The organism is Rhodococcus zopfii NBRC 100606 = JCM 9919 (genome assembly GCF_001895025.1).
GTDB classification, from domain to species: domain Bacteria; phylum Actinomycetota; class Actinomycetes; order Mycobacteriales; family Mycobacteriaceae; genus Rhodococcus; species Rhodococcus zopfii.
Genome location: NZ_BCXI01000015.1, coordinates 113,366 through 168,395, shown reverse-complemented (window position 1 = coordinate 168,395; position 55,030 = coordinate 113,366). Strand labels below are relative to the sequence as shown.

Sequence of the window (55,030 nt, the reverse complement as noted above, 5' to 3'; positions counted from 1 at the left end):
CGACGCGCTGCGCAAGGACGGCGCGGAGGACCGGCTCGTCCACGTCACGCACGGCAATCCCATCGTCTTCGGCGTCGACGACCAATGGTGTGTGGTGCGCAGCGGATTCGGCCTGCGGGTGGCAGCGACCGCGGACACCGCCGCCGAGGACATCGTCGTCCACGACGCGTACACCGACGACCCCGAATATGCCTACGCGCTGTCGCGGCTGTCGACGCACGACCTCACCTACACGGTCACCGGGGTTCTGCGCGCCGTCGCCAGGGACACGTACGACGACGGGGTGCGCGCACAGATCGCGGAGGCACGACGCGAGAAGCCCGCGGATCTGCAGGCGCTGCTCAACGGTTCCAACACCTGGTCGGTGTAGCCGAGCCGTGCGTCTTTGTGGCCCCTGGGGAGGCCACAAAGACGCACCGGCGCGTCAGCGCACTTCGCCGCGGATCAGGGTCGTCCGCACCAGGTCCGCGTGCGGCGACGTCATCGCGTCGGTGAGGGGACGATCGAGCAGTACGAGATCGGCATCGGCCCCGACACATACTGTCCGCGCCGGACCACCGGGGTCGTCGAGCGGTGCCAGATACCGGTCGAGCGCCTCGCTGGGCGCGATACGCTCTGCGGGACCGACGATCTCACCGGTCGGGCAGCGCCGGGTGGTTGCGGCGGCGATCACCGCCCACGGGTCGAGCGGACCGTACGGGGCGTCGCTGGACAGCGCCACCGGGACGTGCCCGTCGAGCAGACTCCGGCACCGGTACAGGTCCGGCAGGTCGCGCGGGTCGACGTCGCGGAGATAGTCGTCGCCGCGGTGTGCGAGGAAACCCGGCTGGGTGACGACGGTCAGGCCGCGCCGCCGCACCCGCTCGATCGTCTCGGCGGGGATCAACGCGCCGTGTTCGATGCGGTCACCGGGGGCGGTGCCGGCCTCGTCGAGCGCGACGAGCAGGATCAGCAGAGCCTCGCGGGTGACGCAGTGCGCGGCGACCGCGCGACCGCCCGTGTGCGCGGCGCGGATCGTCGCGACGAGCTCGTCGAGATCGGGAAGACCCGAATCCGCGAGCACGATCTTGTAGGGCCCGGCATCCAGAGTGCCTGCGCATGTGGGCAATTCGCGGCCGAGAGGCACACCGAGCAGCCGCATCCGTTGCGGCACGGTCCCGCGGACGTGGGCGTCGACCAACGCGTCCACCGAGCTCACCGACAGGTCCGGGGTGGCGTCGGTGATCCCGGTGATCCCGAACCTCGTCAGGTTGGCGCCGACGGCGTCCAAGGGCGGTGGTGCGGTCGCGGGCAGTCGATCGCGCAGCCAGTCGTCGGCGCGCCACACCCGGCCGGTGGGCCGCCCCCGTTCGTCGCGTTCCACCCCCGGATGGTCCGCGACATCGAGCCGGACCAGTTCGGCGGCAGTGGAATTCAGAACCCACATGGCCCCGCTGCGGTGCTGGATCCGTACCGGCCTACGCGCGTGCATCCGATCCAGGGTCGTCGAGTCCAGCAGACCGGCCACCGACTCGATGTAGCCGACGCCGCGGATCCAGCCGTCTCCTGCCGCGCCGGCGAGCGCCTCGGCGAGGTCGTCGCGAGAGCGCACGTGCGGCGGGCCACACTGCACCGACATCCGCTGTGCCGCAGCGGCATGCAGGTGCAGATGGTGATCGTGCAGGCCCGGAATCACGGCACCGCCGTGCCCGTCCAGCACGTCGGCCGTGCCGGGTACGACGAGCCCGGAACCGATCGCGACAATCACCCCGTCCCGGATCAGCACATCCACGCCGCGCTGCCCCGCGACCTCGACGTCGTGTATCAACAACGTCTTCATCGCCGGATTCCCAATTCGGACAGCACCGTATCGGTGTCCTGCCCCGATTCCGGCGCGGACCCCGACGGTGCGCGCAGTGCCGGTTCGGCGATCGCGACGGCGCCGGCCGCAGTGTCCACCCACCAGCAACCCTCGGACCTGTACGATTGCGGCACAAGATGATCGGTGTGATCGAGGGTCGCGGCGACCACCGCAGACATCGATAGGTCCCACAGATGCCCGCTCGGTTCCGACATTGCCAGTGCCGCCGCAGTCAGGCCGGTGAGGGGGTCGGCGATCGCGTCGCCGACGAACACCGGCGTGCCCCGGTCGTGTGCGACGAGTCCCGCCGACGCGGCGACATCGTCGCCGAAACCGACTCGGGCGCTGTCCCTTCCGTGTGCTGTGATCGATATCCAGGTTGTGCCCCCGGCGGCGAACGTATCCGCGTCGAGCCCGAACCCGGCGAGCGCGCGCGGCCGGGACGCTTCGATCACGACGTCCGCCGCCGCGACCAGATCACGCAGCGCAGCGCGCTCGCCCGGGACGTTCGGGTCGAGCACCACCGACTCGTGGCCCGCGTGCAGCAGCCGATAGAACTCGGGATTGCCGCGCCGCGCGCCGTCCGGCCGCCACGGCGTCTCCACCTTCACCACCCGGGCGCCGGCACGTCCCAGCAGGTGCGCGCACAGCGGTCCGGCCCACAGCGCACTGAAGTCGACGACGAGCAGACCGTCGACGGATCGCGGCGCAGCCGGCACCGGAGGCGCCGCGGCCGGCGGGGCGACGGGGCCGGCAGCGACACCGAGCAGCGCGGCGCGTTCGGCCAGGTCGGCGCCGGTATGCTCCCGCAACCAGCGGCCGACCGCCGGCCACGGATCGTCGTCGATCTCGGCGGACACGAGCGCGCCGAGGAGCAACGGGTCGTCGGGCCGGGCGCACGAGACCGCCGCCCACCCGTCGGCGGTCGGCAGCAGCCGGCACGATCCGCCCGCGGACACGGAGCCGGACCTGCGGTGACCGGTGAAAGCGGCCCGCTCGGACAGCAACCGGGCGCCGTCGAGCCGTACCGCCCCGGAGGACGCGGTCGCGACGAAGGCGGACAACTCCCGTGCCCGGGTCGCAGCACGCCCGGGTGGGATGAGTGGGGGACCGTCGAGAAAACCGGTCAGAGCGGCGATTCCGCTCGCGGCCCAGTCCTCGACGGGATCGGGGTTCGGACCGGTCGACACCCGGCCGATGTTACATTGCCCCAGGGTGGGGGCCGGAAACGACCTCGAGGTGAGTGAATGGGTGCGGTGACGATGAACGGTGACGCTGCGATACGGACGATCGGCGTCGCGGACCTGGCCGCCGGCGCGGCCCACACACCGCTGCTCGCAGACGGCGGCGTGGTCGACGCACCCGTGCTGGTCGTCGACCTGGACGATGCGCCCGAAGGCCTGGTGGCCGTCGCCGCGGACCGCGCCCGCGACTGCGATCGTCTGCTCGTCGGACGGTATGCAGGGGGAGACGTCGAGGACGCGCCCGAATTGGGGCTGCTGCTCGACGCGCTCGACCTCACGTACGTCGCGGGCCCCGACCCGCGGGAGCGAACGGTAGTGGGTGCAGACGAACTCGACGCCGCAATCGCCGGATTCGTTGCGGCCGTCACCCGGAATCCGTATGCCGCACTGACCGCCGGTCAGGTGCTGCGTGCTGCGGAGACACTGCCGGTGCCCGCGGCGATCGACGTCGAATCGCTCGGCTATTCGACGCTGCAGGGTGGTCCCGAGTTCCATCGGTGGCTCGACGAGCGCGGTCCGCGTCCGCTGCCGCCGGCGGCCCCGCAGGAACCGGTCCTGATCGCCCGCGACGGCGACACGCTGCACATCACCCTGAACCGGCCCGAGCGCCGCAACGCCTACGGCACCCAGTTGCGGGACGCGCTCGTCGAGGCGCTGGGCGTTGCTCTGCTCGACGACAGCATCGGCCGGGTCGTCCTCGACGGTGCCGGTCCGTCGTTCTGCGCCGGGGGTGACCTCGACGAATTCGGCCGTACCCCGGACACCGCCGTCGCGCACCTGATCCGCACGCGCGGCGGAGCGGGTCGCCTGGTCGCGCGGCTCCGGGACCGGATCGAGGTGCGGGTGCACGGTCACTGCGTCGGCGCAGGCATCGAGATCCCGGCGTTCGCCGGGCGCGTCGTCGCCGCACCCGACACGGTGTTCCGGCTGCCCGAGGTGTCGATGGGCCTGGTCCCCGGGGCGGGCGGGACGGTGAGCGTGCCGCGGCGGATCGGCCGGTGGCGCGCCCTGCACCTGTTCGTCACCGCCGTCGAGATCGGTGCCGAGCAGGCGTTGTCCTGGGGTTTGATCGACGAGATACCCGGCGCGTAGCGACGTGAGCACCTCGCATCCGCTCGGTCCCCAGTGATCCGCCGACGCGATTGTCGCCGCTGATAACTGGTGGCCGAGCGGATCCGAGCGGGGCTGTCAGGCCATGAGGGCGGTGAACTTCCAGTCCAGCACCGGTGCCGGGTCGGTCTCGCCGCTGCTCACATTCGCGGCACCGCCGCGGTGTACGAACACCAGGGAGCGCAGCTTCAGCACACCACCACCGTCGGGCAGGGCGGTCGCGGACTCGACGTGCAGGTCGCTGGTGAGGGTGTCGCCCTCGTGCACGGGGCCGGTGTGGTCGCAGGACTGCCAGCCGAGCACCGTCACGAGATTCGGCAGCGCGCGGGTGGCCTGCGACAACGCGAGACCGATCGTGTGCCCGCCGTACACGAGGCGGCCCGCGGCGCCGACCCGCTCGTCGTGGTGGGTTGCGGCGATGTTGAGCGTCAGCCGCGCGAGTTCCGGTGCGCTGGAGACGACGTCGCCGCTCGACCGAAGCACCGCGCCGGCGAGAGATGGGTCGAAATGCGTTCCGGGAACACGATTGCGGTACTCGGCGAGGTTCCAGTCGGCCGGGGCGGCCCACTCGGGTTCGTCCTGCGGGCCGATCGACGACAGGTCGTCGGTGCGGGTCGCGGTCGCCGGGTCGGTCGCCGGGCTGAGCGGCAGCATCGCGCACCGGTAGAAGTCGAGGACGGTGCGGCCCTGCTGGTCGACCGTGTTCATTCGCAGCGCCGCCAGCCCGGTCGCGGCGCGTCCCGGTTTGACGGAGTTGCTCTTGAGGCCGACGACCTCGGTCGTCGTGTACAGGGTGTCGCCGATACGCGGGAACCGGTGGAAGCGCAGGCCGCGGTAGAACAGGTTGGCCTTGACGTGGTGGGTGGCGAGCGTGGACTGGCCGATCGCGAGGTCGGTGACCAGGCCGGCGTGCGCGATCGGTCCGGCCGCGACCGCGGTGGACAGGTGTGTGTCGAGCGCCAGGCGCAGGCGGTCGCCGAGGATGGCCTGATGGGTCGCGGCGAGGCCGTCGGTGAGGGTCACCGCGGGGGCGGTGTCGAAGACCTGGCCGACCGTGAGATCGTCGAAGTAGGGTCCGCCGACGTGGGTGGCATCGGTTGCGGGAGTGGTCATCTCAGGCTCCGATCTTCGTCAGGGTGCGGCGGGCGGCGACGGCGACGGCTTCGTCGAGCATCTGTCCGTCGAGCTGGGCGGCCCCGGCGCCGCGGGCCTCGGCCTCGTCGAGGGCGGCAAGGACCTTCCGTGCGGCCTCGACCTGCTCGCCGGTGGGGGTGAATGCTGCGGCAGCGGAATCGATCTGGGCCGGGTGGATCACCCACTTGCCGTCGAAACCGAGATCGGCGACCCAGTGTGCCGAATGGCGGAAGGCGTCGTCGTCGGCGATTCCGAGGAAGGGCCCGTCGACGGCTTGCACACCGGCGGCGCGGGCGGCGTGCAGCACGCGATCCTGCACGTAGATCCAGTGCTCGGGGGCGGTGGTACGGGAACGGCCCAGTGCCGCACCGAGATCGGCGTAGCCGATGATGACACCCGTGACACGGGGCCCGTCGACGATCTCGTCGATGCGCTGCACGCCCGCGGGTGTCTCGATCAGGGCCTGGACGACGGCGTGGGACGGGCCGAGTACGCGATCGGCCTCGGCGAGATCCGCCGTGCTCTCCACCTTGGGGATCACGATCGAGGCGAGGGCGTCGCCGAGTTCGGCGCACGCCCGCAGGTCGTCCTCGAACCAGGCGGTGCCGCGTCCGTTGATGCGTACCGACACCGTGCGCCGGCCGCCGTGCTCGCGCACCAGGGGAGCGATCAGGTCGCGTGCGGCGTCCTTCTGCGCGGGTGTGACGGCGTCCTCGAGGTCGAGGACGACTTCGTCGGCGGCGGAGGCGAGGGCTTTGGACGCTTTGCGTTCGTCGGAGCCGGGTGCGACGAGCACCGCTCGCCGACGGACGTGTTGCTCGAAAGTCACGGAGAACCTCATGGGTCGGGCCGGCAGTATCGGCGCTAAATGTACGGCCATTGTGGCGGGTCCCGCCACTTCATAGGATGATGCAGCTGGTCCTATCGTCGAAACCTCTTGAAAGACCGGGTTGGGCATCGAAACCCGCATTGACAATGCCGGTGCATCCTCCACAAAATGGCCGTACAAAGTTTTCGGGTCCGCGCGGCCCGCTCGAGCCGAAGGGTCACCTGCGTGAGCTACAACCTGAACGACGAAGAAGCCTTCCTGGTCAAGACCGTCCGCGACTTCATCGACCGCGAGGTCAAGCCGTCGGTGCAGGAGGTCGAGCACGCCAACGAGTACCCCGAGAAGTGGATCGAGCAGATGAAGCAGATCGGGATCTACGGTCTGGCGGTCCCCGAGGAGTTCGGCGGCTCCCCGGTGTCGATGCCCTGCTACGTGCAGGTCACCGAAGAACTCGCGCGCGGCTGGATGTCCCTGTCGGGCGCCATGGGCGGGCACACCGTCGTCGCGAAGCTCCTGACCCTGTTCGGCACCGAGGAGCAGAAGCGCAAGTACCTGCCCAAGCTGGCCACCGGTGAGATCCGCGCGACGATGGCCCTGACCGAACCCGGCGGCGGCTCCGACCTGCAGGCGATGACCACCACCGCCAGGTGCGACGGCGACGACCTGGTCATCAACGGTGCGAAGACCTGGATCACCAACGCCCGCCGATCCGGCCTGATCGCGCTGCTGTGCAAGACCGATCCGTCGGCGACGCCGCGCCACAAGGGCATCTCGGTGGTGCTCGTCCAGCACGGACCGGGCCTGACCGTCTCGCGTGACCTGCCGAAGCTCGGCTACAAGGGCGTCGAGAGCTGCGAGCTGAGCTTCGACAACTACCGCATCTCCGCCGACGCGATCCTCGGCGGGGAACCCGGCAAGGGCTTCGGGCACATGATGAAGGGTCTCGAGACCGGTCGCCTGCAGGTCGCGTCGCGTGCCCTCGGTGTCGCCACCGCGGCGCTCGAGGATTCCCTCGCCTACGCACAGCAACGCGAGAGCTTCGGCCAGCCCATCTGGAAGCACCAGTCCATCGGCAACTACCTCGCCGAGATGGCCACCAAGCTGACCGCCGCGCGGCAGCTGGCCCGCTATGCCGCGGAAAAGTACGACAGCGGCGAGCGTTGCGACATGGAAGCGGGCATGGCGAAGCTGTACTGCTCGGAGGTCGCCATGGAGATCGCCCTGAACGCGGTGCGCATCCACGGCGGCTACGGGTACTCCACCGAGTACGACGTCGAACGCTACTTCCGGGACGCGCCGCTGATGATCGTCGGCGAAGGCACCAACGAGATCCAGCGCAACGTCATCGCCAGCCAGCTCGTGGCCCGCGGCGGACTGTGACCGACCCGGATCAGTAAGATCTCCGCGTCATGAGCGGTAAGGAACGAGAGTCGGAGCCGGCGTACGCGCAGCTGTCACGGCAGTTGCGCGAGGCCGTCGAGTCCGGGGCATACCGGGACGGCGCCCGCCTGCCCACGGAGGCCGAACTCGCGCAGCAGCACGGCGTGAGCCGGCAGACCGTGCGCCGGGCCTTCCAGGACCTCGTGGCCGACGGCGTCGTGTACCGGGTTCCCGGGCGCGGTACGTTCGCGAACGAACCCGGGCGTTACCGACGGCCGCACGGTTCGATCGAGGATCTGCTCGCGCTGTCCGCCGACACGACCATGGAGATCGTCTCGCCGCTGCGCCGCGGCGTGGACATCGAGGCCGCCAGCAGGCTGCGGCTCGATACCGACCTGCTGCACTCGGTGGTGCTGCGCCGCCTGCACGACGGCGTGCCGTTCGTACACACCACCATCTGGCTGCCGGACCCGATCGCGGCGCACGTGCAGGACGCGCCGGAGCTGGCGGCGGGCGCGTCGAGCAAGGCCACGCTCATCGGTCTGCTCGAGCCGCACCTGCCGCACCCGATCGTCCAGGCCGCGCAGTCGATCACCGTCGCCCCGGCGACCGCCGAGGTCGCTGCAGAGCTGGGCTGCGAGGTGGGCCACCCGATGCTGCGGGTGGATCGCCTCTACTCCGATTCGGAGGGCGCGCTCACCGAACTGTCGGTGAGTTACTTTCTGCCGGAGCACTACACCTATCGCGTCACCCTCAGACGAGCCGGGCACTGACAACCCAGGCCCTCACCACCACAGGAGTCCAGAACATGCGCGTTTTCCAGGGCATCGCCGAGATCGAAGCTGCCGTCGGCCAACACCTCGGTTACAGCGAGTGGCTCGAGATCACGCAGGAGCGCGTGAACACGTTCGCCGATGCCACCGGTGACCACCAGTGGATCCACGTCGATCCCGAGCGTGCCGCGTCGGGTCCCTACGGCACCACGATCGCCCACGGCTACCTCACACTGTCGCTGCTGCCGGTCCTCGGCTCGCAGATCTTCACCGTCGAGGGGCTGAAGATGCGTATCAACTACGGGTCCAACAAGGTACGGTTCCCCGCGCCGGTGCCGGTGGGTTCGAAGATCCGGGCCGGGGTCACGGTCACGTCCGTCGAGCGCACCGCCAAGGGCGCCAACCTGATCGTGTCCTACACCGTCGAGGTCGACGGTGGCGACAAGCCGGCCCTGATCGCCGAGACGGTCGCCGTCCTCGTCGAGTGACCTCCACCCCTCCGGATGATGGGAACCCTGCCCCGGTGAGGGCGGGTGTCAGACGATGCAGCCGCGCGCGGCGACCGGCCAGCGATCGACGACATCGGAGCCACGGGTGACGATCAGTTCGTCGGTGAGGTTCACCGCGTTGCACACGTGATTCGGGATCACCCGCAGCCGGTCGCCGGGACCGGGGCGCGGCACATCGGGACCGCCGGTGCGCGCTCCGCGCGCGGGCGGCCACGCGACCGTCGCGTGATGCTCTGACAACGCGGTGATCCGTGCATCCGGGACCCCGGCAATACGGCCGTACCCGGTGGCCCACGGCGCGCGATCGGCTCCGAGCGATTTGCTGCCCGCGTCGAGCACGACGACACCGTCGCGGGTGGAGACGACGGTCGCGAGGACGGTGAGCGCGACCTCCGCCTCGGTGATCGACCCGAGCTCGAGCTGCTGGGCGTCGCCGAAGACGTACACGCCGGGACGCAGCTCGGTCGCGGTCGTGTCCAGGTACGCGGTGGGGGTCGAGCCGCCGCTGACGACGCCCGGTTCGATTCCGGCGCCGCGCAGCGAATCCGCGGCGGTGCGCAGCGCCGTCGATTCGCCGGTCGCTGCGACGCCGGGTTGCCCCGGTCCGTACGAGTGACCGGGGAACGTGAAGACTCCCGCGACGGTCAGGCCCGCCGCGGTGGCGGCGGTCGCCACCGCACCGGCGTGCCCGGGTGCCACGCCGGTGCGGTGGTGGCCGCTGTCGATCTCCACCAGGACCTCGATCGCGGTGCCTGCGTGCGTCGCGAGCGCCCGCGCGCCCTCGGCCGAATCGACTCCGACCGTGACCCGCGCCCGGTTCGCGAGCGCCGCGAGCCGTGCGCCGCGCGCGGCGTCGACCCACAGCGGGTACGCGATGAACAGGTCGTCGAACCCGGCCTCGGCGAACACCTCGGCCTCGGACACCGTCGCGACCGTCAATCCGACCGCGCCCGCATCGAGCTGGAGCCGGGCGAGGTCGGGGCTCTTGTGGGTCTTCGCGTGCGGACGCAGCGCCACACCCCGGGCCCGTGCGGATTCGGCCATCCGCTCGATGTTGCGGTCGAGCGCGTCGCGGTCGATCAGCAGCGCCGGGGTGGCGGTGACGGCGTCGAACAAGGTCATGGGGCGCACCGTACACTCGGCCCGTGGAGAGCCGGCCGGTGTTCGACCCCGACGACGTGCGACGCGCGGAGGCGGCGCTGCAGACCCCGGACATCGAGCGGTGGGCGCAGCGCTTCGAATTGCTCTCCGATGCCAACCGGCTGCGGATGCTGCTGTGTCTGCATCACGCGCCCGGCATCCGCGTCACCGATCTCGCGACCGCGCTCGGCATGACCGGCACCGCCGTCTCGCACGCGCTGCGGCTGCTGCGCGACCGCGGGTGGGTCGCGGCGACGCGGGACGGCCGGACCGTGCGGTACCGGCTCGTCGACGACACGGTGCACGAGATGTTGCATTCGATCGGGGCAACACACCATCACGCCGCGCACTCCCACGAGAACGATTGATTCCGCCCTCGGGGCCGACGGCCGCGGCCTATCGTGGATACGGCCTGTGAATCGGGCGGAGCGAGGCCGTATGCACGAATTGTCGATCGCGCAGAGTGTGGTCGAGGCGGTGTGCGAGCGCGCCGACGGTCGGCGCGTCCGTAGCGTGCGCATGGTCGTCGGAGCGTTGTGTGCGGTGGTGCCGGACTCGATGCTCTTCTGTTTCGAGCTGGCCGCGACGGGAACCGCCGCGGAGGGTGCGCGGCTGGATCTCGAGACGCCGGCCGGAGTCGGGCACTGCCGGCAGTGCGGTGCGGATCTCGCGCTGACGGACCCGATCCTGTTGTGCCCGTGCGGAAGTTCGGATGTCGAGGTTTGCTCGGGCCGGGAGTTGACGATCGTGTCGATGGAAGTGAGCTGATCGCATGTGCGCCACGTGTGGGTGCGGCGACGACGCCGGGCCGCGCATCACGATGCCCCACGAGCACGAGCACGAGCACGAGCACGAGCACGAGCACGAGCACGAGCACGAGCACGGGCACGGCCATGGACACGGGCACGGTCACGGTGGGGACGCGGGCGGATCCGAACGTACCGAGACCGTCACGCTCGAACAGCGGGTGCTGGCCAAGAACGATGTTCTCGCCGAACGCAATCGGGGATGGCTCGCAGGTCGCGGCGTCACGGCCTTCAACGTGATGAGTTCACCCGGCGCGGGCAAGACCACCTTGCTCGAACGCACGATCCGGGAACTTTCCGGATCCGGTCCGATTGCGGTGATCGAGGGCGATCAGGAGACCCTGCTCGACGCGGAGCGCATCCGCGCAACGGGTTGTGCTGTGGTGCAGGTCAATACCGGGGCTGGATGTCACCTCGATGCGCAGATGATGCACGATGCGCTGACGGCGCTCGACCCGGAGTCCGGCACCCTGCTGTTCGTCGAGAATGTCGGGAATCTGGTGTGTCCGGCCCTGTTCGACCTCGGTGAACGGGGCCGGGTCGTCCTCATCTCCACCCCGGAAGGAACCGACAAACCCCTGAAATATCCGCACATCTTCGCGGTGGCCGATCTGGTTCTGGTCAACAAGACCGATCTGCTGCCGTATGTCGATTTCGACATCGAAACCTGTGTGCGGCACGCGAAATCGATCAATCCCCGGATCGAGGCGATCGCGGTGTCCGCGACGACCGGGGAGAATCTCACCGCCTGGTTCGACTGGATCGTCGATCATCGTCGGCCCGAACGTCATTCGCGACCGTAAGCCGGGCCTCCGTTGACAATCCGCTGCTGGCGGGTCCCTAATAGGAGAAGCGCTGTGCAAGTGGGCCGACGGTCGACTCCGACAGTGCAGGAGTGAACCGGCACTCCGGAAGGTGGCTCCGCATGCCTACACCACAAGCGCTGGCGGCCGAGGACACGTTGATACACGTGCTGTGGATCAACGCCGGCCTCAGCTGCGACGGTGACTCCGTCGCGCTCACCGCCGCGATGCAGCCCACCATCGAGGAGATCGCACTCGGGGCGCTGCCGGGTTTGCCGAAGGTCGCGGTGCACTGGCCGCTCATCGACTTCGAGTGCGGGCCCGAAGGTGGCGCCGACGACTTCCTCGAGTGGTTCCGCAAGGCCGACCGGGGTGAACTCGAACCGTTCGTGCTGGTCGTCGAGGGGTCGATTCCCAACGAGAAACTCCACGACGACGGCTACTGGTGCGGTTTCGGCAACGACGAGGAGACCGGACAGCCGATCACCACCAGCGAATGGCTCGATCGGCTGGCACCCAAGGCCACGGCGATCGTGGCCGCCGGAACCTGCGCCACATACGGTGGCATCCACGCGATGGCGGGTAATCCCACCGGCGCGATGGGCGTCCCCGACTATCTGGGCTGGGACTGGAAATCCAAGGCCGGCATCCCCATCGTCTGCGTGCCCGGGTGTCCGATCCAGCCGGACAACCTGTCCGAGACGATCACCTACCTGCTGTACATGGCGACGGATCAGGCGCCGATGATTCCGCTCGACGAGGCGCTTCGTCCTCAGTGGTTGTTCGGGCTGACCGTCCACGAGGGCTGCGACCGCGGCGGCTACTACGAACAGGGCGACTTCGCGACCGAGTACGGCTCGCCGAAGTGCATCGTCAAGCTGGGTTGCTGGGGGCCGGTCGTCAGATGCAATGTGCCCAAACGTGGTTGGATGAACGGCATCGGCGGGTGCCCGAACGTCGGCGGAATCTGCATCGGATGCACGATGCCGGGATTCCCCGACAAGTTCATGCCGTTCATGGACGAACCACCGGGCGGGCTGCTGTCGAGCACCGCCGTCGGCGTGTACGGCTCCGTCATCCGGAACCTGCGCAAGATCACGAGACGGACCCTGGACCACGAGCCGTCGTGGCGCGGGCCCGGTACAACATTGACGACCGGAGCCACCCGCACCTGGTAGGTCGGCAGCCGAAGTTCCGAGAGAAGGCAGCTCGATGACAGCCACCGCGCCCGATCCCCGTTCCGCCGACTCGCTCGTCGAGATGGCCTGGGATCCCATCACCCGAATCGTCGGCAGCCTCGGTATCTACACGAAGGTCGACTTCGCGAACAACACTGTCGCCGAATGCCACAGCACCTCGTCGATCTTCCGGGGGTACTCGCTGTTCATGAAGGGCAAGGACCCCCGCGACGCGCACTTCATCACCAGCCGCATCTGCGGCATCTGCGGTGACAACCACGCCACCTGCTCGTGCTACGCGCAGAACATGGCGTACGGCGTGCAACCACCGCACCTCGGCGAGTGGATCGTCAATCTCGGCGAGGCGGCCGAATACATGTTCGACCACAACATCTTCCAGGAGAACCTCGTCGGGGTCGACTACTGCGAGAAGATGGTCTCGGAGACGAACCCGTCCGTCCTGGCGCGAGCCGAGAACACCCGCGCACCGCACGAGGACCAGCACGGCTACCGCACCATCGCGGACATCATGCGGTCCCTGAACCCGTTCACCGGAGAGTTCTACCGCGAGGCGTTGCACGTCAGCAGGTCCACCCGAGAGATGTTCTGCCTCATGGAAGGCCGCCATGTGCATCCCTCGACGCTGTACCCCGGCGGCGTGGGCACGGTGGCCACGGTGCAGTTGATGACCGATTACCTGAGCCGGCTCATGCGCTACGTGGAATTCATGAAGAAGGTCGTGCCGATGCACGACGACCTGTTCGACTTCTTCTACGAAGCCCTGCCGGGCTACGAGAAGGTGGGGCTGCGGCGCACCCTGCTGGGCTGCTGGGGCGCTTTCCAAGATCCCGAGGTCTGCAACTTCTCCTACCGGGACATGGAGGACTGGGGCAGGAAGATGTTCGTGACCCCGGGGGTGGTCGTCGACGGCGAACTGGTCACCACCTCGCTGGTGGACATCAACCTGGGTCTGCGGATCCTGCTGGGCTCGTCCTACTACGAGGACTGGACCGACCAGGAGACGTTCGTACGGACGGACCCTCTCGGCAACCCCGTCGACCGGCGGCACCCGTGGAATCAGCACACCAATCCGCGCCCGCAGAAGCGCGACCTCGAGGACAAGTACAGCTGGGTGATGTCGCCGCGTTGGTTCGACGGCACCGATCACCTGGCACTCGACACCGGAGGGGGACCGCTGGCCCGGCTCTGGTCGACCGCGCTGGCCGGGCTCGTCGACATCGGCTACGTCGAATCGACCGGGTCGAGCGTGAAGATCAACCTGCCCAAGACCGCGTTGAAACCCCCGGTGACGCTCGAATGGAAGATCCCGCAACACGGCAGCAACACTCTCGAACGCAACCGCGCCCGAACCTACTTCCAGGCCTACGCGGCCGCCTGTGCGTTGCATTTCGCCGAGAAGGCGCTCGTGGAGATCCGCGCCGGCCGCACCAAGACGTGGGAGACGTTCGAGGTACCGGACGAGGGCATCGGCTGCGGGTTCACCGAGGCGGTGCGCGGCGTGCTCTCGCACCATCTGGTGATCCGGGACGGCAAGATCGCCAACTACCATCCGTACCCGCCGACGCCGTGGAACGCCAGCCCCCGCGACAGCTACGGGACACCCGGCCCCTACGAGGACGCGGTGCAGGGCCAGCCGATCTTCGAGGAGAACGACCGCGAGCATTTCAAGGGCATCGACATCATGCGGACCGTGCGCAGTTTCGATCCGTGTCTGCCGTGCGGCGTGCACATGTATCTGGGCGACGGGAAAACCCTCGAGAAGATGCATTCGCCGACCCAGTCGGTCACCGGGGAGTGACGGATGGAACGGTGGCGAGAATCCGGTGACCGTATCGAAGCGCTGCTCGACGCCTGTTCCGTAGCCGGACCGGCCGCCCGCGACCGCGCCGAAGACCTCCTGCGCGAAGTGCTGGATTTGTACGGGGCCGGCCTGGCCCGGATCCTCGACACGATTGCGGCGTACCCGAGCGCCGTCGACACGGTCGCAGGCGACGACCTGGTCGCCAGCCTGCTGCTCGTCCACGGGCTGCACCCGCACGACGTGACCACCCGGGTACGTGCCGCGCTGGACTCGGTGCGTCCGTACCTCGGCTCGCACGGCGGCGACGTCGAACTGCTCGGCATCCGCGGATCGGTGGTGCGCCTGCGGCTGCTCGGCAATTGCCGGGGATGCCCGTCGTCGGCGGTCACGCTCGAACTGGCGGTGCGCGACGCCGTGCGGGCGGCGGCCCCGGAGATCACCGACCTCGACGTGGAAACCGAACCCGACGATCGTGGACTCATCGCCCCGGAGGCCCTGTTCGCGCATATCGAGCCGGTAGGCAACGGTGTGTGGTGTGCGGCAACGGAATTCGAGCGGCTCGCAGAGGGGGAGGTCGGCGGGTTCACGATCGACGGGCTGCCCGTGCTGGCGTGCCGACTCGACGGCCGGTACCTCGCCTACCGCGACCGCTGCCCCGCATGCGGCAGTTCGTTCGCCGGCGCGGTACTGCACCGGCGGGCCGGAGACGGCGCGGGCGCGGCCGTGCTGCGCTGTCCGGAATGCCGAGCACACTTCGATGTACACCGGGCCGGCGCCCGGCTGGACGACGGCACCGCCGAGCACCTCGATCCGCTGCCGATCCTGGTGCGCGACGGGACGTTGTCGCTCGCCGTGCCCGATGAGCGCCCGGACACCGTCACCCGTCGCGCCGCTCGCCCCAGCTCTGCACCCCGTCGCTCCGCTCGCGCCAGCACTGCACCCCGTCGCTCCGCTCGCCCCACCGAGGTGACGTGATGGCCACCGTGCCCGAGATTCTCGGCCGCATCGCGGGGACACCGGGGCCCGCGGCGGCCGAGCGGTGCCAGATGTGCGCGATCGAGGTCGACGACGCGCACCGGCACGTCGTCGACCTCGATTCCCGGCGCCTGATGTGTGTCTGCCGGCCCTGTTACCTGCTCTTCACCGGTCAGGGCGCAGGCCTGCGGTTTCGCGCCGTTCCCGACCGGTACCTGTCGTTCCCGGGCTTCACGCTCGCGCCGGGCAGGTGGGCGGACCTCGAGATCCCGGTGGGGCTGGCGTTCTTCTTCCGCAATTCGGCGCTCGGTCGCACCGTCGCGTTCTACCCCGGTCCCGCCGGCGCCGCGGAATCGGAGCTGCCGCTCGGTACGTGGGACACGGTCCTCGCGGACAACCCGGCGCTGACGGAACCGACGCCCGATGTGGAGGCGCTGCTCGTGCGGGTCCCGGACCGCGGTGACCCCACCTGCCACCTCGTGCCGATCGACGCGTGCTACGAACTGGTCGGCAGGTTGCGGCGGGTGTGGCGCGGCTTCGACGGCGGACACGACGCCCGTGCCGAACTCGACGGATTCTTCGACACGCTCACCCGGCGGAGCCGCCCGGTCGACGCGGGGGCACCGACGTGACCGCGCTCGAGTTCACCGTCGCCGACATCGCGCCCGAACCGTACGCGGCCGCGCCGACGCTGCTGGCCACACTCGGGATACGGGAAGGCACGGGTGCGACCGTGCATGCGCTGGCGTTGCGATGCCAGCTCCGCATCGAACCGCGCCGCCGCCGTTACGGTCCCGAGGAGGAAGCCGCGCTGACCGACCTGTTCGGCACGCGCGACCGGTGGGGCACCACCCTCGCGCCCTTCCCGTGGCTGCACGCGTCCACGGTGGTGCCGGGATTCGACGGCGGATGCGAGGCGACGCTGCCGCTGACCTGCACGTACGACTTCGACGTGGCCGCCGCGCGGTACCTGCACGCGCTCGGCGACGGAACGGTGCCGCTGCTGGCGCTGTTCAGCGGCACCGTCTTCACCCGCGGTACAGCAGGATTCGCGGTCGAACAGGTGCCGTGGGACCGGGAGGCCCGATACGACCTTCCGGTGTGGGTGTGGCGTGACCTCATGCGGGCGCACTTCCCCGACACCGGCTATGCACGGCTCACCCACGCGACGCTGGCCGCACTGGGCCGGTTCAAGGCCGAACGGGGGCTGATCGATCTCGACGCCGCGATCACCGAACTGCTCGCCGCAGCCGGTGCCGGAACGGGGGTGGAGGCGTCGTGACGGTGCCACGGCAGAAACAACTCACCGACACGGACCAGGTGCGCGCGGTCGCCGACGCGGTCCTGTACGAGGGCTACCTGCTGTACCCGTACCGGGCGAGCTCCCGGAAGAACCAGTCGCGCTGGCAATTCGGGGTGCTGGGACCGCCGGGCGCCGCCGAGGCCGGGCTCGGCGAGCCGGCGTCGCTGGCAACCCAGACCGTGGTGCGCATGCTGGGAGCAGAACCGGTGATCGAGGTGACCCTGCGATTTCTCCAGCTCCAGCGGCGCACGGTGCAGCGTCGCACCGACGACGGATTCGAGACCGTCCCCGAGCTGGTCGTCGCCGGACGCTCGTGGGTCGGGTGGGACGAGGCCGTCGAATGCTCGTGCGTGTTTTCGGTAGCGGTGGCTACCGAAAACGCGCACGGGGCAGCGGGGGTCGCGGTGCCCGCGGGCGAGGACAGCGAACTGCTCACCGAACCCGACGGCACGGTCGCCGGGCGCCTGCTGCGCACCCGCCGCGCCGTGCGCGCGACCGTGACGGTCGAGGTCGGGCCGATCGCCGGTGATCTCGCCCGCGTCGCCGTCACCGTCGCGAACACCGGCGACACACCGGTCGACGCAGACGACGCGATCGGGCGGTCGCTGATCGGCGCGCATCTGATCCTCGCCGCCGCCGGCGCGCGTTTCGTATCGTTGCTCGAACCGCCCGCCGACGCGGCCGCGATCGCCGGCAGCTGCACCCACGAGCGGTGTTTCCCGGTTCTCGCCGGTGACCCGGACCCCGCGGTGCCGGGTGAGGCGCCCGTCGTGCTGGTGTCCCCGATCATCCTCTACGACCACCCCCGCGTCGCCGAGCAGAGCGGCGGAGACCTGTTCGACGCCACGGAGATCGACGAGATCCTCACGCTGCGCGTGTTGACGCTCACCGACGACGAGAAGGCGCAGGCCCGCGCCACCGACGCGCGGGCCGCGGAGATCGTGGACCGCTGCGAGGCGATGACCCCGGAGCAGTTCCGGGCGCTGCACGGCGTCCTGCGCGACCCGGGCCGCGACCCCGACCGCGCCGCCGGTCCGATACCCGACGTGCCCGACGGTGTCGACTGGTGGACCGAGGAAGCGGACACCAGTGTGCGACCGGAATGCGACATCGTGCTGGTGCAGGGGGTGCCGGTGGCGCGGGGAAGCCTCGTCCGGTTGCGCCCGTCCCGGCGGGCCGACGCGCAGGACCTGTTCTTCCGAGACCGGCTCGCGCGCGTCGCGACGGTCCACGGAGACGTGGACGGCGAGACCCACGTCGGTGTCGTACTCGTCGACGACCCCGCCGCCGATCTGCACGAGTGGTTCGGCCGTTACCTGTATTTCGCGCCGGACGAGATCGACCCGGTGCCGGGCGTGCCGGTGCAACCGTCGAGGAACGAGGAGTCATGAGAATCGTCGGAATTATGACCACGGCGACCGCCGCCGTCCTCGCGGTCGGCGCGGTGCTGATCGCGGTGAAGTCGATGCCGGATCTCAAGCGCTACTTCCGGATCCGGAACATGTGAGCAGCGGCGTGCGGATTCTGGTGGCGGGTGTCGGCAACATCTTCCTCGGGGACGACGGTTTCGGACCCGAGGTCGTGCGCAGTCTCGCCGGGACCGCGCAACCGGAAGGAGTCCGATTGGTGGACTACGGTATTCGCGGAATGCACCTCGCCTACGACCTGCTCGACGGGTGGGACGGGCTGGTCCTGATCGACGCCGTTCCCGGCACCGGGGAACCCGGCGCGGTGCGGGTCTTCGAAGCCGGGGACACCGCCCCCGCCGCGGTGAGGGTGGATGCCCACGGCATGGACCCGGCCTCGGTGTTCGCGACCCTCGCGGCGCTGGGCGGGAGCCGGCCCCGCACGGTCGTGGTGGGCTGCCAGGCGCAGTGCGTCGACGAGGGCATCGGGCTCTCACCCGCTGTCGCCGCCGCGGTCGAACCGGCTGCGGGGGCGGTGCGGCGCGCCGTGCAGTTGCTCCAGCGGACCGATCCGGCCGCGCCGTCCGGGGTCGGAGGTTGAATCGTGTGCCTGGGAATTCCCGGTCGGGTGATCCGTCTGCTCGCGGGCTACGGCGGTCAGCTGGCGCTCGTCGACGTCGTGGGTGAGAGCCGCCGCATCAACATCGGGTTGCTCGACGACGGAACCCTCGCGCCCGGCGACTGGGTCGTCATCCACATGGGTTTCGCGGTGGAACGGGTCGACGAGGCCGGCGCCGAACGTGCCCTGGCCGGCCTGGAACTGATGGGCCGCGGCCTCGACCGGGGAGACGAGCCGTGACGAGCGCCGTCGAGCGCCGCCGCGTGACCGTCCGGGGGGTGGTGCAGGGCGTCGGATTCAGGCCCTTCGTTGCGGGCCTGGCCGGGGAACTGCGCCTGGCCGGGCTGTGCGGGAACGACGATGCCGGAGTGTTCGTCGAAATCGAAGGAGCCACCGCCGTACTCGACGAGTTCGTGCGACGGTTGCGGGACGACGCCCCGCCGCTCGCCGAGGTGCTCGGCCTGACGTCGGTCCCGCGCACGCCCCTGGGCGACCGCGATTTTCGCATCGTGAACAGCCGTCGTACACCGGGATTGCGCACTCTGATCCCACCCGACGTCGCCACGTGCGTGGACTGTCTCCGGGAACTGAACGATCCGGCCGACCGCCGCTACCGGCATCCGTTCGTCAACTGCACCCATTGCGGACCTCGCTACACGGTGATCACCGACCTGCCCTACGACCGTCCCGCCACGACGATGGCCGCGTTCCCGATGTGCCCGCGCTGCGCCCGCGAATACGCCGACCCGGTCGATCGGCGGTATCACGCCCAGCCGATCTGCTGCCCGGACTGCGGTCCGAGGATCCATGCCGAACGTGGAGCCGACCGTGTCGACGGCGACGACGAGGTGCTGGCGGCGGTTCAGCGCGCACTCGCGGCCGGGCAGATCGTGGCCGTCAAGGGGCTCGGCGGCTACCACCTGGTGTGCGACGCGACCGATCCCGGCGCCGTCCGGCGGCTGCGCGAACGCAAGCGGCGGCCCGACAAGCCGTTCGCGCTGATGGCACCGGACGTGGCGACGGTCGCGGCGGAGTGCGCCGTGTCCGAGCGGGAGATCGCGGCCCTGACCCGGTCCGCACGCCCGATCGTGCTGCTGGACAAGCGGACCGCCACCACCGTCGCCGACGACGTGGCGCCGGGTCTGGGCGAGTTCGGGGTGATGCTCGCATACACGCCGCTGCACCACCTACTGTTCATGCCGGTGCCCGGACATCCGAATCCGGTGCCGCGCCTGCTGGTGATGACGTCCGGAAACGCCTCCGGCGAACCGCTGTGCACCGACGACGGTGAGGCCCGCACCCGTCTCGGCGGCATCGCCGACCTGTTCCTCGTGCACGATCGGCAGATCGCGGTGCCCTGCGAGGATTCGGTGGTCGCGGTCGTCCACGAGCGGAACGACACGACGCACACCAGGGACGGTGACCGGGAGGCGCCGATCCGGCGCTCGCGCGGCTACGCGCCGATGCCGGTGCTGCTCGGCGAGGCGTCGCCGCCGGTCCTCGCGGTCGGCGCGGAACTGAAGAACACCTTCTGCCTCACCCGGCAGGAGTACGCGTTCTGTTCGGCGCACCTCGGGGACATGGGCTCGTTGGAGAGCCGGCGCGCGTTCGAAACGTCCGTGGCGCGGCTGACCGCGCTGCACCGGGTCACCCCGGAACTCGTCGTCGCCGACGCCCACCCCGGCTACGCGACGCGGCAGTGGGCCGAGAGCTACGCCGACGACCACGGCGTCGCCCTGCACACCGTGCAGCACCACCACGCGCACGTCGCGTCGCTGCTCACCGAACACGGCAGGATCGGTGCGCCGGCCCTCGGCATCGCGTTCGACGGCACCGGATACGGCTGCGACCGGACGGTGTGGGGCGGGGAACTGCTGCTCGTCGGACCGGACCTGCTCGACATGCACCGGGCCGGGCACCTGCGGTCGTTCCTGCTGCCCGGCGGCGACGTCGCGGTGCGGACCCCGGCGCGGGTCGCGCTGGCGTTGCTGCGCGACGCCGGTATCGGTGAGCCCACCTCGCCGGAGGTGGCCGACCTGCCGTGCGCCGGTGCTCTCCCCGCCGCGGAGCGGGACCTGGTGGCGTCCCAGTTGCGGTCCGGCATCGGCTGCGTGCGCACCACGAGTGCCGGGCGGTTGTTCGACGGGGTGGCGTCCCTGCTCGGGGTGCGTCATCGCATCACGTACGAGGGGCAGGCGGCCGTGGAACTCGAGGCGCTCGCGCGGACCGCGGCGGGACCGGCGCCGGTGCGGATGGCGGTGCTCGGCGACGAACTGGACTGGACCGGGACGCTGCGCTGCCTGGTCGGGGGCCTGCGGCTGGGGGTTCCGGCCGCGGATCTGGCGCTCGGATTCCACTGTGCGCTCGCGGTCGCCGTCGCACGGCTGGCGGCGCGGATCGCCACCGCCGCGCAAATCTCCACGATCGGGTTGACCGGCGGTGTCTTCCAGAATCGCCTGCTCACCGACGGTGTGCGAACTATGCTGCAAGACAGTGGGTTCGAGGTCCTGACGCACAGCCGGGTGCCGTCGAACGACGGTGGGCTGTCGTTGGGGCAGGCCGCGATCGGCGCCACCCTCGCACGGCGGCGAGCCGCCCCGTCCCCACGGCGGCGAGCCGACCTGGGGGCAGAGCGGGCGGCGGACGAGGTATCGACGGGACGTGTGCGATGACACCGACGACACAGCAACAGAATCCGCCGATCGGCGAGAACCCGATCGGGGAGGAACTCGCCGCGGATCTGGCGACGGCGGCGCTGGGCTTGGCGCGGAGATTCCACGCCGGCGCGACCCTGTGGGTGGTGTCGCCGCAATGGGAACCGCACGCGCACCACGTGGCCGTGGAATTCGTGCATCCGGTGATCATGGGTAAGCGGGCGTTGCCGGCGGTGTCGCTGGTCGAGCCGGACCCGGTCGCCCAGTGCCGGGTCGCGACCCGGCCGGGTGATGTCGTCCTCGCTGTCGCCGCCGCGGACGAACCCGACGTCCTCGACATCGCGCGACGCGCCGCAGCGTGGGGCACCGACACCATCTGGATCGGCGCCGGGCCCCGCCCACCCGCCGGGGCCGCCACGCACGTGCTGTGGGTCGATTCGAACGATCCGATGGTGCCGGCCACCGGCCGGTTCGTGCTGCTGTACCACCTGCTGTGGGAGCTGACCCACGTGGTTTTCGAACATCCCGGGCTGCTCGCCGAAGACCAGCCCGACGCGGTGTGCGTGACGTGCGGCGACGAGGGCAGGCTCGCGGAGGTCATCGCCTCACCCGGCGCCGCCGCCACGACCGCCCTGGTGCGGACCGCGGGCGGTGAGGAACACGTCGACGTGTCGATCCTGGAATCCGTTGCCGCGCACGATCTGCTCGTCGTGCACGGCGGTGTCGCGCTCACCCGGCTCGACGTTCCTGCAGATCCGGCAGAGAGGTGACACCGTGAGCGAACCGGAGGAGACCGGCTTCCTGTATCCGTTCATCGATGCGGAGGAGCGTGACGCCGGGCCGCTGCTGCGCGACCTCGCCGCGTCCGCCCGCAGCAAGGCAGCGGAGAGTGCGCGGCTGCAACAGGAGTCGATCGACGAATGGGGAGCGGCGCTCGAGTCCGCGGGAGAGCGCATGGCCCGGGTCTTCGCGCGCGGCGGCCGGCTCTACACGTTCGGCAACGGAGGCAGCTCCACCGATGCCGCGACCCTCGCCTCCCTGTTCAGCAGGCCCGCACGGGGCCGTCCGGTGCCCGCGTGGTCCCTGGCTGCGGACCAGGCCGTGGTCACGGCCCTCGGCAACGACGTCGGATTCGACCTGATCTTCTCGCGGCAGATCATCGCCCACGCGAAACCGGTCGACGTCGCGATCGCGTTGTCCACCTCCGGCAACTCGGACGATCTCATGACCGCCCTCGCCGAGGCGAGATTCCGCGGCCTGCTCACCGTCGGGTTCGCCGGGCACGACGGCGGCCGGATGGCCGTCACCGACGACCTGGACTTCTGCTTCACGGTCCGCTCCCAGAGCATTCACCGCATCCAGGAGAGCCACGCCTTGCTCGGATACCGCTTGTGGGAGGCCACGCAGGAGCATCTCGAGCGCGACACCGAGACTGCGGGAGGCCGGCCGTGAGCACCGACGCGGGTCGCGAAGATCGGGTCCTGGACCGGATCGAGGCGTTCCGGCGCCGGCGTCCGCGTCTGCTCGACACGGTCGTCACCCTCTCCCACGGGGCCGGCGGCAAGGCGTCCGCGGCCCTGGTGGATGCGGTGTTCGTGGACGCGTTCCGTAACCCCGAACTCGAACAGCTCGGCGACGCCGCCGTCGGCGTCCTCGATGCGGGCGCCGCCGGTGGGGCGGTCGGTGTGGGCGCCGCCGGCGGGGCGGTCGGTGTGGGCGAGCGCCTGGCGTTCTCGACCGATTCGTACGTCGTCAAACCCCTGCAGTTCCCGGGCGGTTCGATCGGGCACCTCGCGGTCCACGGCACCGTCAACGATCTTGCGGTGTCCGGTGCCCGGCCGCGCTGGCTGTCGGCGGCATTCGTGATCGAGGAGGGATTCGAGATCGCCCGGCTGCGGGAGATCGTCGCGGACATGGCGACCGCGGCGTCCGGTGCAGGGGTCGCCATCGTCACCGGGGACACCAAGGTCGTCGGCAAGGGTTCCGCCGACGGGCTCTACATCAGCACCGCGGGTGTGGGGGTGGTACCCGCCGGTCGTCGGCTGGGCGCGGACCTGGTCCGGCCCGGCGACCGGGTCGTCGTGTCCGGTCCGCTCGGTGACCACGGTATGGCGGTGCTGCTCGCGCGCGGTGAACTCGCACTCGAGGCGGACATCGCGTCCGACACCGCGCCCGTGCACCGCATGGTGGAGGCGCTGCTCGCGGCGGCCCCGGCGACCCGGTGGATGCGGGATGCGACCCGCGGCGGCGTCGGCACCGTGTGCAACGAACTCGCGCAGGCCACCGGATTCGCGGTCGTACTCGACGAGGCGGCGCTGCCGATCCGGCCTGCGGTCCTCGGCGCGTGCGACCTGCTCGGCATCGACCCGCTGTATGTGGCGAACGAGGGCAAGTTCGTGGCGGTGGTCGCCGCGGACGAGACGGACGCGGCGCTCGCTGCGCTGCGCGGGCAGGCCGGTGGTGAGGCCGCGGCGGTCGTCGGCGAGATCCTTGCGGAACCGGAAGGCATCGTCGCGCTGCGCACCGCGTTCGGAGGTACCCGGATCGTCGACATGCTCGTCGGCGACCCGCTGCCGCGAATCTGTTGACGGTGAGGAGAACTGCTGTGTGTCTGGGAATTCCGGGAAGGATCGTCGACATCCTCGACGCCGACCAGGACCTCGCGAAGGTCGACGTCAACGGGGTGCAGCGGGCGATCAGCATCCGGTTGCTCGCCGGCACCGGGCTGCAGGTCGGTGACTGGGTGCTCGTGCACGTCGGGTTCGCGATGTCACGCATCGACGAGGCGGAGGCGCAGATGACGCTCGATCAGGTGCGCCGGATGGGCGCCGACTACGTCAACGAGATCGAGGCGTTCACGAATTCGGAGATCGACACGACGCCGAGATGACGGCGACGAGGGAAAGCGGGTTGCCACCATGAAATTCGTCGACGAGTTCCGGGACCCGGCCGCGGCCCGGGCCCTGGTCGCAGCGATCACCGACCTCGCGGCCGGGGACGAGTTCAAGTTCATGGAGGTGTGCGGCGGGCACACCCACACCATCTACCGGCACGGCATCGAACATCTGCTGCCGCCGTCGGTGCAGCTGGTGCACGGACCGGGCTGCCCCGTCTGCGTCATCCCCATGGGTCGTATCGACGACGCGATGTGGCTGGCCGAACAGCCCGACGTCGTGTTCACGACATTCGGGGACATGATGCGGGTGCCCGGATCCCGGGGCAACCTTCTCGAGGCGAAGGCGCGGGGCGCCGATGTGCGGTTCGTGTACTCGCCGCTCGACGCGCTCAAAATCGCCGTCGACCACCCGGACAAGCAGGTGGTGTTCTTCGCGGTCGGGTTCGAGACCACCGCGCCGTCCACCGCCGTGACCCTGGTGCGTGCGAAACAGCTCGGCCTGACGAACTTCTCGGTGTTCTGCAATCACGTCACGATCGTGCCGCCGATCAAGGCGATCCTCGAGTCGCCGGATCTGCGTCTGTCCGGGTTCCTCGGGCCGGGCCACGTGTCGACCGTCGTGGGTCTGCGTCCGTACCGATTCGTACCGGAGAGGTACGGGAAACCGATCGTGGTAGCGGGTTTCGAGCCGCTCGATATCCTCGCGTCGGTGCACATGCTGCTGCGCCAGATCCGGGACGGGCGGTGCGAGGTCGAGAACCAGTACAGCCGCGTGGTGCGCAGCGAGGGCAATCGGCAGGCCCTGACGTTGCTGGCGCAGACGTTCGCGCTGCGTCCCCACTTCGAGTGGCGCGGACTGGGATTCATCTCGCAGAGTGCGCTGGGTATCCACCCGGACTACGCCGAGTTCGATGCGGAGCAACGCTTCTCGATGCCCGGTGTGCGGGTGGCCGATCCGAAGGCCTGCCAGTGCGGTGAGGTGCTCAAGGGCGTGATCAAACCCTGGGAGTGCAAGGTGTTCGGAACCGCATGCACACCCGAGACGCCGATCGGCACCTGCATGGTTTCCCCCGAAGGAGCATGTGCCGCCTACTACAACTTCGGTCGACTGCATCGGGAGACCGCGGCACTGGTGGGGCAGCGCGGGAAAGGCTGACCGTGGCGGACGGCGTGGCGGCCCAAGGGGCTCGGCTGTTCGCGCGCTATGCGCACGCGCCCAACGAACTCGGCTACTGCGGGCCCGCGAGTGCCGCCGCGCTCGAGAGGGCCGCCTGCGGGGGCGGGGATCCCGCGGCGGTGGCCGCCGCGGCCCGGCAGTTCAGCGGGGCCTGGCCCTATCAGCAACTGATCGCCGAGCACTGCGGGATCACCGATCCGCTCGACGAGCGGGTGGTGCGCGCCTACTGGACCGGCAACCTCCTCACCGATCGCATCGACGTGGACCGGTTCGGTGGTGAGCTGCTGAGCCGTTTCGGGGAGCGGGCCGGCCACTACTGGTCGCATCTGACGGCGGAGCTGCTGCCCGAGGTGACCGCGACCCACGCGTTCCACGTGTTCGGGGTGTACCCGTGGTCGCGGCTGCTGGAAACCGGGATGCCGCAACCACTCCACATCCTCGACTCGTGCCGGATCGGATGGGGGACCGTGCTCGAGGTGTCCGACGGCGACGCCGCGGTGCGCGTGCGTCCGCTCGAATTCGACGGCACCAGGCTGGCTCTCGGCGCCGAAACCGTCCGGCGTGCCGGCCGGCGCACCGCATCCGGAGTGTTCGTGCCCGCCCTGCGCGTGGGTGAACAGGTGGCGCTGCACTGGGATTTCGTGTGCGACAGACTCACCGCGGAGGAGGCCGGCCGGCTGGAGTCGTGGACCGTGCGTCAACTCGGGCACACCAACGGTCGGCTCCCCACCCGGTGAGGTGTTCAGCTTCGCCGGTGCGGCACGGAGAAGCCCCACGGCAGTTCGAGCCGGTGCGCCGCGAGCAGCGCGTCGTCGGTCAGGATCTCGTCTATCGGTCCGTCCGCGACGAGCCGGCCGTCGTCGAGGACCACCGCGCGGGTGCACAGTTGCGCGGCATACGGAAGATCGTGGGTGACGAGGAGCAGCGTCGCGTCGAGCCGGGCGAGGACCTCCGCAAGCTCGCGACGGGCCACCGGGTCGAGGTTCGCCGACGGCTCGTCGAGCACGAGAACCTCTGGCCTGCAAGACAACACGGTCGCCAGTGCGACGCGACGACGCTGCCCGCCCGACAGATGGGTGGTGTCGCGTTCCGCGTGCTCGGTCATGCCGACAGCGGTGAGGGCCTCCCGGACCCGCTCGTCGAGCTCCGGTGGGCGGACCCCGAAATTCGCCGGGCCGAACGCGACGTCCTGGGCGACCGTGGGCATGAACAGCTGGTCGTCGGGGTCCTGGAACACGAGCCCCACGGCGCGCCGGATTTCGCGGACGGTGTCGCGACCGACCCGCCGTCCGCCGATCGCGACGGACCCCTCGGTGGGGGTGAGCACACCGTTGAGATGCAACATGAGTGTCGTCTTGCCCGCGCCGTTGGGACCGAGCACCGCCACCCGCTCGCCCGCCGCGACGGCCAGGTCGACGCCGTGCAGGGCACGCCGCCCGTCGGGGTAGGAGTATCCGACGCCGGACAGGTGCACCGCGGGTGTGCCGGTCACGTCGTCACCCACGCCGTCGCGCACACGAGCAGGGCGCACGTGGTCGGCGCCAGCGCCGACATCCAGTCCGCGGAACGGGCGGTCGCTCCGAAAGCCGGTACCGCGCCCGTGAATCCACGCGAGAGCATCGCCAGGTGCACCCGTTCTCCGCGCTCGTAGGCACGCAGGAACAGCCCGCCGACCCCGCGCGCGGTCGCGCCGATCTGCCGCAGCGTGCGGGGGTCGTCACCGCGGGACAACCGTGCGATACGCATCCGGTGGGCCTCGGCGGCGAGCAGGTCCGCGTACCGGATCATCAGCACGACTACGGTGGTGACCAGTCCCGGCACGCGGAGTCGGGTAAGTGCCTCCGGCAGTTCCCGCACCGCCGTGGTCGCCGCGAGGGTCAGGGACACGAGGACTCCGAGGGTGCCTTTGACGAGGATCCCCCACGCGGCATACAGGCCGGGCACCGACAGCGAAATCCCGGCCACGACAACGCGTTCCCCGGATTCGGCGAACGGTAGTAGTACCGCGAGCACCACGAACGGAAGCTCGATGAGCATCCGTGGAGCCAGCCACGAGGGCCGGATCCCCGCGATCGTCCACACCGAGGCGAGCAGCGCCAGGTACGCACCGAACGCCCACATCGCCTCGCGCGGGGTCGCGACGACGACGAACACGAACGTCGTTGCCGCAACGATCTTCACCTCCGCCGGCAACCGGTGGACCGGTGATGTGCCCGGCAGGTGCAGCCGGGCCGCATGCGTCCCGCTCACGGATTCGGGGAGTCGCCGTGCGCGCGGCGTCGGACGAGGAGATGGAACAGGCCGCTTGCGGCGATCGCGACGACCACGACGCCCGCGACGCCGGCGAGTCCGGTCGAGAACTGCCTTCCGCCGACCGCGTAGCCGGCCAGGGGGCCGCCGGACAGGGCGTGATCGGTGGTGGTGGTTGCGATGCACTCGCCGGTGACGTGTTCGCTGCCGTCGACCTCGACGACCTCGCACCCGCGTAGTGTCGTCGAGTCGAGGCCGTCGGGGCTCGGACTGGCCAGGTAGGAGAGTGCTCCGGCGATCAGCAGGGTGACCGCGGCGAGTGCGAGCAGCACCCGGCGGCGGCTCATGCGGTCACATCCGAGGCAGACGCGGGAGCGGCGCGCCGCGGGGCGGTGCGCAGGAGGTACACCAGGTCGGGCCGGGCTCTGGCGACCGTGACCACGGTCGCCGCGGTGACGATCCCCTCCCCGGCGCCGATGAGCGCGTGGGTGCCGAGCAGGTAGGCGGCGACGGTCCCGAGCGAGGTGGTCGAGGCGCCGCCGATCGCGTATTCGAGCAGGAATCCGGCCGAGGCGGCGACCACGGCGGACAATGCCGCCGTGAACGACACGACCGCGAGGCCCCGACCCCGGGTGCGGCCCCGGAGCAGGGGACGCAGCGCGAGCGCGACAGCGTAACCGGTCGCGACGCCGATCAGCGCCATGTTGGTGATGTTGGCGCCGAGCGCGCTGAGACCGCCGTCCGCGAACAGCAGCGCCTGGACGATCAGCACGATCGAGAGGCACAGTGCGCCGGTGTACGGGCCGACGAGGATCGCGGCGAGCGCGCCGCCGAGGACGTGCCCGCTGACGCCGGGAAGAATCGGGAAATTCACCATCTGCAGGGCGAATACGAACGCGGCGACCAGCCCCGCCATGGGGGCGGTGCGCTCGTCGAGTTCACGCCGTGCCCGCCACAGCGCGATGGCGAGCCCGGCGACCGCGACGGCGCCGAACAGGAGCGAGGTCGGTGCGTCGACGAGGCCGTCGCTCATGTGCATCGCTACGACATCCATCAACGAATCGTACCTTCTCATATGAACAGTTGCTCATGTATCCGCCGGTGGGGGCGCGGGGGTGAGCCCGTCGAAGGCAGTTCGGGGAACTCTCCGTTCACGTCGTCGACGATCCGGTATGAGGGGCTGTGCCGGCGCGCGACCGTCCGAACTGATCACACACTGCGTCGGCTGTTTGTGATCAGTGTTGCAGGGGCTCCCAGGCCGGGAGCGGATCCCGATAGCGCCGCCACGCGTGCAGACCCTCGGCCATCTCGACGTCGGTGAGCAATGCGCGGTCGAGGGTCTGTTCGAGCTTCTCGACATCGAGTTCGATTCCGATGAATACGATCTCTTGCCCGGGTGTCTCGTCGGTCGTGGTCCACAGCTGCGCCGGTTCGATCACCAGGTTCGGCCCGGCCTGCGACCAGATGGCGACTGTCTCCGGTCGACTGGCGATCCAGCAGAAGCCTTTGCTGCGCAACAGACCTTTCAGTTCGCTCGTGGCGATCTCGAGCCGGGACGGGTGGAACGGCCGGTCCGCCCGGTAGGTGACGCTCCGAATGCCGTACTCCTCCGTCTCCGGGGTGTGTCCGCCTGCGAGTTCCTCCGCCCACCCGGGCGCGTTCGCGGCCAGCTGCGGGTCGTACAGCCCGGTGCCGAGCACCTCGTGCAGTTCGACGACCCCATGGCTGGTCCGGATCAGTTCGGCCGCCGGATTGAGCCGCCGCAGCGTGGCCTCGACGGTGCCGGCTACCTGTTCGCTGACCAGGTCGGTTTTGTTGAGCAGGAGGACATCCGCAAACTCCACCTGGTCGATCAGCAGATCGGAGATGCTGCGTTCGTCGCCCTCGCCCGCCTCGAGGTTGCGGTCGTCGAGACGCTGCCCCTTGGCCAGTTCCCCGAGGAAGGTGGACGCGTCCACCACGGTCACCATGGTGTCGAGCGTCGCGACGCTGCCGAGGCTGAAGCCGTCCTCGAACTCCCAGTCGAAGGTCGCGGCCACCGGCATCGGTTCGGAGATCCCGGTGGATTCGATGACCAGATGGTCGAAGCGCCCGTCACGGGCGAGTTCGGCGACCGACTCGATCAGATCCTCGCGCAGCGTGCAGCAGATGCAGCCGTTCGTGAGCTCGACAAGTCGTTCCTCGGTGCGGTCCAAGTAGCCCTGACCTTGGACGAGGGCCGCATCGATGTTCACCTCACTCATGTCGTTGACGATCACCGCCACGCGGCGACCGTCCCGGTTGGCCAGCATGTGGTTGAGCAGAGTCGTCTTCCCGGCTCCGAGGAATCCGGACAGCACGGTGACGGGCAACTTCGCGGGGGTCATTCCTGAATGATAACGACATTCATTATCGATAATGAGCCGGGGTGCCGCCGTGTGCTTTCCGGAACGCTCGTCCATTAGGTGGTCGGCATTTGCCCCCCTCGGGAACGGCGCCCTGTCGCGCCTCGGTGTTGCCCGTCACCGTCGCGATGAGCCGACGGACCCGATTACCGGAATTTAGAGAGTGGGCGTCCTCTTTTCTGGCTATCGTGAGCGAACTCGAGCAGGAGGGGACTCATGAGTGAAACGTTCGACTTGATCGTGCGCGGCGGCCTGTGGTTCGACGGCACCGGCGCCCCCGGCGTCGTGCGCGACCTCGGCATCCGTGGCGGGGTCGTGGTGACGGAGAGTGTCGAGCCGCTGCCCGCCGGACCCGACACCGAGATCGTCGACGCGCGTGGCCGCTGGGTGATGCCCGGATTCATCGACGCACACACCCACTACGACGCCGAGGTGCTCGTCGCGCCCGGACTGTCCGAATCGGTGCGGCACGGTGTCACGACGGTCCTCATGGGCAACTGCTCGCTGTCGACGGTGTTCGTGCCGCCGGTCGACGCCGCCGACCTGTTCAGCCGCGTCGAGGCGCTGCCGCGCGACCATGTGCTCGCCGCGCTCGAGACCGGGAAGAGCTGGACATCGCCGAAGGAGTACATCGCCGCGATCGATGCGCTGCCCCTCGGGCCGAACGTCGCCGCGTTCATCGGTCATTCGGACGTGCGCGCCGCCGTGATGGGACTGGGCCGCTCCACCGACTCGGCGAACAAACCCACCCGCGAGGAACTCGTCGCCATCGACACCGCCGTCGGCAAAGCGCTCGATGCGGGGTTCCTCGGTGTCTCCACCATGACGAATCCGTGGGACAAGATCGACGGTGACCGCTACCGGTCCCGCACCCTGCCGTCCACCCACGCGTCGTGGTCGGAATTCCGTCGGCTGCACCGTATCCTGCGCCGCCGCGGTCGCGTGCTGCAGGCAGTGCCCAACCTCAACACCAAGTACGACGTGGCGTTCTTCGCGCTCGCCAGCACCGGACTCGGCCGTCGTCCCATGAAAGCCTCGGTCCTCGCCGCCGCGGACACCAAGGCCGAACGGTGGGTGCACCGCATCTTCGGTCCGATCGCGAAGGCTGCCAACAAGTTCGGGCGCGGCGCGTTCCGATGGCAGCACCTGCCCACCACCTTCGAGGTGCACTCCGACGGTATCGACCTCGTCGTCTTCGAGGAATTCGGATCAGGCCGCGCCGCACTGCATCTCAAAGAGGAGATGGGCCGCAACGAACTGTTGCGCGACGAGTCCTACCGCCGCTGGTTCCGGCAGGATTTCGAGAAGAAGTTCTCTCCGCGCGTCTGGCACCGCGACTTCGACGACACCACGATCGTCGCGTGCCCCGACGCGGCGATCGTGGGCCGCTCGATCGGCGAGGTCGCCCGCGAACGCAAGCTGCATCCGGTCGACACCTTCCTCGATCTCGTCGTCGAACACGGCCGGGAATTCCGCTGGCACACAGTGATCGCCAACGACCGGCCCGAGATTCTGAACCGGCTGATCCGCACTCCCGGCGTCACGGTCGGGTTCTCCGATGCCGGTGCACACCTGCGCAACATGGCCTTCTACAACTACGGGATCCGCATGCTGCGCCGCATCCACGAGTTTGCCGAACGCGGCAAGCCGGTGATGCCCATGGAAGCCGCCGTGCACAAGCTCACCGGCGAACTCGGCGACTTCTACGGGCTCGACGCCGGGCACCTGCGTGTCGGCGACCGCGCCGATCTCGTCGTCGTCGATCCCGCGGGCCTCGACGACGAGACCGAGGGTTACCACGAGGAACCCATGCCCGAGTTCGGTGGGCTGCGCCGGATGGTCAACCGCAACGACGCCGCCGTCGCCGCGACAGTCGTCGGCGGACGGGTCGTCTTCCGCGACGGCGAGTTCGTTCCCGGCTACGGCACCACCTTCGGCACCGGACGGTTCCTGCGCGCCGGCGTCACCGAACGTGGACCCGTCCCCGAGCGTGCCGAGGTCGGATGACGACGGCAGCCGGACCGCGCACCCAGCAGGGACGCCGGGAAGCGACGATCGGGCGCATCCTCGACGCGGCGGTCGCCGCGCTGGGCGAGGTCGGTTACACCGCAACCACCATCGCCGAGGTGTGCACCAGGTCCGGGGTGTCCTCCGGCGGGGTGTTCCGGCATTTCCCGACCCGGCTGGACCTGATGGTCGCGGCCGCCGACGAGGTGCGTAAGCGGCAGTTCGAGGAGTATCGCGCGGGACTCGAACGGCTCGAGGTGATCGACGGCAGTTACGAATCGGTCCGCGCGAGCCTGCACCTGGTGCGGGCCGCGTGCCGTGCCCCGATCAACGCGGCGTGGTACGAACTGCTCGGGGCGGCCCGCACCGACGCATTGCTGCGGGCACGGCTCGAACCGATGGCGGCCCGCTACCACGCCGAGATCGCGGAGTTCGCTGCCGCGCTGCCGGTCGCGTCCCGCTTCGATCCGGGAGTGTTCACCACGATCGTGTTCTCGATCGTGCACATGCTCGACGGGGAGGCCCTGTCCGCGGTCGTGCATCCACAGCCCGAGCAGGAGGATCTGCGGCTCGAACAGGTTGCTCGGGCGCTGACCGGGGAGATGTCGCGCCGGTCCGGCGCATCATCAACTCGCAGAACGCTTCTGTGAGCCGGACCGGCACGTGGGTGGCGGATCAGATGCGGTCGAACCACGTCACCTGCGCGCCGTTGCCGAACTCCCGGCGCTCGGTGACCGTGAACTGCGTCGGCCTGAAGTTCCCGGACAGCGCGGGGAGTCCGTCGCCCGCGATGACCGGGTAGCTCTTGAAGATCAGTTGATCGATCTCCTCGACGAGCTGACCGGCGAGAGTGCTGCCGCCGCACAGCCAGATGTCCAGGCCCGCCTGAGCCTTCAGCCGCCGGACCAACTCGACCGGATCGGTGTCGACGATCTTCAGCTGGGGGTCGTCCACCGGGGCGAGAGTGCGCGAGAAGACATACTGCTTCAGGTGGTTGTACGGGCTGGCGACGCCCTCGGCTAGTGCGGGCTCGTAGGCGCCGCGGCCCATCACGACGGTGTCCCACGTCCTATTGGGTGTATCGATCGGCATGCCGGCGAGTTCTCGATACGGGGTCGGGACGGATTCCGGATACCGCTCGTTGATCCACGACGACATGTCGTCGCACAGCGGATAGAAGTCGAATTCTCCCCGGGGCCCGGCGATGTAGCCGTCGAGAGAGACCGCCACGTAGTAGACGAGCTTTCGCACAAGAACCACCTCTTCCGTAGTACTATGCTTGAAGTGGTTTGAACGTAGTACTACAGATGGAGTGGTGTCAAGTGGTTCGCGCGAATCCCGAGCGGCGGCAGGCCCTGCTGGATGCCTCGATCGAGGTACTGGCCCGAGACGGCGCCCGGGGGCTGACGTTCCGTGCGGTGGACAAAGAGGCGCGGGTGCCCGCGGGGACCGCCTCGAACTACTTCCCCAACCGCGACGCGCTGCTCGTCCAGGTGGGGCACCGCTACTACGAGCGATTGATTCCCGGCGAGGAAGCCGTGGCGCAGGCGCGGGGGGCGCAAACCCGCGAATCCATGGTCGAGCTGATGACCGAAGTGGTCGAACGGGTCTCCGCTTTCCGCACCGGCTATCTCGCGATCCTCGAACTCCGGCTCGAGGCAACCCGGAGACCCGAACTGCAGGCTCTGCTCACCGACCGGGTGCGAGACGACCTCGATTTCAACATCGGCAACTATCGGGAATCCGGGTTGCCCGGAGGCGAGGACGCTGTCGTGCTGCTGTATCTCGCCCTGAACTGGCTCATCCTCGACCGCCTCACACTCCCCGGGCTCTTCGACGAGAAGCGCGCCGCCGATCTGGTGCGGGCCGCTGTCGACCGCGCAATCCCCGGTGATGCCTGAGGTGTGAAATGCGGCCCGGCTGTCGGTGGGCGTCACACCTCGCTTAAGTTCGAGTGATGAGCAATGAGAACGGTTCTGCTCCGCAGTGGTTCGTCGACGCGCTCGCCGCGCCCGTCGACACCGGTACGTGCGTGGTGTCGGGTGCGACGATCTCCTACCGGGCATGGGGTGACCCGGGGCAGCCCGGCATCGTCCTCGTCCACGGCGGTATGGCCCATTCAGGCTGGTGGGACCACATCGGACCGCAGCTTGCCGCGGGCCGCCGCGTCGTCGCGCCGGATCTGAGCGGACACGGCGACAGCGACCGACGCGAACATTACGAACTCGACACCTGGACCGACGAGCTGCTCGCCGCCGCGGAAGCCGGCGGGATCGTCGGACCGCCCGTCCTGGTCGGGCACAGCATGGGCGGCATCGTGTCGTTCGCTGCGTCGCACAGGATGGGGGAGCGTCTCGCCGGGGTGATCATCCTCGACTCGCCGATCCGCGATATCACCCCCGAGGAACTCGAGATGCGCGTCAAGGCGATGAACTCGGCGGGCCCGCCGAAGGTGTACCCGACGATCGAGGCTGCGGTCGCGCGGTTCCGCCTGGTGCCGCCGCAGGACAACGCCGAGCCGTACGTATTCGGCCACATCGCTCGCGGATCTCTGAAGCCCGTCGACGGCGGGTACTCCTGGAAGTTCGACGCCCTGCGGATCGGCCGCGAGACGCGCAGCAGCCTCGCATCGATGAGCCCGCTCTGCCCGGTCGCCTACTTCCGCAGCGAGCACGGCATCGTCAACGACGCCCTCTACACACAGCTGCGGGAACAGTTCGGTCCCGACGCGCTGATGACGGTCCTGCCCGCGGCCGGCCACCACCCGATGATCGACCAGCCGCTGTCCGTCGTCGCGGCGGTCCGGACGGTGCTGGCCTCCTGGCGGGGGTGACCCGGAGCTCCGCCGCACTCGGGTGATGGTTCCCATCACCCGAGTGCGGCGGATGCGGGGAGTGCACGTCAGAGCGACGTGGCGGAGTCACTGTCCTCGACGCGCACCGGCCGTCGGCGCTCGCGCAGCAAGTGACGGGCGCCCCAGTCCAAGCAGAAGCCCAGCACGCCGATCACGACGATCACCGCCATCACCTGGTCGTAGGCGAGCTGGTCGCGGGCGTTGAGGATCTGGTAGCCCAGACCCGATCGGACACCGAGCATCTCGGCCGGCACCAGCACCACCCACGCGATGCCCAGGCCGACGCGCAGACCGGTCTGCACCTGTCCGCGGATCGCGGGCAGCACCACCGATGTCAACTGTTCGAGCCGGGTCGCGCCGAACGACCGTGCGACGAGCAGATGTCCCGGATCGATGGCGTGCACGCCGGCGGCGGTGTTGATGACGATCGGCCACACCGCCGCGGCGGCGATCAGGAAGAACACCGGCTGGTGCCCGATCCCGAACAGCGCCACCGCGATCGGAGCCCACGAGAGCGGAGAGATCATCCGCAGGAACTGCACCACCGGCATCGACGCGCGCTCCACGACCGGGTTGAGTCCGATGAGCAGGCCGAGCGGGATCCCGACCACGGCGGCGATCAGCAGTCCCACGAGCAGACGCCACATGCTCGCGGCGATGTCCGGCAGCAGCACGCCGCGGGAGATCAGGTCGCCGAGGGCCGGCACGACGTGCTGCGGCGCGAATTCCCGGACCAGAGAATCGGATCCGGCCAGGACGGAGGTGAGCAGCCACCACACGAACACGGCGACGGCGATCGCGGCGAACGGTGGCCACCACGCGTCCCGGCGTGGACGAGCGGTGGCGCCGGGGGTGAGCGGGGTGATGGTCAAGAAGGATCGACCTCCTCGATGCGGGTGAGATCTGCGGGCAGGCCGAACGCGGAGGTGCCGTCGACACGGGTCAGTGACGTGCGCACGAAGCGGTCGTCGACGAGGTCGGCGTGCACGGTCGCCGGTTCGAGGCGGGAGAGGAAACGGGTGTCGCCGTCGACCACGGTGTCGTGCATCGCCAGGGCCAGCGCTTCGGTGAAGCTCGGGAACGGGAACGGCTGGTAGCCGATGCGTTGCGGTTCCCAGTGCGGGTGCCGGATGGTCCCCGGTGGTTCGGGATAGGTCAGCGCCCGGGTCACCGCGGGCACCGGCTGCGGCAGATACCCGTCGGTCAGGGCCTTCGCCGCAGCCGTCCGGTCGGTGCCGATCCGCAGCTGCGCGGCTACGAGAGAATCCGAGACCTGCTGTACCACAGCGGGATTATGCTCGATGAGGTCCTCGTGCACGAGCACGGCGCAGCACGCGTGCTCGCGCCACACGTCACCGAGGAACCGATGGATGCGGCCGATGCCGCGCAGGTCGGCGGCGGCGTTGAACGGATCCGCGACGGTGAACGCGGCGATCGAGCCGTTCGCGAGCGCCGGGATCATGTCGGACGGGCTCATCACCACCAGTTCCACGGTGCCGGCCGAGCGCGACGCGGACTGCCGGATCACCGGGCGCAGCCCGTGGGCGCGCAGCAACTGCTGGAGCGTGATGTTGTGGATGGACCACCAGAACGGAATCGCGACCTGGCGGCCCGCCAGCTGCCCGAGTTCGGTGATGTGCGGGGCGACGGTGAGCGCGGACCCGTTGGTGTGGTTCCAGCCCAGGATCCGCACCGCGCTGCCCAGCGAATAGCGCAGCTGCAACGCCATCGGCATCAGGAGGTGCACCACGTCGACCTGCCGGGTGACGAACGCCTCCGCGAGCGAGGCCCAGCTGCGGAACAGCACCGGGCGGGCGTCGTCCACGACACCCGGTGCGAACAGCCCGGCGTGATGCGCCACGAGCAGCGGGGCGGCGTCGGTGATCGGCAGGTAGCCGATGCGCAGTCGGCCGGTGGTGTTCGAGCGGTCCGTGATTGCGGCCCGGCCCAGATCCAGGAGACCGGCGACACCGCCGGCTGCGGCGAGCCCCACGGCGCCGCGCAGCAGCGTCCGCCGGCGGATGTTCGTGCTCATGCGATTTCGAGCGTGGTATCGCGGTAGCGGGCGAAGATCTCGGTGCGCAGCCGCTGCCGTTCGGATTCGGTGAACCCGTCGTGGTCGAGGTGCCACTGCTGTTGCACCCGGCCGCCGGGCCCGAACAGGGCGATGCGGTCCGCCAGGCGCAGAGCCTCGTCGAGGTCGTGGGTGACGAGCACCGTGGTGAAACCCAGGTCGCGGGCGAGCCCGCTCAGCCAGTCCTGCAGGTCCGCGCGGATTGCCGGGTCGAGCGCGCTGAACGGCTCGTCGAGCAGCAGCAGCCGCGGCCGCACCGCAACCGCTCGAATCACCGCGACCCGCTGTGCCTGACCGCCGGAGAGCTGGTCCGGGTAGTAGCCGCCGAGGGCCGCGAGACCGAACGTGTCGAGCAGTTCGTCCGCGTACGCGGCGTCGAAACGGTCGCGATGGGCGGCGAAACGTCCACCGAACGCGATGTTCTCGCGCACGGTGAGCCACGGCATCAGATGCGGCTGCTGGAACACCACGCCGGTGTGCGGGCGGGTTGCGTCGTCGGTCTCCGGCCAGGTCACCGCGCCCGTGTCGAGACGGTCGAGGCCGGCGACGATGCGCAGCAATGTGGACTTGCCACTACCGCTGCTGCCGAGCACCACGAGAAACTCACCGGTGTCGATGTCGAGGTCGACACCACCCAGGACGGGTTCGCTTCGGCCGGGAAAACTCTTGTACCCCGCGGTTATTCGTACTGCGACAGTTCCCACCGCAGCTGTCCCTCCGACGGCGATTGAATGGGCAGGAAGGCCGCTTCGCGGAAGCGGCGATTGGTGGCGCTCGCCGACGCGTAGCCGGCACCGCCGCGCAACGTCGACTCGAGCCGGGTCGCGTCGACGGCGACGAGCGAGCCGTCGAGGCGCAGCCGCAACAGATCGGCCGGCTCCACCGATGCCGGAGCGTCGGCGTACTCGTGGAGGCGGTCGCGCAGGTTGCCGTAACGCTTCTGCAGCGCCCGATACTCGTCGGCGAACTGTGCACCGAGTCCGGTGATGCGCGAACCGGATTCGTCGAGCGCCGTGCGGGAGATCCCGACGCAGAAGGAGGTCTGCAGCAGGAGGAAGGTGGGCCGGATGGTGCCGCAGAACGAGCGCAGGTCGTGGGTGACGATCTGGTCGTCCGGGACGTGCACCCGATCGAACGTCAGAGACGTCGACGCGGTCGCACCGAGGGCGAGCAGGTCCGGCCGCGGATTGATGCGGATGCCGGGGGTGTCGGCACGGACCGCGGCGACGACACCGCTGCCGTCCTCCCCGCGCGCGGGGAAGACGATGAGCGCATCATCGAACACGTTGGACGCCCAGTGGATCGGGCCCGATACTTCGAGACCGTCGTCGGTGCGTTCGGCAACGAGCGACAGATCACCCAGGCCGGCAAGGTGTTTCAGGGCTGCGGCCATCGCGGTGACGCCGACCCGCCGGCCCGTCCCCAGATCGTCGCGGAACTTCGCGCGCAGCGCCGCAGGCGCCCGATCGATGTACTCGAGCGCCATGCGCTGCGCCCACAGCGAGAACCCCACCGCAAGCGATTCGGCGGCGATGTCCTCGATGACCGCGACCATCTCCCGGAGTTCGCCGCCGTCGAGTCCTGCGGTGAGAAGGCCGAGTTCGCCGATGCGGGCGAGGTCGATCCGGGTGTCGGTTTCACCACGATCCAGCGCGGCTGCGCGATCGCGCACGAACTCTGCGATCGTCCGGCGCTGTTGTTCGTCCGTCCGTTCCATGGCCGCGGTCATCGGGTCCTTATCCTTCGAGAGAGTGGATGCGGTCGATCGGCGTGCTGACGGCCTCGCGGGCGCGAACGACCGCGGCTTCGTCCGGAGCGTTGTAGAAGCACAGGCACTTGTTCATGTCTTCTCGGACATAGGTGCGCAGGAAGCTCACCTCGGGAACGTCCGCGTACTTCGGCGAATTGGCCTTCTTGCGGGCCAGGTAGGTGTCCATGTCGATGGTGTCCGGGATGTCCCACTCGACGAGGTAGCCTGCCTCGGGACGCGCTGCCTTGATCTGCTCGAGATCCGCGCCGACGAGGCGAACCTCGTTGGGGCCCAAGATCTCTGCGACATCGAGCTGGGCGGCCTCGAGCTGGGCCGCGCGGCAGGCTGCGAACTCGGCGATCGCGAAGACCCGGGAGCCGCCGGTGGTGACCTGCGATTCGATGAGGTCGCCGCCGGTCGCGGCGACCTCGGCGTCGAATGCCTTGATCGCGGCGTCGGCCTGGCCCTCGGCGGGCACGAGTTCGTACAGGTACAGGGACATGAGGACACCTTCCGGTGAAACGGGGATGGGGTGTGTCGCTGGGTCGGCACCCGGGCACGGTCGACGGGCGTCAGGCCCGAGAAGAGACGTGGGTATCGCCGGTCAGCGGTGAATGTGACAACACGCGGCGCCGGCCACGCGCACGAGGTCCACGTGCAGGCGGCGGGTCAGCTGGCGGTCGGTCACGAGCCACACGGTACAGGTGGACAGACCGATCTGTCTATCGAGGTGGTCCGTTACGCTCGGGGGGTGACAGTGTCCACCCGCGACGAGCCGAACGCCGGCCGGACTGGCCGCGCCGGCAGGCCCGGCCCCGCCGAGAGACTCCTGGAGACGGCGTCGGCGCTCTTCGCGGAGCACGGCATCCGGGCCGTCGGCATCGACCGCATCCTCGCCGAATCCGGAGTCGCGCGTGCGAGCCTGTACTCGACGTACGGATCGAAGGATGCGCTGGTGGTCGCCTATCTGGAACGGCTCGACCGCCGGGACCGCGCCCGTTGGGAGGGCGCGGTCGCGGGTGAGCGCGATCCGATCGCCAGGATTCTCGCCTTCTTCGACCTGGCGCTCGCGTCGGCGCCGTCGAAGGGTTTTCGTGGATGCCAATATTCCAATGCCGCAACGGAATTCCCGGATGAATCCTTCGCGCCGGTGGTCGCCCACCGGGCGTGGCTGCGGGACACGCTCGTCGAGTTGCTCACGGCGGCCGGCGTCGCGGAACCGGATGTCGCCGCGCTGCGGATCCGGTTGATCTACGACGGCGCGCTCGCCGGATCGAAACTCGAACGCACCGACGCCCCGCTACGGCGGGGGCGCGAGATGGTCGCGGAGATGATCGGCGGCTGAGCCCGTTACTGCGGCGTGAGAGTGCTGCGCCACTTCTCGTAGGCTGCCTGCTCCGCCGCGCGCCGCTGCGTGACCCGCTCGTTTTCGAGGTCGCCGGGCAGTCCGTTCTTTTCGAGTCGGCGTACGCGGTTGTGGGCCATGTACGCGACGGAGAAGAACAGCGAAAGCATCAGGCCGAGACCGGCGGTGCTCAGGCGGAGCCAGATCGGTCCGGGCAGCAGCAGGAACACCGCGTAGACCGGGAGAAACGGGATCTGGCTGCGGATCATGTGGCGGGCGAGGGCGTGGTCCCCGACCAGGTCGTTGCGAACCCAGTCGCGCATGGAGGCGGGCAGGGGGCGTCCGAATGCGTATGCGGTCCACTGGACGGGGCTGGGTCGAGTGCGCATGTGCGTCTCGCTTCCTCGTGTCGTCACGATCGATCGATATCGAGCGTACACACATAAATAGTGCCCTAACTAATCGGGCAGTCTGCATCTGGTCGCGTCCGGATGCCATGATTGGGACGACTCCTGTACGCCAACAGGAACCTGTTCTATATTGCGAGCATGTACGAGTGGTCCGACACCGACCTCATGTTCCGCGACGTCCTCCGCGGCTTCATCGAGAAGGAAATCCGCCCCCACGTCGACAAGCTCGAAAGCGGTGAGCTGCCGCCCTACGACATCATCCGCAAGATGTTCGCGGCGTTCGGCATCGACGAGATGGCCCGGGAATCGCTGGCGAAGGCCCTCGCCCGCGAGGAAGCGGGGGAGAGCGCGCCTGCCAAGTCCGGAGGGATGGGCGGTTCCCCCGGAATGGCGGCGCTGCTCAACATCGAGATCGCCGGCGTCAGCCTCGGTCTCGTCGCTTCGATGGGCGTGAGCCTCGGCCTGACCGCCGGCACCATCCGCAGTCGCGGCACCCTCGCCCAGAAGAAGCGCTGGCTGCCGGAACTGGTCACGATGGAGAAGGTCGGCGCCTGGGCGATCACCGAACCGGACTCCGGCTCCGATGCGTTCGGCGGCATGAAGTCGACCGTGCGCCGCGACGGCGAGGACTACATCCTCAACGGCCAGAAGACATTCATCACCAACGGTCCCTACGCCGACGTCATCATCGTCTACGCGAAGCTCGACGAGGGCGATGCCAGCGTCGATCGCCGCGACCGCAAGGTGCTCGCGTTCGTGCTCGACAAGGGTATGGAGGGCCTGACGCAGGGCGCACCGTTCAAGAAGATGGGCATGAACTCCTCGCCCACCGGCGAACTGTTCTTCGACAACGTCCGCATCACCCGCGACCGTCTGCTCGGCGAAACCGAGGAGGGCGGCAAGAGCGACGGCAAGGACAGCGCGAAGGAATCGTTCTCGGCCGAACGGATCGGCATCGCCTACCTCTCGCTCGGCATCATCGAGCAGTGCCTGAAGCTGTGCACCGCGTACGCCAAGTCCCGCAAGCTGTGGGGACGCGAGATCGCGCAGTTCCAGCTCATCCAGCTCAAGCTCGCCGAGATGGAGGTCGCGCGCATCAACGTGCAGAACATGGTGTTCAGCGCGATCGAACGTGCCGGGGCCGGTAAGCCGGTGAGCCTGTCGGAGGCGTCGGCGATGAAGCTCTACTCCTCGCGCGCCGCGACAGACGTCGCGATGGAAGCGGTGCAGTTGTTCGGCGGCAACGGCTACATGGCCGAGTATCGCGTCGAGCAGCTCGCGCGCGATGCCAAGTCGTTGATGATCTACGCGGGAAGCAACGAGATCCAGGTGACGCATATCGCGAAGGGCTTGCTCGCCGAGTGATCCGCGGCCGACCCCCGGGGCGAGCATCCCGCCCCGGGGCCGGCGGAACGGAAAATCTGCACTGTGACTGCCGAATCAATTAGTGTCATCCGGCATGAGTGAGATTATGCCGTTCTCGGCGGCGGTCGACCCCGATCTCGCCGCTGCCCTCGCACAGCTACCCGACCTGTGCCTCGACGATCTGGACGAGGCCCGTCGCATCTTCGACGCGATGCTGGCCGCGCTCGGTCCCGCCGACACTTCGGGGGTCACCGTCGAGGAATGGCTGGTCCCCGGTGCCCCGGACGGTCCGGAGATTCCGGTCCGGTTGTTCGTGCCCGACGCCTGCCCGGACGGCCACTTCGGGTCGCGCGCGGTCGTGCTCGAAATCCACGGCGGCGGCTTCGTGCTCGGGTCGGCGGCACAGAGCGACGGACTGAACACGGTGATCGCCCGGCGCACCGGGGCCGTCGTCGTCTCCGTCGACTACCGGCTCGCCCCCGAACATCCCTATCCGGCTGCGGTCGACGACTGTTACGCCGCGCTGAGCTGGATCGCGTCGAGTGCAGCGCACCTCGACATCGACCCGGACCGGATCGTCCTGGTCGGCGACTCGGCCGGTGCGGGGCTGGCGGCCAGCGTCGCGTTGCGCGCCCGGGACCTCGGCGGCCCACCGATCATGCTGCAGGTTCTGCTCGAACCCGAACTCGACGACCGTCTCCAAACCGTCTCGATGCGCGGCGGCAGCGATACTCCGGTGTGGGACAACACCAAGGCGGCGCTGAGCTGGCATCACTACCTCGGCGAGGAGCCGCCGACCGGGAACTCTGTGCCGGCGCGGCACCCGGATCTGACCGGGCTGCCGGCCGCCTACATCACCGTCAACGAGTTCGATCCGCTGCGCGACGAAGGGCTGGAATACGCCCAGCGGCTGCTGCACGCCGGCGTGCACGTCGAACTGCACCTGTGGCCCGGGACATTCCACGGCTTCTCGCTGGTTCGGGATGCGGCCGTGACCCGTCGCGCAACCACCTCCCTGTGTGATTCGATCATTCGCGCCGCCGCGAAGACCGTGGTGTTGGAGAACGACTAGAACGAGATCTGGGGGGATTCGGTGGGGGCTGTCAGTGGAAGCACGCCTGCGGTGCGGGTGATTCCGCCTCGCGAGCTCGAGGTAACGGTCGACGATGCCGGCAGGCACGACGACGCACAACAAGTCGGACCGACCGTCGTGGACGGTCGCGTGGCACGAGCCGAGCGGACCCGCCGCGCGGTCGTCGAGGCGCACATCTCGCTGATCAGCGCCGGCGAGCTCACGCCGACCGGAGCGCAGATCGCGGACCGGGCGGGGGTGTCGTTGCGGTCGTTGTGGGGCAACTTCAACGACCTCGAGACCCTGTTCGCGGCGACGGGTGCGGAGGTGATGCGTCGTCAGGACACGATGATCGCCTCGATCGACGCGGACCTGCCGCTGGACGAACGGCTCGAGGAGTACTGCCGGCAGCGTGCCCGGATCCTCGAATTCATCGCACCGTTCGCGCGATCGTCGGAGATCCGGGCACCGTTCTCCCGTGAACTGCAACGCAACCGCGTGCGCTACCTCCACGGCGTGAGGTCGGAAATCGAGGCGTTGTTCGCCGGGGAACTCACCGGACTCGACGTCGCCGATCGCCGAGAGGTGCTGCAGGCGCTGGGGATCACCGTCACCTGGCCGACCTGGGTGTCGCTGCGTGACGTGATGCGACTGTCGATTCCGGAGGCGACGGCGGTGATGACCCGGATGGTCGCCGCGCTGCTGACAACGGACTGACCACACCGCGTACGGCCCTGCCCGAACGCCGTCGCCGGCCCGGCGACCGAGGGCAGGGCCGTGCGGTGCGCTTGCCCATGCAGCTGCGCCCCGACCGGTCCCCCGGCCGGGACGGATCCTGGGTAGATGTCTTTCGGATTTCACGGAATCAGATGCCGCGGGTTCGCGACTTGCAGCCTGGCGAGGACAGCGTCCGAGACGGCCACGCGGACGGCGACGTCGTCATAATCCACAGCGCCCGAGCGGATCCGGGTGGCGAGGTCCGCCTCGGTATCGCATCCCAGTTCGCGGAGCCGGTCGTGCACCGTATTCGCGGCGTCGTCTCCGGCGGAGATTTCCCGGCCGGCGATGCGGAGGAGGTTCACGCAGATCCGCAGCAGATACCGCTGCCGCTCGTGATCGTCACCCAGGGCCGGCGCGATCTCGTCGGTGAGTGTCGCTGCGACGAGATCGACGATCTCGGTGGTCGCCGGACGGTCGTGAACCGTGGTGGCCGCGGAACGCGGTTCGGGGTCGTCGCCCGGGTCTTCGAGCAGGCCCAGCGCGAGCAAGACGTCGTATTCGGATTCGCACACCCGGCGTCCGATGGACGCGAGCTCGAGGGAGAACTCCTCGCCGCCGAAATGCCGCTGCGCCTGGAATCTGCTCAGGACGAGCCAGCGCAGCGTGCCGTAGGCCTCCCACCAGTGCAGTTCGGCGTCCGACGGGCGTGTTCCGGTGGCGCGTTCGTACCCGTCGACGAGTTGCTCGCGGGTGCCGACGCCCCCGACCGGCAACTCGGCTCCGAACCGCCAGGCACGGACGCACAACCACCCCAGGTCCTCGATCGGGTCGCCGAGGTGGGCGAGCTCCCAGTCCAGGACACCCCGGATTCCGGTGCGGTCGACGAGCAGATTCCCCATGCGGAAGTCGCCGTGCACCAACGCCTTCGGTCGTGCCGACGGACGGTGATCGCGGAGCCAGCGCAACCCCACCTCGACGGCGGGACGTGGCTCGTCGAACTCCCGGTACATCGCTTCGATCGCATCGAGCGGATCCGCGGAGTCGAGCATCGCCACCTCGGCAACGTCGCTGAGGTGGATCAGGCCGAGAACGTATCCCATCTGTTCGGCGAGTTCCGACCGTGCGGCGGTGAGCTCCGGATCCCGCTGCAGCCTGCGCGGGATCGATTCGCCGTCGACCCTGTTCATCAGCAGATAGGGGGCATCGATTCCCGGCGCGGCGTCGCCGGACGCGAGCACCTGCGGGACCGGGACGCCCGCCGCGGCGGCGGCACGTAGGCACGCGGCCTCGGCCCGCATGCGCTGCGCGTCGCCGTGGCCGGGTGGGTCGCGGCGCAGGACGACCGGCAGGGGACCGCCGTCCGCGTCGAACGCCTCGACGGACCACACCTGCCTGCTCGCGCCGCCGGTCAGCCGGTGTACGTCACCGACCGTGACGCTTTCACCGCGGGCGTCGGACAGGACCGCCGCGATGCCGTCCGCGAGCGTGATGGGGGAGTCGGTCAGCGCCACGGCGCGGCCTCCGGATCGCGCAGGAGACGACGTGCGGTCGACATGCGATGGACCTCGTCGGGCCCGTCGTAGATGCGCGCGTACCGGGCGTGGCGGTACATCTGCTCGAGCGGGGTGTCGCCGGTGAGTCCCAGCGCCCCGTGCACCTGGATCGCGCGGTCGATGACGTTGTGGAGCATGCGTGCTCCCCAGAACTTGATCAGACCGATCTCGATGCGGGCGTCGTCACCGGCATCCATGGCGCGTGCCGCGTCCAGGGTCATCAGCCGCGCTGCGTGGATTTCGGCTGCGGATTCTGCGATGTAGCGGTGGATCTCACCCTTCTCGGCGAGATGCGTGCCGTGGACGAAGCGGGTGTTCGCGCGGTCGCACATCAGCTCGAACGCACGTTGGGCCTGCCCGAGCCAGCGCATGCAGTGGAAGATCCGGCCCGGGCCGAGGCGATCCTGGGCGACGACGAATCCCTTGCCGCGCTCGCCGAGCAGGTTGGCGGCCGGAACCCGGACGTCGGTGAGCCGAACCTCGTAGTGGTCGCTCGGATCGTGCCCCATCGTCGGGATGGACCGGACGATCTCGAATCCGGGGGTGTCGGTCGGCACGATGATCGCGCTGATCCTCGAGTGCCGGGGCTCGGACTCGGGTTCGGTGCGGGCGAAGACGGAGCAGTATCCGGCGTCGGCGACTCCGGTGGTGAACCACTTGTGCCCGTTGATGATCCAGGTGTCTCCGTCGAGTTCGGCCCGGGTGTCGATCAGCGTGGGGTCCGAGCCGGCGACCTCGGGTTCGGTCAGGCCGACGGACGGTAGAAAGTCCCCGGCGACCAGCGGCGGGATCCACCGCGCCTTCTGTTCCTCGGTGCCGTGCTTGCGCAGCATCAGGGTGTCCTGCATGGACACCGAACCCACGGCGAGCTGGCCGAATTCGGACCGTCCGATGATCTCGTTGAGGTAGACGAAGTCGAGGAAGGGAACGCCCCCGCCGCCGACGTCGGCCGGATGTCCGAGAGCCCACAGACCGAGTTCCTTGGCCCGGGAACGCAATCCGTCCATCGCTTTCCGTGCGTCCTCACCCCCGCGGGCAAGAACCGGCTCGGCGGGGATGACCTCGCCGTCGATGAAGGCGCGCATCCGGGCGCGCAGTTCGGCGATCTCGCCGTCGGGGTGGTGCACCGTCATGTCGGTGATCCCTCTCGTGTTCTGTGCGCGATATGGTCGGGCGGGAATCGATCGCGCGAAGTGGTCGGATCGCGGTGGAGCCGACGGACTCGACGGCGGCGATGAAGCGATCGGCGAGGCCGCTCACGGGGACGGGGGCCTCCTCACGGTCGCTCGGTGTCCGGGTGGAGTCCCAGTGCACCGAGGCACATCTGGTCCAGGGTGTCCAGCAGTCGTTCCTCGTCGGCCTCGTCGCCCTGGACCAGCCAGAGGTAGAGGGTGTGGTCGACCATCGCGGCCATGGCGCGGGCCGCGAACTCCGGGTCGAGGGAGGCTCGGACGAGCCCGTCGGCCTGCCAGCGGGCGATCGCCCGGGACGACCGCTCGACCACCTGCTGACGGTGCTGCTGACGCAGCGCGCGGAACTCGTCGTTGAACGTCGCGACCTGCTCGACGATCGCCATCAGCCGCGCATTGCGCCGGTACGCCTGGTAGTAGGAGCGGTTCGACGCGACGAGGCGGGCGGCCGGCGACAGTCCGGTATCCGACGGTTCGCGGCGATGTACGTCCTCGAACAAGCGGGTGCTGAGCTCGCGGAAAATGTCTTCCTTGGATTCGAAATAGCGGTAGAACGTGCCGTAGGAGACGTTGGATTCCTGGGAGATCTGCTCGACCCGCGAGTCGGGGAAGCCGACGGTCTCGAACACGATACGGGCGGCATCGAGCAGGGCATCGCGGGTCTTGCGGCCGCGTGCCGTCAGAGCCTCGACCGGGGCGGGGACGGACGGGCCATTGACAGACGACTTGGCCACGGTCAAACTTTCCAAGAAGATGACATGACTGTCAAGTCAGTTCTCGGGCGCACTCTCGGCACATCGTTCCTCGCCCTCGCGCCGAAAGGGACCGCAATGAATGCCTCGAATCCGAAATTCGACCTCCGCGGAATCAACCACCTCGCGCTCGTGTGCTCCGACATGAGACGCACCATCGACTTCTACTCCGGCGTGCTGGGCATGCCGCTCGTCAAGACACTCGACCTGCCCGACGGACTCGGCCAGCACTTCTTCTTCGACTGCGGGGGAGGGAACACCGTCGCCTTCTTCTGGCTCGCCGATTCCCCCGACGCCGCACCTGGTGTCGCCGCGCCCAAGGGCCGCCCGGACGAGGGTGAACTCGCCAGCGCCGTCGGATCCATGAACCACGTCGCCTTCGCGGTACCGCCGGAGAAGTTCGACGAGTACCGCCGCCGGCTCGAGGCCGAGGGTGTCGTGGTCAGCCGCGTCCTCAACCACGACGACAGCCCCTCAGGAGTGTCCCGGGATGTGCATCCCGGCACCTTCGTCCAGTCGTTCTACTTCCAGGACCCGGACGGGATACTTCTCGAATTCGCTTGCTGGACCAGACCCTTCACCGACGATGAGGTCCGGCACGAACCGAGGACGGCTGCCGACCGGCACGCCCCCAGCGCCCTCTGACAACCCCGGAAAGAACTCCGCCATGCCCCGACTTCGTGAGGTCCCCCGCGCCGAGGTGACCGACGAGAAGATCCTCTTCTTCTACGACAGGCTGTTCGGCCCGGACAAGGACCCCGCGGTCGATCACGGCACCATCCACGCCACCCCCGGTGACTGGTGGACCGTCTTCGCACAGTCACCCGACGTGTTCCGGCACGCGGTGCGCGGATTCGCGCTCTACCGGAACGCGAAGCTGGACCCGCAACTGCGGGAACTCGGCCAGGCCCGCGCCGGATATGCCTGCGGAAGTCAGTTCGTGTTCTCTCAGCACTGCAAGCAGATGCGTTCGCTGGGCATGGCGGACGAGAAGATCGCCGCCATTCCGCACTGGCAGGTCAGTGACCTGTTCTCCCTGCTCGAACGTGCCGTGCTCGCCTACACCGACGGACTCGTCCACGACGGTGGACGCGTCCCCGACGAAGTGTTCGCCGTCCTGCAGGCGGAACTGTCCGACGCCGAGATCCTCGAACTGACGTACATCACGTGCATGTACGACATGCACGCCACCATGTGCCGGGCGCTGAAACTCGAGTTCGACGACCGGCCCGAACCGATCGAAGAGGTCCGGGTGCCCGAGGGCATCGAGGTCGCGGATCTGTCCGCCGACCTCGCAGGCGATTAGCGGCGAGTCGTGGCGAGAACGCGCGGCCCGGAACGGCGGAACCGTCAGTGTGCGGTGAGCAGGTAGAAACGCCAGAACCCGAACTCGTCGATCGGAAGGACCGAGACGTCGGAGAACCCGGCCTCGAGCGCGTATCGGCGCAACGTCGACGAGCGCATCACCGTTCCCGTCCCGACGGAGCCGGGGTGGCTCATGCCGTCCGGCAGGCAGCAGATCAGGCTGAACCCGTACATGAGCCGTTCGACTTCGTCTCCGGGAGCGGTGAATTCGTCCGCCACCGCTTCGTCCATCACCACCACGACGCCGTCGTCGGTCAGTGCTCGGCGCATCGCCCCGAGCACTTCCACGGGCCGGGGCATGTCGTGGATGCACTCGAACGCGAACACCGCCGAGAACCGCTGTGCCGGCAATGTCCGGGCATCGGCGGCGGTGATGCTCACGCGGTCCGAAACATTCGGGACCCCAGCGACATTGGATGCCGCCAGGTCCACGGTCGCCGGATCGATGTCGTAGCCGCTCACCCGGGCCTGCGGGTATGCCCGGGCCAAGGCGATCGTCGACCATGCTCCACCGCAACCGATGTCGGCGATCTCGATGCCGGGTTTCCGCAGCGCGTCGTGGAGTTCGGGTACCGACGCCAGCGCCGCGGGTAGCGCCTTCTCGAACCAGGGCCGGTTCATGGCGGCTTGCGATTCCCGGGCGTCCGCACCGAGTTCGGCCCAGCTGACGCCGCCGCCGGTGCGGTACGCGGTGAGCAGCTCGGGCAGGTGTACGGCGACACCGCAGAGCATCCGCGCGAGCGGGCCGAGATAGTTGAGGCTGCGCCCGTCGGTGAGTACCTCGGCCGCGGAGTCCGGGAGGGTGTATCGCCGCGGATCTCCGTCGCTCGCGACGAGCAGTCCGGTCACGGCCTGCTGCTCGAGCCATTCACGGGCGTAACGCGGAGCGGTGCCGGTGCGGGCGGCGAGTTCGTCCGGGGTGGCCGGTCCGTCCACGGCGAGACTGCGGTACCAGCCGAGTCGGTCGCCGAGGTACATCGCGATCAGGTCGACCGTTCCGAGCGACGCGTCGAGGACACGTTGCGTGAGGGAATCGACCGTGGGGTGGGTGTCGGTCATCTGATGTTCGGCGCGGGTACTCCCTCGTTCACGGGGAGAGGAAGCGCCGTCCTCCTTCCGGGTATGTGGTGTCGGGCAAACCTTGTCGGTGGGGTCGGTTGGCGTGCCGGGCATGGGGAGCGAGGTGGTGCGCTACAACTACCGGTTGCGGCCGGGTGCCACCGCCGAACGTGCCCTGATCGAGGAGTGGCATCGCTGCCGGTTTCTGTGGAACGGAGCGGTCCACCGATCCGAGACCGGCGCGAAGCCGACGTTCGCGAAACTGAGCACACAGTTGACCGCCACCCGGGCCCGCTCGTGGTGGCTGCGCGAGGGTTCCCAGGTCGCTCAGCAGCAGATGCTGCGGATCTACGCGCGGGCGTTGGATGCCGCGTTCACGGTCAGGGGTCGGGGCCGGCGCCGTTTCACGGCGCGGAAGAAGACGTTGCCGTCGCTCGGGTACACCCGGCGCGGGTTCCGGATCCGCGATGGTCGCCTGGTGTTGCCCAAGGGTGTTTCGATTCCGGTGGTGTGGTCGCGGGCTCTGCCGTCGGAGCCGTCGAGTGTGCGTATCACCCAAGATTGCCTCGGGCACTGGTACGCCTCGTTCGTGGTGACCCGCGAGGCGGAGCCGATCCCCGTCGCCGAGGAGAGCAGCGGTGTCGGGATCGATTGGGGCGTGGCCCGCACGGCGACGGCGACCGACGAACGGTTCGATCTGCCGCATCGTGGTTATCGGAGGCGGTGTGCGGCGGAGTTGGCGGAGGCTCAACGGAAGATGGCCCGTCGGCGTCGCGGGAAGGGACACCCGCCGTCGAAGGGCTACCGGCGGGCCCGCCGGTAGGCGGCGAGGGTGCAGAAGAAGGCGGCCCGGCAGAATCGGCACGACGGCCGGATCTGGGCGAGAACCGTCGTCGAGGCGCACCATCTGATCGCGGTGGAGGACTTCATACCCGGATTTCTGGCGAAATCCACCATGGCGCGTAAGGCCGCGGATGCCGCGGTCGCGACGGTGAAAAGGGAGTCGGTCGAGCGGGGCAGGCGGGCCGGCCGGAGGGTGGTGATGGTGCGGCCCGTGTACACGAGCATGACGTGTTCGGGGTGTTTCGCGAGAGCCAAGCAACGCCTCGGACTCGACGAACGGATTTTCCGGTGCTGGGCGTGCGGGCATACCGCGTGCCGGGATCGGAACGCTGCCGGGGTGGTTCTGGTTGTGGCGGAGCGTGGCCACATCGGTGTCGACGACGTGAGTCAAGTGGATCACCTCCCTTCGGGTGGTGATGCGGTTGTGGTCCGAGCCGGGAATCTCCTGCTATCGGGAATCTCCTGCTATTCAGGCGGGAGAGACGTTGAGACTGGGCCTCCGAGGGCTGGGGATCGAGGCCTTTTCATCGTGCACGCCGGGTACGGACGGAACAACCCGCGCCTCTCGGGAACATTTGCCGTACGGCGTACGTTAATGGGCCGTACCCAACAGAAGGAGACTTCTCGTGCAGATCACCGGTAGTGCCCTGTCCCTCAACGTCGCGGATGTCGACGCCTCGGCGGAATTCGCGACCCGGCACCTGGGCTTCGCCCAGGCGATGGCGGCCGACGGTTTCGTGTCCCTCGCTCGCGAGGACGCCGGATTCAACCTGATCTTCCTGCGCACCGGGCTCGGCACCTTCAAACCCGCGAGCCACGCCGGTGAGGCCGGGCAGGGAACGCTCGTGGCGTTCGTGGTCGACGACATCGACGCCGAGTACGAGCGGCTCCGGGACGAAGGTGTCCACATCGTCACGCCGATCGAGACGGAGCCGTGGGGAGAACGCTACTTCCAGATGCTCGATCCGAACGGCATCGTCTTCCAGCTCGTGCAGTGGGTCGACGGCGCGGGCGGGTGATTCCGGATGGTGCGTGATTCCGGTAGTGGCCACTACCGGAATCACGCACGACCAGCTGTGGGACGGGCGGCTAGGAACGGCTCCACCACCGACAGCACCGCGCGGCTCGCGGCGATCGTGGTGGCGTGGTCGAATCCGCGCAGGACCGCGAGACGCGCGCCCGGTCGTGGCCATTGGTTGCTGACCCGCCGCTCGATCACCGACCCGGAGCAGATCGCCTGCTACATCTGCTACGGCCCCGCCGACACCGGCCTCGACGAGCTCGTCCGGGTGGCCGGCAGCCGCTGGGCGATCGAGGAGTGTTTCCAGACCGCGAAGAACGAGACCGCGCTCGACCACTACCAGGTCCGGGGCTACACGGCCTGGTACCGGCACATCACCTTGTCGATGGCCGCGGCCGCGTTCTTGGCGATCCTGCGCCGAGGTGCTCGAAAGGGGGATCTTCAGCCGGTCCTGGGGCTACTGATTCCGGGCGGTCGTCCACGGAGCGGGCAGCTTCGCGGACGACCGCTCCAGAGGTCCGCGTGTTCAGCTCAGATCTCTGAGGCTCTCCACCCTTCTCAGGATCGGTGCCCGCCACGCCTCGAGGTCCTCCGGGCCGTTCTCGGCCCACAACTCGTGGAGCTCCGAGGTGTCGCTGCCGGCGACCGCGCGCCGCAGGGTCGTCAGGATCCATCCACGCTGCTCCGGGCTGAGGGATTCGGTGTAGGCGGCGGCGTCGATCCCGTCGAGCTGCGGGGGCGCCGGTCGGAGTCCGCGGGCCACCGCGACGACCTCCGCGAGAGCGATGGCAGCCTGCGCATCGTCCGCCTCGAGGTACTCCTCGTCGACGTGCCTGCAGTAGTCGTCGATGTCGAAGCAACCTGCCCGCAGCGCCGCGAGCAGATCTCCCGCCCCGTCGTTGTCGAACGGTCCCATGTCCCAGGTCCCCACGTCTTCTCCTTCCCGATCCTCGGGCCACTCTGCCCGTCGCGTTCGACCCTACGGTCGACCACCGACGGCAACCGGCGTCTACCCTGTGCAGAAACAACCGTCGCCCTGGACGACCGCGATCGAGTCCGAGCCGGGCCACATCATCGGGAGGTCGTCATGGGCTACGCATCCTTCACCAACTGGCGGCGGCTGGAAGGCGACCCGGATCTCATCTGGCACGCATTCACGCACCCGGTCGAGACTGCGCGCTATGAGGAGCACACGACGGAGACCGTGCTCCCGCCCGACTTTGCGATGGCCGCGGGGCACAGCTGGGACAGCAAGCACGGCGAGGAATGCGACTTCGACGTCGTCCGATGGACCATCACCCGGCACGTGCCGAACGAAGTGTTCGAGTTCTCCGGCAAGCAGCGCGGCATCCGGCAGGACGTGGTGCTCACCATGGCACCGACCGACGGCGGCCACATCGTGACCGAGACCATCCGCTTCCGCCCGACACTGGCGGGCAAACCGGGTGCGCAGCTGCTGTCCTGGCTGCTCCTGGTGACCGGTCTGCTCGGCAAGGTGGGCGACGACCACGGCCAGAATCTCGACCTGCTCGAGCAACACATCGCGGCCGTGTAGTGGAATCTCGGGCACGAGACGGACAGGAGGCCGTGGTGGCGAAGAAGCCCGATGGGCTCGACCTCCCCGGACTGCTCGACGTTATCGAGGCGGAGATGGCGGAAGCCCCGGATCGCCTGCAGTGGGCGATGAACCACTGCCTGGCCCAGATCGGGATCGAGCACGCCGGATGACTCGATCTGCCCATCCCGGTCGTGTCGGGCGCCGGCCGCGTGCTGGTGGACCCGGGCGATCGTCGAGTCGACGCTGACGTCCCACACGATCTGGCCGGCGGCGTCGGCGAGTGACTGCAAACCGGGTCAGGACTTGCGCCCACACCCCGGAGCGTTGCCAGCGGCGGAACAGTCCGTAGATCGTCTGCCCCGTCCCGTACCGGTCGGGGACGTCCCGCCACGGGGATCCGGTGCGGATCCGCCACCTGATCCCGTCGATGAGCTGGCGTTTCGTCCATTTCGGCGGTCGGCCGGCCTTCTTGGCTCGGGGCAGCAACAGATCCAACTGCGCCCACTGCGCGTCGGTCGGATCCGCCCGCCCCGGCACCGCTACGCGGGTCACGGGGTCCCCGATATTCACGGTTTGATTGGTTGCTTACCCGGAGACCTCGTTCATTCAGTTGTCACGACACGCCGAATCGGTTCGATTCCTGCGGTGGAGCCACTTTCGAAACACGGCTCAGAGCACATTCCGGTAGCAATCCGGATCGGTCGGTTTGTCGCCGCGGCCGTGCCCACGTAGGTCCGGCGGGAGCAGCCGGTACCGCGGGCGCAGCGCCGCGAGATACCCGAAGCCCCGCCAGATCGCCGACGACAACGCGCTCCCGTGCGCGAGCAGCAGCGCAGGAGCATCCTCCGGGCCCACCGTCGCGTACGCGACGGCGGTGCCGTCGACAGGATTGATCGCTCGACTCATCCTCCGAGTGTGACCGATCGTGTCACGCCGATCTCCCCGAGGAACCGTTCGTCGTGCGACACCACCACGAGCGCACCCTCGAACGCCAGCAGCGCCTGCGCCAGATGCTCGAGGCTCGGCAGATCGAGATTGTTCGTCGGCTCGTCGAGCAAGAGCAACCGCGGTGCCGGATCGGCCGCGAGCAGGATGGCCAGCGCCGCCCGCAAGCGCTCGCCGCCCGACAGCACGCCGACCGGGCGATCGGCATCCGCACCGCGGAACAGGAAACGCGCCAGCCGCGCCCGGATATCCTGCGGTGCGCGATGCGGTGCCCGCAAGGCAGCGTTCTGTGCGACGGACAGGTTGTCGTCGAACACGTCGAGGCGCTGGGGAAGCATCGCGAACGGCACCCGTGGCGGGGCGTCCACGATGCGATGCAGCAGGGTCGTCTTCCCGGAACCGTTCGGGCCGTGCAGCGCGATGCGGTCGGGACCGACGATCTCGAGCGGCTCGTCGAGGACCCGCTGACCCGGATGCACGACGGTGGCCGGGAGATCCACCCGGATCTCCCGATCGTCACGCACCGCCTCCTGTGCGCGCGTGAGCTGCTCACGGGCCTGCTCGAGATTGCCCTCGTGCTCGCGGCGCAAGCGACCCGCGGACTCCTGCGCCGAACGCTTGCGCGCACCCATGACGATCTTGGGTTCCCGCTTGTTCTCGAACATCTTGCGCCCATATCGTTCTCGACGATCCAGCACGATGTGCGCGGCGGACAGCTCGCGGGCCTGCCGTCGCACGTCGTTGCGGGCGTCGCGGACTGCCGCCTGCGCGGCCTCCTGTTCGGCTGCGACGATCCGCTCGTACTCGCTGTAGCGGCCACCGAACAGACGCAGAGCGCCGTCGCGTAACTCGGCGATCGCATCCATCCGTTCGAGCAGTTCGCGGTCGTGGGAGACCACCACGAGCGTTCCGGTG

The 55,030-nt window shown here is 69.1% G+C and carries 63 protein-coding genes and 4 pseudogenes (2 of these 67 cut by a window edge); 40 read left to right on the top strand and 27 right to left on the bottom strand.

Going from position 1 to position 55,030, the window contains the following annotated elements; translation table 11 throughout:
* Positions 1-370: the final stretch of a 2-oxoacid:ferredoxin oxidoreductase subunit beta gene (locus RZ1_RS11730; RefSeq protein ID WP_072812002.1), read on the top strand. 692 nt of this gene lie to the left of the window's left edge; the window shows 370 of its 1,062 coding nt (coding positions 693-1,062); its start codon lies beyond the left edge, outside the window; its stop codon occupies positions 368-370.
* A 54-nt stretch (positions 371-424) separates the two neighbouring features.
* Here RZ1_RS11730 and RZ1_RS11725 read toward each other — a convergent pair whose 3' ends face one another.
* Both RZ1_RS11725 and RZ1_RS11720 read right to left on the bottom strand, forming a co-directional pair.
* On the bottom strand, positions 425-1,819 hold the full coding sequence (locus RZ1_RS11725; protein WP_072812000.1) for an amidohydrolase family protein: 1,395 nt from the start codon (positions 1,817-1,819) through the stop codon (positions 425-427).
* The gene (locus RZ1_RS11720) at positions 1,816-3,030 is read right to left on the bottom strand and encodes a CoA transferase (protein ID WP_072811998.1); all 1,215 of its coding nucleotides are present in this window, start codon (positions 3,028-3,030) and stop codon (positions 1,816-1,818) included. Before RZ1_RS11720 ends, RZ1_RS11725 begins: the two co-directional genes overlap by 4 nt.
* A 57-nt stretch (positions 3,031-3,087) precedes the next feature.
* On the opposite strand from RZ1_RS11720, the gene RZ1_RS11715 reads away from it, so the two are divergent.
* Positions 3,088-4,176 (top strand): enoyl-CoA hydratase/isomerase family protein, encoded by a 1,089-nt coding sequence (locus RZ1_RS11715; RefSeq protein WP_238072018.1) that lies wholly within the window; start codon positions 3,088-3,090, stop codon positions 4,174-4,176.
* 96 nt (positions 4,177-4,272) lie between these two features.
* Here RZ1_RS11715 and RZ1_RS11710 read toward each other — a convergent pair whose 3' ends face one another.
* Both RZ1_RS11710 and RZ1_RS11705 read right to left on the bottom strand, forming a co-directional pair.
* Positions 4,273-5,307, bottom strand: coding sequence for a MaoC family dehydratase (locus RZ1_RS11710; RefSeq protein ID WP_072811996.1), 1,035 nt, complete (start codon positions 5,305-5,307; stop codon positions 4,273-4,275).
* A gap of 1 nt (position 5,308) precedes the next feature.
* Complete coding sequence (locus tag RZ1_RS11705) at positions 5,309-6,169, bottom strand: HpcH/HpaI aldolase/citrate lyase family protein (RefSeq protein ID WP_072811994.1); 861 nt, start codon at positions 6,167-6,169, stop codon at positions 5,309-5,311.
* A 213-nt stretch (positions 6,170-6,382) separates the two neighbouring features.
* Between RZ1_RS11705 and RZ1_RS11700 the strand changes: the two genes are divergently transcribed.
* From RZ1_RS11700 to RZ1_RS11690, 3 genes are read left to right on the top strand one after another with little or no spacing between them, the layout of a single operon-like run.
* Positions 6,383-7,537 (top strand): acyl-CoA dehydrogenase family protein, encoded by a 1,155-nt coding sequence (locus RZ1_RS11700; RefSeq protein WP_072811992.1) that lies wholly within the window; start codon positions 6,383-6,385, stop codon positions 7,535-7,537.
* A gap of 29 nt (positions 7,538-7,566) precedes the next feature.
* The gene (locus tag RZ1_RS11695) at positions 7,567-8,310 is read left to right on the top strand and encodes a GntR family transcriptional regulator (RefSeq protein ID WP_072811990.1); all 744 of its coding nucleotides are present in this window, start codon (positions 7,567-7,569) and stop codon (positions 8,308-8,310) included.
* A gap of 35 nt (positions 8,311-8,345) precedes the next feature.
* Positions 8,346-8,798, top strand: coding sequence for a MaoC family dehydratase (locus RZ1_RS11690; protein ID WP_072811989.1), 453 nt, complete (start codon positions 8,346-8,348; stop codon positions 8,796-8,798).
* A gap of 48 nt (positions 8,799-8,846) precedes the next feature.
* Here the strand turns inward: RZ1_RS11690 and RZ1_RS11685 are convergent, their stop codons facing one another.
* Complete coding sequence (locus tag RZ1_RS11685) at positions 8,847-9,941, bottom strand: alanine racemase (protein WP_072811987.1); 1,095 nt, start codon at positions 9,939-9,941, stop codon at positions 8,847-8,849.
* Between the two features lie 23 nt (positions 9,942-9,964).
* Here RZ1_RS11685 and RZ1_RS11680 point away from each other — a divergent pair, with 23 nt between their 5' ends.
* The 19 genes from RZ1_RS11680 to RZ1_RS11595 all read left to right on the top strand — a co-directional run bounded on the left by RZ1_RS11680 (position 9,965) and on the right by RZ1_RS11595 (position 26,335).
* Complete coding sequence (locus RZ1_RS11680; RefSeq protein ID WP_072811985.1) at positions 9,965-10,327, top strand: ArsR/SmtB family transcription factor; 363 nt, start codon at positions 9,965-9,967, stop codon at positions 10,325-10,327.
* Between the two features lie 70 nt (positions 10,328-10,397).
* On the top strand, positions 10,398-10,727 hold the full coding sequence (locus RZ1_RS11675; RefSeq protein WP_072811983.1) for a hydrogenase maturation nickel metallochaperone HypA: 330 nt from the start codon (positions 10,398-10,400) through the stop codon (positions 10,725-10,727).
* A gap of 4 nt (positions 10,728-10,731) precedes the next feature.
* Positions 10,732-11,568: a hydrogenase nickel incorporation protein HypB gene (gene hypB / locus RZ1_RS11670; protein ID WP_072811981.1), complete on the top strand. Its 837-nt coding sequence runs from the start codon at positions 10,732-10,734 to the stop codon at positions 11,566-11,568.
* 122 nt (positions 11,569-11,690) lie between these two features.
* A complete protein-coding gene (locus RZ1_RS11665; RefSeq protein ID WP_072811980.1) occupies positions 11,691-12,746 on the top strand; it encodes an NADH-quinone oxidoreductase subunit B family protein in 1,056 nt (351 codons plus the stop codon).
* 34 nt (positions 12,747-12,780) lie between these two features.
* Complete coding sequence (locus RZ1_RS11660; RefSeq protein ID WP_072811978.1) at positions 12,781-14,565, top strand: nickel-dependent hydrogenase large subunit; 1,785 nt, start codon at positions 12,781-12,783, stop codon at positions 14,563-14,565.
* Positions 14,566-14,568: 3 nt separating this feature from the next.
* Entirely contained in the window at positions 14,569-15,543 is a 975-nt protein-coding gene (locus RZ1_RS11655; RefSeq protein WP_083583641.1) for a NifU family protein, read from the top strand.
* The gene (locus tag RZ1_RS11650) at positions 15,543-16,175 is read left to right on the top strand and encodes a DUF5947 family protein (RefSeq protein ID WP_072811976.1); all 633 of its coding nucleotides are present in this window, start codon (positions 15,543-15,545) and stop codon (positions 16,173-16,175) included. Before RZ1_RS11655 ends, RZ1_RS11650 begins: the two co-directional genes overlap by 1 nt.
* Positions 16,172-16,825: a DUF6084 family protein gene (locus tag RZ1_RS11645; protein ID WP_072811975.1), complete on the top strand. Its 654-nt coding sequence runs from the start codon at positions 16,172-16,174 to the stop codon at positions 16,823-16,825. The genes RZ1_RS11650 and RZ1_RS11645 overlap by 4 nt, the downstream gene beginning before the upstream one ends.
* Complete coding sequence (locus tag RZ1_RS11640) at positions 16,822-18,237, top strand: hypothetical protein (protein WP_238072020.1); 1,416 nt, start codon at positions 16,822-16,824, stop codon at positions 18,235-18,237. The genes RZ1_RS11645 and RZ1_RS11640 overlap by 4 nt, the downstream gene beginning before the upstream one ends.
* Before the next feature lie 14 nt (positions 18,238-18,251).
* Positions 18,252-18,353: a DUF6893 family small protein gene (locus tag RZ1_RS31850; RefSeq protein ID WP_371305802.1), complete on the top strand. Its 102-nt coding sequence runs from the start codon at positions 18,252-18,254 to the stop codon at positions 18,351-18,353.
* On the top strand, positions 18,350-18,853 hold the full coding sequence (locus tag RZ1_RS11635) for a hydrogenase maturation protease (protein ID WP_072811973.1): 504 nt from the start codon (positions 18,350-18,352) through the stop codon (positions 18,851-18,853). Before RZ1_RS31850 ends, RZ1_RS11635 begins: the two co-directional genes overlap by 4 nt.
* Positions 18,854-18,856: 3 nt before the next feature.
* Positions 18,857-19,111, top strand: a complete 255-nt coding sequence (locus tag RZ1_RS11630; protein ID WP_072811971.1) for a HypC/HybG/HupF family hydrogenase formation chaperone — start codon at positions 18,857-18,859, stop codon at positions 19,109-19,111.
* Positions 19,108-21,543: a carbamoyltransferase HypF gene (gene hypF, locus RZ1_RS11625; protein ID WP_083583640.1), complete on the top strand. Its 2,436-nt coding sequence runs from the start codon at positions 19,108-19,110 to the stop codon at positions 21,541-21,543. Before RZ1_RS11630 ends, hypF begins: the two co-directional genes overlap by 4 nt.
* Positions 21,540-22,295, top strand: a complete 756-nt coding sequence (locus RZ1_RS11620; RefSeq protein ID WP_072811970.1) for a phosphoheptose isomerase family protein — start codon at positions 21,540-21,542, stop codon at positions 22,293-22,295. Before hypF ends, RZ1_RS11620 begins: the two co-directional genes overlap by 4 nt.
* A 4-nt stretch (positions 22,296-22,299) precedes the next feature.
* Positions 22,300-22,977 carry a D-sedoheptulose-7-phosphate isomerase gene (locus tag RZ1_RS11615; protein WP_072812075.1) on the top strand — a complete coding sequence of 226 codons (678 nt, stop codon included), beginning with the start codon at positions 22,300-22,302 and terminating at the stop codon, positions 22,975-22,977.
* Positions 22,974-24,113 (top strand): hydrogenase expression/formation protein HypE, encoded by a 1,140-nt coding sequence (gene hypE / locus RZ1_RS11610; protein WP_072811968.1) that lies wholly within the window; start codon positions 22,974-22,976, stop codon positions 24,111-24,113. Before RZ1_RS11615 ends, hypE begins: the two co-directional genes overlap by 4 nt.
* 17 nt (positions 24,114-24,130) lie before the next feature.
* Complete coding sequence (locus RZ1_RS11605; RefSeq protein WP_072811967.1) at positions 24,131-24,415, top strand: HypC/HybG/HupF family hydrogenase formation chaperone; 285 nt, start codon at positions 24,131-24,133, stop codon at positions 24,413-24,415.
* Positions 24,416-24,443: 28 nt separating this feature from the next.
* On the top strand, positions 24,444-25,577 hold the full coding sequence (hypD, locus tag RZ1_RS11600; protein WP_072811965.1) for a hydrogenase formation protein HypD: 1,134 nt from the start codon (positions 24,444-24,446) through the stop codon (positions 25,575-25,577).
* A gap of 2 nt (positions 25,578-25,579) precedes the next feature.
* Positions 25,580-26,335: a DUF6390 family protein gene (locus tag RZ1_RS11595; RefSeq protein WP_072811963.1), complete on the top strand. Its 756-nt coding sequence runs from the start codon at positions 25,580-25,582 to the stop codon at positions 26,333-26,335.
* A gap of 5 nt (positions 26,336-26,340) precedes the next feature.
* Here the strand turns inward: RZ1_RS11595 and RZ1_RS11590 are convergent, their stop codons facing one another.
* From RZ1_RS11590 to RZ1_RS11570, 5 genes are all read right to left on the bottom strand, one after another.
* Positions 26,341-27,090 (bottom strand): energy-coupling factor ABC transporter ATP-binding protein, encoded by a 750-nt coding sequence (locus RZ1_RS11590; protein ID WP_072811962.1) that lies wholly within the window; start codon positions 27,088-27,090, stop codon positions 26,341-26,343.
* Positions 27,087-27,848 (bottom strand): cobalt ECF transporter T component CbiQ, encoded by a 762-nt coding sequence (gene cbiQ / locus RZ1_RS11585; protein WP_072811960.1) that lies wholly within the window; start codon positions 27,846-27,848, stop codon positions 27,087-27,089. The genes RZ1_RS11590 and cbiQ overlap by 4 nt, the downstream gene beginning before the upstream one ends.
* On the bottom strand, positions 27,845-28,195 hold the full coding sequence (locus RZ1_RS11580) for a PDGLE domain-containing protein (RefSeq protein ID WP_072811959.1): 351 nt from the start codon (positions 28,193-28,195) through the stop codon (positions 27,845-27,847). Before RZ1_RS11580 ends, cbiQ begins: the two co-directional genes overlap by 4 nt.
* Positions 28,192-28,902, bottom strand: a complete 711-nt coding sequence (locus RZ1_RS11575; RefSeq protein ID WP_072811958.1) for an energy-coupling factor ABC transporter permease — start codon at positions 28,900-28,902, stop codon at positions 28,192-28,194. The genes RZ1_RS11580 and RZ1_RS11575 overlap by 4 nt, the downstream gene beginning before the upstream one ends.
* A 181-nt stretch (positions 28,903-29,083) precedes the next feature.
* Complete coding sequence (locus tag RZ1_RS11570) at positions 29,084-30,214, bottom strand: GTP-binding protein (RefSeq protein ID WP_072811956.1); 1,131 nt, start codon at positions 30,212-30,214, stop codon at positions 29,084-29,086.
* A 234-nt stretch (positions 30,215-30,448) separates the two neighbouring features.
* On the opposite strand from RZ1_RS11570, the gene RZ1_RS11565 reads away from it, so the two are divergent.
* Together RZ1_RS11565 and RZ1_RS11560 are read left to right on the top strand one after the other, a co-directional pair.
* A complete protein-coding gene (locus RZ1_RS11565; RefSeq protein WP_072811954.1) occupies positions 30,449-32,239 on the top strand; it encodes an N-acyl-D-amino-acid deacylase family protein in 1,791 nt (596 codons plus the stop codon).
* Positions 32,236-32,889 (top strand): TetR/AcrR family transcriptional regulator, encoded by a 654-nt coding sequence (locus tag RZ1_RS11560; RefSeq protein WP_072811952.1) that lies wholly within the window; start codon positions 32,236-32,238, stop codon positions 32,887-32,889. The genes RZ1_RS11565 and RZ1_RS11560 overlap by 4 nt, the downstream gene beginning before the upstream one ends.
* Positions 32,890-32,914: 25 nt before the next feature.
* Here the strand turns inward: RZ1_RS11560 and RZ1_RS11555 are convergent, their stop codons facing one another.
* On the bottom strand, positions 32,915-33,490 hold the full coding sequence (locus RZ1_RS11555; protein WP_072811950.1) for a dihydrofolate reductase family protein: 576 nt from the start codon (positions 33,488-33,490) through the stop codon (positions 32,915-32,917).
* A 71-nt stretch (positions 33,491-33,561) separates the two neighbouring features.
* On the opposite strand from RZ1_RS11555, the gene RZ1_RS11550 reads away from it, so the two are divergent.
* Together RZ1_RS11550 and RZ1_RS11545 are read left to right on the top strand one after the other, a co-directional pair.
* Positions 33,562-34,140 carry a TetR/AcrR family transcriptional regulator gene (locus RZ1_RS11550; RefSeq protein WP_072811948.1) on the top strand — a complete coding sequence of 193 codons (579 nt, stop codon included), beginning with the start codon at positions 33,562-33,564 and terminating at the stop codon, positions 34,138-34,140.
* Positions 34,141-34,196: 56 nt separating this feature from the next.
* Positions 34,197-35,072: an alpha/beta fold hydrolase gene (locus RZ1_RS11545; protein WP_072811946.1), complete on the top strand. Its 876-nt coding sequence runs from the start codon at positions 34,197-34,199 to the stop codon at positions 35,070-35,072.
* 68 nt (positions 35,073-35,140) lie between these two features.
* On the opposite strand, the gene RZ1_RS11540 is transcribed toward RZ1_RS11545, so the two are convergent.
* The 6 genes from RZ1_RS11540 to RZ1_RS31845 all read right to left on the bottom strand — a co-directional run bounded on the left by RZ1_RS11540 (position 35,141) and on the right by RZ1_RS31845 (position 39,572).
* Positions 35,141-35,965, bottom strand: a complete 825-nt coding sequence (locus RZ1_RS11540; protein WP_083583639.1) for an ABC transporter permease — start codon at positions 35,963-35,965, stop codon at positions 35,141-35,143.
* Positions 35,962-37,128, bottom strand: a complete 1,167-nt coding sequence (locus RZ1_RS11535; protein ID WP_072811944.1) for an ABC transporter substrate-binding protein — start codon at positions 37,126-37,128, stop codon at positions 35,962-35,964. The genes RZ1_RS11540 and RZ1_RS11535 overlap by 4 nt, the downstream gene beginning before the upstream one ends.
* Positions 37,125-37,871, bottom strand: a complete 747-nt coding sequence (locus tag RZ1_RS11530; protein WP_072811942.1) for an ABC transporter ATP-binding protein — start codon at positions 37,869-37,871, stop codon at positions 37,125-37,127. The genes RZ1_RS11535 and RZ1_RS11530 overlap by 4 nt, the downstream gene beginning before the upstream one ends.
* The gene (locus RZ1_RS11525; protein ID WP_072811940.1) at positions 37,847-38,896 is read right to left on the bottom strand and encodes an acyl-CoA dehydrogenase family protein; all 1,050 of its coding nucleotides are present in this window, start codon (positions 38,894-38,896) and stop codon (positions 37,847-37,849) included. Before RZ1_RS11525 ends, RZ1_RS11530 begins: the two co-directional genes overlap by 25 nt.
* Positions 38,897-38,903: 7 nt before the next feature.
* Entirely contained in the window at positions 38,904-39,419 is a 516-nt protein-coding gene (locus RZ1_RS11520; RefSeq protein WP_072811938.1) for a DUF4242 domain-containing protein, read from the bottom strand.
* 102 nt (positions 39,420-39,521) lie between these two features.
* Positions 39,522-39,572, bottom strand: a complete 51-nt coding sequence (locus RZ1_RS31845) for a hypothetical protein (protein ID WP_373863697.1) — start codon at positions 39,570-39,572, stop codon at positions 39,522-39,524.
* 96 nt (positions 39,573-39,668) lie between these two features.
* Between RZ1_RS31845 and RZ1_RS11515 the strand changes: the two genes are divergently transcribed.
* A complete protein-coding gene (locus RZ1_RS11515; protein ID WP_139281813.1) occupies positions 39,669-40,262 on the top strand; it encodes a TetR/AcrR family transcriptional regulator in 594 nt (197 codons plus the stop codon).
* A 5-nt stretch (positions 40,263-40,267) separates the two neighbouring features.
* On the opposite strand, the gene RZ1_RS11510 is transcribed toward RZ1_RS11515, so the two are convergent.
* Complete coding sequence (locus tag RZ1_RS11510) at positions 40,268-40,651, bottom strand: DUF5313 family protein (protein WP_072811934.1); 384 nt, start codon at positions 40,649-40,651, stop codon at positions 40,268-40,270.
* A 159-nt stretch (positions 40,652-40,810) separates the two neighbouring features.
* Here RZ1_RS11510 and RZ1_RS11505 point away from each other — a divergent pair, with 159 nt between their 5' ends.
* The 3 genes from RZ1_RS11505 to RZ1_RS11495 all read left to right on the top strand — a co-directional run bounded on the left by RZ1_RS11505 (position 40,811) and on the right by RZ1_RS11495 (position 43,826).
* Positions 40,811-42,037: an acyl-CoA dehydrogenase family protein gene (locus RZ1_RS11505; protein ID WP_072811932.1), complete on the top strand. Its 1,227-nt coding sequence runs from the start codon at positions 40,811-40,813 to the stop codon at positions 42,035-42,037.
* Between the two features lie 94 nt (positions 42,038-42,131).
* Positions 42,132-43,109 (top strand): alpha/beta hydrolase, encoded by a 978-nt coding sequence (locus RZ1_RS11500; RefSeq protein ID WP_083583638.1) that lies wholly within the window; start codon positions 42,132-42,134, stop codon positions 43,107-43,109.
* 150 nt (positions 43,110-43,259) lie between these two features.
* Positions 43,260-43,826, top strand: coding sequence for a TetR/AcrR family transcriptional regulator (locus RZ1_RS11495; protein WP_238071672.1), 567 nt, complete (start codon positions 43,260-43,262; stop codon positions 43,824-43,826).
* 140 nt (positions 43,827-43,966) lie between these two features.
* On the opposite strand, the gene RZ1_RS11490 is transcribed toward RZ1_RS11495, so the two are convergent.
* The 3 genes from RZ1_RS11490 to RZ1_RS11480 form a co-directional block, all read right to left on the bottom strand.
* The gene (locus tag RZ1_RS11490) at positions 43,967-45,340 is read right to left on the bottom strand and encodes a phosphotransferase family protein (RefSeq protein WP_307718283.1); all 1,374 of its coding nucleotides are present in this window, start codon (positions 45,338-45,340) and stop codon (positions 43,967-43,969) included.
* Positions 45,331-46,515: an acyl-CoA dehydrogenase family protein gene (locus tag RZ1_RS11485; protein WP_174565193.1), complete on the bottom strand. Its 1,185-nt coding sequence runs from the start codon at positions 46,513-46,515 to the stop codon at positions 45,331-45,333. Before RZ1_RS11485 ends, RZ1_RS11490 begins: the two co-directional genes overlap by 10 nt.
* A gap of 143 nt (positions 46,516-46,658) precedes the next feature.
* Complete coding sequence (locus RZ1_RS11480) at positions 46,659-47,306, bottom strand: TetR/AcrR family transcriptional regulator (protein WP_072811928.1); 648 nt, start codon at positions 47,304-47,306, stop codon at positions 46,659-46,661.
* 96 nt (positions 47,307-47,402) lie between these two features.
* Here RZ1_RS11480 and RZ1_RS11475 point away from each other — a divergent pair, with 96 nt between their 5' ends.
* Together RZ1_RS11475 and RZ1_RS11470 are read left to right on the top strand one after the other, a co-directional pair.
* Positions 47,403-47,969 (top strand): VOC family protein, encoded by a 567-nt coding sequence (locus RZ1_RS11475; RefSeq protein ID WP_072812066.1) that lies wholly within the window; start codon positions 47,403-47,405, stop codon positions 47,967-47,969.
* A gap of 22 nt (positions 47,970-47,991) precedes the next feature.
* Positions 47,992-48,630 (top strand): carboxymuconolactone decarboxylase family protein, encoded by a 639-nt coding sequence (locus RZ1_RS11470; RefSeq protein ID WP_072811926.1) that lies wholly within the window; start codon positions 47,992-47,994, stop codon positions 48,628-48,630.
* 44 nt (positions 48,631-48,674) lie between these two features.
* Here the strand turns inward: RZ1_RS11470 and RZ1_RS11465 are convergent, their stop codons facing one another.
* Positions 48,675-49,748, bottom strand: a complete 1,074-nt coding sequence (locus RZ1_RS11465; protein ID WP_072811924.1) for a class I SAM-dependent methyltransferase — start codon at positions 49,746-49,748, stop codon at positions 48,675-48,677.
* Positions 49,749-49,860: 112 nt separating this feature from the next.
* Between RZ1_RS11465 and RZ1_RS31265 the strand changes: the two genes are divergently transcribed.
* Positions 49,861-50,571: an RNA-guided endonuclease InsQ/TnpB family protein gene (locus RZ1_RS31265; protein WP_238071673.1), complete on the top strand. Its 711-nt coding sequence runs from the start codon at positions 49,861-49,863 to the stop codon at positions 50,569-50,571.
* On the opposite strand, the gene RZ1_RS31260 is transcribed toward RZ1_RS31265, so the two are convergent.
* Positions 50,550-50,846, bottom strand: coding sequence for a hypothetical protein (locus tag RZ1_RS31260; protein ID WP_238071679.1), 297 nt, complete (start codon positions 50,844-50,846; stop codon positions 50,550-50,552). The genes RZ1_RS31265 and RZ1_RS31260 overlap by 22 nt on opposite strands.
* Here RZ1_RS31260 and RZ1_RS31255 point away from each other — a divergent pair.
* The 3 genes and pseudogenes from RZ1_RS31255 to RZ1_RS11450 form a co-directional block, all read left to right on the top strand.
* Entirely contained in the window at positions 50,791-51,234 is a 444-nt protein-coding gene (locus RZ1_RS31255) for a zinc ribbon domain-containing protein (protein WP_307718284.1), read from the top strand. The two genes, RZ1_RS31260 and RZ1_RS31255, sit on opposite strands and share 56 nt — an antisense overlap.
* Positions 51,218-51,610, top strand: coding sequence for a VOC family protein (locus RZ1_RS11455; protein ID WP_072811922.1), 393 nt, complete (start codon positions 51,218-51,220; stop codon positions 51,608-51,610). Before RZ1_RS31255 ends, RZ1_RS11455 begins: the two co-directional genes overlap by 17 nt.
* 156 nt (positions 51,611-51,766) lie before the next feature.
* Positions 51,767-52,054: pseudogene (locus RZ1_RS11450) on the top strand (IS701 family transposase); the annotation flags it as partial.
* An 84-nt stretch (positions 52,055-52,138) separates the two neighbouring features.
* On the opposite strand, the gene RZ1_RS11445 reads toward RZ1_RS11450, so the two are convergent.
* Entirely contained in the window at positions 52,139-52,543 is a 405-nt protein-coding gene (locus tag RZ1_RS11445) for a DUF4259 domain-containing protein (protein ID WP_072812064.1), read from the bottom strand.
* Positions 52,544-52,699: 156 nt separating this feature from the next.
* Between RZ1_RS11445 and RZ1_RS31840 the strand changes: the two genes are divergently transcribed.
* A complete protein-coding gene (locus RZ1_RS31840) occupies positions 52,700-53,167 on the top strand; it encodes an SRPBCC family protein (RefSeq protein ID WP_174565190.1) in 468 nt (155 codons plus the stop codon).
* A 35-nt stretch (positions 53,168-53,202) separates the two neighbouring features.
* Positions 53,203-53,334: pseudogene (locus RZ1_RS29970) on the top strand (DNA alkylation repair protein); the annotation flags it as partial.
* A gap of 196 nt (positions 53,335-53,530) precedes the next feature.
* Here RZ1_RS29970 and RZ1_RS31240 read toward each other — a convergent pair.
* From RZ1_RS31240 to RZ1_RS11425, 3 genes and pseudogenes are all read right to left on the bottom strand, one after another.
* Positions 53,531-53,707: pseudogene (locus RZ1_RS31240) on the bottom strand (transposase); the annotation flags it as partial.
* A 147-nt stretch (positions 53,708-53,854) separates the two neighbouring features.
* A pseudogene (locus RZ1_RS11430) lies at positions 53,855-54,076 on the bottom strand (alpha/beta fold hydrolase); the annotation flags it as partial.
* A protein-coding gene (locus tag RZ1_RS11425; protein ID WP_072811918.1) for an ABC-F family ATP-binding cassette domain-containing protein crosses the window boundary here: on the bottom strand, positions 54,073-55,030 show its 3' portion. Its footprint extends 581 nt past the window's final position; 958 of the gene's 1,539 nt are visible here — the last part of the coding sequence; its start codon lies beyond the right edge, outside the window; the stop codon is at positions 54,073-54,075. The pseudogene RZ1_RS11430 and the gene RZ1_RS11425, both read right to left, overlap by 4 nt.

Coding starts and splice junctions, on each gene's coding strand:
- RZ1_RS11725 (WP_072812000.1), bottom strand. CDS start 1,819: ATGAAGACGTTGTTGATACACGACGTCGAGGTCGCGGGGCAGCGCGGC.
- RZ1_RS11715 (WP_238072018.1), top strand. CDS start 3,088: ATGGGTGCGGTGACGATGAACGGTGACGCTGCGATACGGACGATCGGC.
- RZ1_RS11710 (WP_072811996.1), bottom strand. CDS start 5,307: ATGACCACTCCCGCAACCGATGCCACCCACGTCGGCGGACCCTACTTC.
- RZ1_RS11705 (WP_072811994.1), bottom strand. CDS start 6,169: ATGAGGTTCTCCGTGACTTTCGAGCAACACGTCCGTCGGCGAGCGGTG.
- RZ1_RS11695 (WP_072811990.1), top strand. CDS start 7,567: ATGAGCGGTAAGGAACGAGAGTCGGAGCCGGCGTACGCGCAGCTGTCA.
- RZ1_RS11690 (WP_072811989.1), top strand. CDS start 8,346: ATGCGCGTTTTCCAGGGCATCGCCGAGATCGAAGCTGCCGTCGGCCAA.
- RZ1_RS11685 (WP_072811987.1), bottom strand. CDS start 9,941: ATGACCTTGTTCGACGCCGTCACCGCCACCCCGGCGCTGCTGATCGAC.
- RZ1_RS11675 (WP_072811983.1), top strand. CDS start 10,398: ATGCACGAATTGTCGATCGCGCAGAGTGTGGTCGAGGCGGTGTGCGAG.
- hypB (WP_072811981.1), top strand. CDS start 10,732: ATGTGCGCCACGTGTGGGTGCGGCGACGACGCCGGGCCGCGCATCACG.
- RZ1_RS11665 (WP_072811980.1), top strand. CDS start 11,691: ATGCCTACACCACAAGCGCTGGCGGCCGAGGACACGTTGATACACGTG.
- RZ1_RS11660 (WP_072811978.1), top strand. CDS start 12,781: ATGACAGCCACCGCGCCCGATCCCCGTTCCGCCGACTCGCTCGTCGAG.
- RZ1_RS11655 (WP_083583641.1), top strand. CDS start 14,569: ATGGAACGGTGGCGAGAATCCGGTGACCGTATCGAAGCGCTGCTCGAC.
- RZ1_RS11650 (WP_072811976.1), top strand. CDS start 15,543: ATGGCCACCGTGCCCGAGATTCTCGGCCGCATCGCGGGGACACCGGGG.
- RZ1_RS31850 (WP_371305802.1), top strand. CDS start 18,252: ATGACCACGGCGACCGCCGCCGTCCTCGCGGTCGGCGCGGTGCTGATC.
- RZ1_RS11620 (WP_072811970.1), top strand. CDS start 21,540: ATGACACCGACGACACAGCAACAGAATCCGCCGATCGGCGAGAACCCG.
- hypD (WP_072811965.1), top strand. CDS start 24,444: ATGAAATTCGTCGACGAGTTCCGGGACCCGGCCGCGGCCCGGGCCCTG.
- RZ1_RS11580 (WP_072811959.1), bottom strand. CDS start 28,195: ATGAGCCGCCGCCGGGTGCTGCTCGCACTCGCCGCGGTCACCCTGCTG.
- RZ1_RS11575 (WP_072811958.1), bottom strand. CDS start 28,902: ATGGATGTCGTAGCGATGCACATGAGCGACGGCCTCGTCGACGCACCG.
- RZ1_RS11570 (WP_072811956.1), bottom strand. CDS start 30,214: ATGACCCCCGCGAAGTTGCCCGTCACCGTGCTGTCCGGATTCCTCGGA.
- RZ1_RS11565 (WP_072811954.1), top strand. CDS start 30,449: ATGAGTGAAACGTTCGACTTGATCGTGCGCGGCGGCCTGTGGTTCGAC.
- RZ1_RS11560 (WP_072811952.1), top strand. CDS start 32,236: ATGACGACGGCAGCCGGACCGCGCACCCAGCAGGGACGCCGGGAAGCG.
- RZ1_RS11545 (WP_072811946.1), top strand. CDS start 34,197: ATGAGCAATGAGAACGGTTCTGCTCCGCAGTGGTTCGTCGACGCGCTC.
- RZ1_RS11535 (WP_072811944.1), bottom strand. CDS start 37,128: ATGAGCACGAACATCCGCCGGCGGACGCTGCTGCGCGGCGCCGTGGGG.
- RZ1_RS11525 (WP_072811940.1), bottom strand. CDS start 38,896: ATGACCGCGGCCATGGAACGGACGGACGAACAACAGCGCCGGACGATC.
- RZ1_RS11520 (WP_072811938.1), bottom strand. CDS start 39,419: ATGTCCCTGTACCTGTACGAACTCGTGCCCGCCGAGGGCCAGGCCGAC.
- RZ1_RS11510 (WP_072811934.1), bottom strand. CDS start 40,651: ATGCGCACTCGACCCAGCCCCGTCCAGTGGACCGCATACGCATTCGGA.
- RZ1_RS11505 (WP_072811932.1), top strand. CDS start 40,811: ATGTACGAGTGGTCCGACACCGACCTCATGTTCCGCGACGTCCTCCGC.
- RZ1_RS11500 (WP_083583638.1), top strand. CDS start 42,132: ATGAGTGAGATTATGCCGTTCTCGGCGGCGGTCGACCCCGATCTCGCC.
- RZ1_RS11485 (WP_174565193.1), bottom strand. CDS start 46,515: ATGACGGTGCACCACCCCGACGGCGAGATCGCCGAACTGCGCGCCCGG.
- RZ1_RS11475 (WP_072812066.1), top strand. CDS start 47,403: ATGAATGCCTCGAATCCGAAATTCGACCTCCGCGGAATCAACCACCTC.
- RZ1_RS11470 (WP_072811926.1), top strand. CDS start 47,992: ATGCCCCGACTTCGTGAGGTCCCCCGCGCCGAGGTGACCGACGAGAAG.
- RZ1_RS11465 (WP_072811924.1), bottom strand. CDS start 49,748: ATGACCGACACCCACCCCACGGTCGATTCCCTCACGCAACGTGTCCTC.
- RZ1_RS31265 (WP_238071673.1), top strand. CDS start 49,861: ATGGGGAGCGAGGTGGTGCGCTACAACTACCGGTTGCGGCCGGGTGCC.
- RZ1_RS31255 (WP_307718284.1), top strand. CDS start 50,791: ATGGTGCGGCCCGTGTACACGAGCATGACGTGTTCGGGGTGTTTCGCG.
- RZ1_RS31840 (WP_174565190.1), top strand. CDS start 52,700: ATGGGCTACGCATCCTTCACCAACTGGCGGCGGCTGGAAGGCGACCCG.